This is a genomic window from bacterium (assembly GCA_026708055.1).
GTDB lineage: Bacteria > Actinomycetota > Acidimicrobiia > Acidimicrobiales > CATQHL01 > VXNF01.
Window position 1 is genome coordinate 10,110 of sequence record JAPOVS010000069.1, and the last position, 57,671, is coordinate 67,780.

Sequence of the window (57,671 nt, forward strand, 5' to 3'; positions counted from 1 at the left end):
CAAAATCCTCATTCAAGCGGGTGATAGCTTCATCGACAAAGCTGTCTTGTCGGGTGCCGTGGTGGCCGCCGCCGCGGCCGCCCGGCGGGACCGCCCGCCCACCGCGATATCGGCTGCCGGCGGCGACCTGCGCGCCGTGCCCGGGCGCGCCGGCGACAGCTCCGGCTCGGAGACCGGGCAGGATCGCCCGGGGCATCGGGGCGCCGGTCGTTAGACTCCTTCGGCGGCGCACCGGGATTCTCCCCGCGCACGCCCCACAGACCACGACAGCGGCCTCGCACTTGATCCTCGCACCCGACGCCAGACTCCCCGCAGCCACTTCCCGCCGCACCGACGATGACCCCCTGCGGATCGCGCTGCTCACCTACCGCGGCAAGCCGCACTGCGGCGGCCAGGGGGTGTACACGCGACAGCTCAGCAGGACGCTCGTGGAACTCGGCCACCACGTGGAGGTGTTCTCCGGCCAGCCGTATCCGGAACTCGACGGGCGGGTGCCGCTGTGGCAGCTCCCGAGCCTGGACATCTTCAACGACCACTTCCCCGGCCGGCGACCCGCCTTCTGGGAGATCAAGACGGCGGCCGACCGCCTCGAGGTCTGGGCCACCCGGTTGGGAGTGTTCTCCGAGCCGCTGGCGTTCAGCGTGCGGGCGTGGCAGGAACTGCGCCGACGCGCCGACGACTTCGACCTGGTGCACGACAACCAGTCGCTGGGCTACGGGATTCTGGCCCTGCGACGGGCCGGGCTGCCGATCATCGCCACCATCCACCATCCGATCACCGTCGACCGCCGCCTGGAGATGGCTCAGGCCAAGACCCGCCAGGAGCGCTTCGGGAAGAAGCGCTGGTACTCCTTCACGAGGATGCAGACCCGTGTGGCCAGGCGCCTGCCGCGGGTGCTGACGGTGTCGGAGTCCTCCCTCCTGGACATCTGCCGCGATCACCGGGTGGCGCCCGACCGCATCGCCGTGGTGCCCGTCGGCGTGGACCCCGACGTGTTCCGGCCGAGGCCAGAGGTGCTGCGCCGGGACGCCCTGCTGGTCACGACCGCCTCGGCGGACGTGGCGATGAAGGGGATGGCGTACCTGCTGGAGGCGCTGGCTCAACTGCGCTCCAGCGGCCGCAAGGCGGAGCTCACGATCATCGGCCGGCCCCGCGCGGACAGCCCCACCCTCGAGAGGATCCAGCTGATGGGCCTCAGCGACGCCGTCCGGTTCGTGTCGGACCTCAGCGAGGCGGAGATCGTGAATCTGTACGCCGAGGCCGCCGTCGCCGTGGTGCCGTCCCTGTACGAGGGGTTCTCGCTGCCGGCCATCGAGGCCATGAGTTGCGCCGTCCCGCTCGTGACCACCACCGGCGGCGCCCTGCCCGAGGTCGTGGGCCCCGACGGCGAGACCGCCCTGCTGGTGCCGCCGGGCGACGCCGCCTCGCTGGCGGGCGCGCTGCAGAGAGTCCTCGACGACCCCGAACTCGGCCGGCGGCTCGGGCAGGGCGGGCGGCGCCGCGTGCTCGACAACTGGAGCTGGCGCCACACCGCCGAACGAACCGTGGAGCAGTACCGCATCCTGCTGGCCGGCACGGGCCGCCGCTCGGCGCGCTGATCGTGGAAACCGTCGACTACCGCCGTCTCGAGCTCGCGCCCGGTCACAGGGTCCTGGATCTGGGCTGCGGCTTCGGCCGCCACGCCTTCGGCGCGCTGCGCCGCGGCGCCGACGTCCTGGCCTGCGATCTGGGGCGCTCCGAACTGGCGGAGGTCCGAGACATGGTCGCCGCCATGCGCGACGCCGAGGAGATACCGGCCGGCGCCTTCGCGATCACCGTCGGCGCCGATGCGCGGCGTCTGCCCTTCGCAGACGGCGGCTTCGACCGGATCATCGCCGCAGAGGTCCTCGAACACATCGACGACGACGGCGCGGCGCTGGCGGAGTTGGCCCGCGTGCTGCGACCGGGCGGGGTGCTGGCGGTGACCGTGCCGTCGTGGCTGCCCGAGAAGCTGTGCTGGCTGCTCTCGGAGGAATACCACGCCCCCGCCGTGCCTGGCGGGCACGTCCGCATCTACACGCTGCGCCGCCTGCGAGCCCTGCTGCGCGAGGCGGGTCTGCTGCCGCTGGGCCGGCACCGGGCGCACGCCCTGCACTCCCCCTACTGGTGGCTGCGCTGCGCCGTCGGCCCGGGCGACGACGACCACCGCCTGGTGCGCGCCTACCGTCGCCTGCTGTGCTGGGAGATCGAGCGCCGACCGCTCATCGCCAGGGTGGCCGAGCGCCTGCTGCGCCCGCTCATCGGCAAGAGCGTGGTGCTGTACGCCGTCAAGGACCCGGGCGCCTCAGCCGAGCGGGCGGGCGCTGCGGCGCGGGCCGGCCGGCGCGTCCGGCACCGGGCGACGGCCGGCGGCGAGATCCCCCGGGTGACCTCCGAGTACCTGCGCGAGGTCCCGGGGCTGCTGAGCCACGCCGACGTGACCGCCACCGCCGAGGGCATCGTCGAGTGGCAGCTGGACTCGGGCCTCATCCTCTGGTTTCCCGGCGGCCACGCCGACCCGTGGAACCACGTCGAGTGCGCCATGGCTCTCGACGTCACCGGGTACCACGCCGCGGCCGAGCGGGCGTACGACTTCCTGGCCGCAACGCAGCGGCGTGACGGCGCCTGGCACCGCTACTACACGGCCGACGGCGTGGAGGAGCACAAGCTGGACGCCAACTGCACGGCCTATGTGGCCTGCGGCGTCTGGCACCACTACCTGATGACCCGCGACCGCGGCTTCCTGGAGGCCATGTGGCGGGTCGTGGAGCGGGCCGTGGGGTTCACCCTGGACCTGCAGCAACCCCGCGGCGAGATCCGCTGGGCGCGCCACGCCGACGGCACGCCGTGGCCGTTCGCGCTGCTCTCCAGCTCGAGCAGCATCCACCACAGCCTGCGGTCGGCGGTGGCCATCGCCGCCGAACTCGGCCTCGCGCGCCCGCGCTGGGAGACGGGCGCCGCCCGCCTGGCCGGCGTGATCAGCCGAGTGCCCGACGCCTTCGCCCCCAAGGACCGCTTCGCAATGGACTGGTACTACCCGGTGCTGGCCGGGATCCTCCAAGGGGACGACGCCCGCCGCCGCCTGCTGGACCGCTGGGACGACTTCGTGCTGGAGGGCTGGGGGGTGCGCTGCGTGGCCGACCGCGACTGGGTGACGCCCGCCGAGACCGCCGAGTGCACCCTGGCGTGCCTCGCCGCCGGTCTCACCTCCGAAGCCTGGGACCTGTTCGGCTGGTCGCAGCGCCAGCGGGACGCTGACGGGCGCTACTGGACCGGCATCGTGCTGCCCCAGGAGCACCGCTTCCCCGCCGGCGAGAAGGCCAGCTACAGCGCCGCGGCCCAGTTGCTGGCCGCCGACGCCCTGACCGGCGCCACAGCGGCGTCGGGACTGTTCACCCGCCGCGGCGACCTGGCGGCGCCGGTGCGGGGCGGGCCGCCCGCCGCCGGCTGAGCCGGCCGGCCCGGCGGTCGCCGCAGCCCGAGCGCGGCTCCGCCCCCTCCAACCCCGCGGCCCGCGGCCGGTCGTCAGCCGGTGCGGTGCAGCACCCGCAGCGAGCCGGTGAAGCCGATCTCGGTGAAGCCGCCCGATTCCAGCGCCCGGAGGTAGATCTCATACGGCGGGCGGCCGCCGTCGGCGGGGTCATCGAACACGTCGTGGATGGCCAGCACGCCCCCCGGTGCCAGGTGCGGCGCCCAGCCCTCGTAGTCGGCGTGGGCGGCGGCGGCACCGTGCCCTCCGTCGATGAACAGGAAGGCCAGCGGCGTGCCCCAGAGTGCCGCCAGCCGGGGCGAGTCGCCGACGACGGCGACGACATGGTCCTCCAGCCCGGCGTCGAACACGTTGCGGCGGAAGTGCGGGAGCGTGTCGATCAGACCGCTGTGGGGATCCACCAGGTCGGGCTCGTGCCAGCGCCAGCCGGGCTGGTTCTCCTCCGAGCCGCGATGGTGGTCCACGGCGAAGAGCACCGTGCCCCGCTCGGCGGCGGCCGCCCCGATGAACAGCGCCGAGCGCCCGCAGTAGCTGCCCACTTCCAGGAACGGACCCTCGGGTGCCGCCACGGCCGCCTCGTAGAGGGCGAGCCCCTCGTCGGCGGGCATGAAGCCGCGGGCCGCCTCGGCGAGCGCCCGCCGCCGGGGATCCACCGGCCGTCCCGGATCAGGCGCCGGCGGCGCTCGCCGGCCGGTGAACCCGTTCCTCCGACGGCACCCGCCTGCTCGGCCACAGGTAGCGGTCCAGAACGAAGAACTTCACCAGCCACAGCACCGCGTAGGTGCCGACGTTCACGAGCACGATCAGCCCCGAGTTGTCCCAACGGCTGGCGGCGTCGACAGCCAGCGTCGACGCCACCGCGCCGACGACGGTGATCACCCAGAACGGCACGATCTCGCCCCAGAGGCGGTTGCGCCCGCTGCGACTCCACACCCAGTACCGGTTGATGAGGTACGCGGGCACCGCGCCGACGCTCACCGACAGCAGGTTGGCGTGCCAGGCCTCCCACCCCGCCATGCTGTGCAGCACGTACAGCAGCAGCAACGTGAGCGGCGCCAGGACGCAGCTCGCCGCGCTGTAGCGCAGCAGCCGGTACCACACCGGCCAGCGCTCCCGGACCACCTCGAGGACCCGGAGGATCTCGGCGCGCAGAGCGGCCGCGGCGCTCATCCCTCACCGCCGCGCCAGCGGTAGACGCCCGTGTCGCGGCGCTCGAAGCCCATGCGCTCGTAGAGACGCACCGCCGCGGCCCGGCTGGGGCGCGACGTGAGATCGACGGTGACCGCGCCGGCCGCAGAGGCCCGGCGCAGGGCCTCCCGGGTGAGCGCCTCGCCCACACCGCCGCCGCGCACGGCGCTCTCGACCACGACGTCCTCGATCCACGCCCGCATCCCCGTCGGCAGCCGGAACAGCACCAGCACGAGCATCCCCACGATGGCACCGTCGAGCCGCGCCAGGAGCAACACCGTCGCCTCCGCCTCGCACAACTCGGCCACCTGCTCGGCCGACGGCGCCGCGGCCGATGTCGACAACTGCGGCACCAACCCCTGGACCGCCGCCACCACCTCACCGTCACACACGCCGGGCTCGTAGATCTCCAAACCGCGCCGTGACACACTCCGAGGATAGAGCCGAACCTCCTGATCACCGGGCACCCGCCGGGACCGGAGACCCACGAGGGAGGGGACGCCGGGGGGACGACGCCGGATCGATTTCGCCAGACGATCCGCCGACGCCCACCGGCGGCCCCGACCGGACAGATCGACAGCCGAGAGGGGCGGCGGATTCTGCGGACGGGCTGTGCGGCGGTAGGGTCTCGCCCGTGGACGAAACGGTGCCGCAGTCACCCACACCCGATCTCGCCGAAGTCCGGTGGACGAGGCGCCCGCGCCTCGAGCGGCCCGTGGTGCTGGCCGCCTTCCGCGGCTGGAACGACGCCGGCGACGCAGCCACCGGCGCGGCCAAGCACCTGGCGCAGCAGTGGCGCACCACCGCCTTCGCCGAGCTGGACCCCGAGGAGTTCTACGACTTCACGGTTGCCCGCCCGCTCGTGCACCTCGACGAGGACGGTCAGCGGAGGCTCACCTGGCCCACGAACCGATTCTCGGCCGGCCGCGTGCCCGGCAGCGAGACCGACGTGATCATCCTCGAGGGGATCGAGCCGCACTTCCGCTGGAGTTCGTTCTGCCGGCACGTGCTCGGCGTCGCCAAGCACCTCGAGGCGCGGCTCGTCGTCACCCTCGGGGCGCTGCTGGCCGATGTGCCGCACACCCGCCCGGTGTCGATCTACGGCTCCACCGACGACACGGAGCTGGCCGAGCGCCTGCAGCTGCGCAGTTCGAGCTACGAGGGCCCCACCGGCATCGTCGGCGTGCTGGGCGTGGCCTGCCGCCAGGCGGGCGTCGCCTCGGCGTCGCTGTGGGCGTCGGTGCCCGCCTACGCGGCCGGCAACCCGTCGCCGAAGGCCACCCTGGCGCTCACCGAGCAGGTCGCCGGGCTGCTCGGCACCGACGTCGAGACGGGTGACCTGCATCACCAGTCGCTGGTGTACGAGCAGGAGGTGGACGAACTCGTCAGCAGCGACGACGACGCCCAGACCTACGTCGCCGAACTCGAGCAGGCCTTCGACAACAGCCCCGACGTCGACCCCGACGACCCCGCGCGCCTCGTCCAAGAAGTCGAGAAGTTCCTCCGCGACCAGTCCTGATCGCCGCGACCCGCGCCAGGGTTTGCGGACGGGCACCCGAATCTGTATCGTGCAAGACGGTCACAGACCGAAGGTGCCGCACCCCCTTTGTCGTCGTTGGCAGAGCGCAGAGGGGTGCGGCGCTTCCATTCTGCGAACCGGTTCGTGATATCACAACCTATTTCAGTCCAGTGTGCCCCCGCACCAAGGAAAAGCGGCACCCCGAGCCGCCGCCCGGACTGCGGCGGGCTAGGCCTCGCCGAGGTAGGACGCTCTGAGGTCGGGGTGTTTGAGCAGGTTCTCGGCGGTGTCGTCGAGGACGACGCGACCGGTCTGCAGGACCCAGCCGCGGTCGGCGATGCCCAGCGCCATGTTGGCGTTCTGCTCCACCATGAAGATGGTCAATCCGGCCTCGTGGATCTGCTCGATGAGGTCGAAGTTCTGCTTCACGAGGGCGGGCGCCAGCCCCATCGAGGGCTCGTCCATCAGCAGCACCTTGGGCCTCGACATGAGCGCCCGGCCGATCGCCACCATCTGCTGCTCGCCGCCTGACAGGGTCCCCGACTTCTGGCTGAGGCGCTCCTTGACGCGGGGGAACAGCTCGAACACCCACTCCATGTCCGAGGCGATGCCGTCGCTGTCGCTGCGCAGGTAGGCGCCGAGCTGGAGGTTCTCCCGTACGGACAGCCGCTGGAACAGGCGCCGGTTCTCCGGGACCATGGTGACGCCCCGCTCCACCCGGTAGGCCGTGGAGCGGTCGTTCACCACCTCGCCGTCGAGCACGACCTGACCGGAGGTGGGCTTGACCATGCCCAGCAGGGTCTTCAGGGTGGTGGACTTGCCGCTGGCGTTGCCGCCGAGCAGGCAGACCATCTCGCCGGGATGGATCGCCAGGTTCACGTCCTTGAGGGCGTGCACCGCGCCGTAGTGCGTGTTGACCTGCCGCATCTCCAGCAGCGGGGCAGCGGCGGTCACGACGGGCACCCCGCGACCGGGCCAACGATCATCGCGCCCGCCTAGGCGCGCGACTGGATTCCGGCCTTCGCCGGAATGACGGACAGCGGGGCAGCGGCGCAGCGGCGGGGGTGGAGTCGCTCATGACGTGGGCGCATCCTCGATGATGGTGTCCCGGCCCAGGTAGGCCTCGATCACGCGGGGGTCCATCGAGACCTCGGCGTAGAGGCCCTCGGTGAGAAGTTCGCCGTGGTTCAGGACGACGACGCGGTCGGAGGTGTCCCGCACCACCGACATGTCGTGCTCGATGAACACGATGGCGAAGCCCCACTCGTCCCGCAGCCGACCGATCAGCCGGGTCAGCTCCGCGGACTCCACGGGGTTCATGCCGGCCACCGGCTCGTCGAGGAGGAGGAGCTTCGGCTGCGTGGCCATGGCGCGGGCGATCTCCAGGCGGCGGCGGTTGGCGTAGGACAGCACCGAGGCGGGCTGGTTGAGCCGGAAGCCGACCAGCCGGGTGCCGAAGAAGCCCAGGGCCTCCTCGCCCCGCGTGCGGATCTCATCCTCCTCGCGCCGGAAGCCCCGCGTGTAGAACAGCGCCCCCCAGGCGCCCCGCTTCGTGCGGCAGTGCTGGGCCACCATGACGTTCTCGAGGATCGTCATGTTGGTGAACAGCCGCACGTTCTGGAACGTGCGGGCGACGCCCCGGGCGGTCACCTGGTTGGGGTCGAGGCCCAGCAGCGTCGAACCCTCGAAGAGGATGTCGCCGGCGGTGACGGGCACCATGGCGGAAATGGCGTTGAACAGCGTCGTCTTGCCGGCGCCGTTGGGGCCGATGACCGAGACGATCTCGCCCTCGTGCACCTCCATGTTGAGGCCGTTGACCGCCTTGAGGCCGCCGAAGTCGACGTCGAGGTTCCGGATCTCCAGGAGCGGGGAGGCGCTGCGGCTCATGGGCGCTCCCCCGCCGCGGGCTCGTCGCCGTTGCCGTCATCAGTGTCGACCTCGCCCCGCAGCCAGGCGTCCTGCAGGAACTCCTCCTGGTGCAGCTCGCGGGACCGGCGGACGCTGGGGATGAGCCCCTCGGGCCGGGCCAGCATCATCCACACCAGCAGCGCGCCGTAGATGAGCAGCTTGAACTCCGAGAACTCCTGCAGCAGGCCGGGCTGCTTCGGCCCGCCCAACACGCCGATGAGGAGCGCCGCACCGGCGATGACGCCGATGATGCTGCCCATGCCCCCGAAGATCACCACCACCAGGATGACCATCGACACCAGGATCAGGAAGCTGGACGGGAACACCGAACCCACCTTGTTGGCGAAGATGGCGCCGCTGAAGGAGCCGAGGACAGCGCCCACCACGAAGGCCAGCAGCTTGACGTTGACGGTGTTGATGCCCATGGCCTCGGCCACGGTCTCGTCCTCGCGCACCGCCATCCAGGCGCGCCCCAGGCGCGAGCGCTCGAGTCGCCACGAGACGTAGATGGCGATGGCGCAGAAGACCAGCACCAGGTAGAAGACGTTGCGCGGGTTGGTGCCGTCGACGGTCGTGAGACCGAAGATCTCCACCCCGCCGATGGCGGTGATGCCCTGCGATCCGCCGAACCAACCCGAGAGCCAGTCCGACAGGAACAGCAGCCGGATGATCTCGCCGAAACCCAGGGTGACGATGGCCAGGTAGTCGCCGCGCATGCGGATGACCGGCGCCCCGATGAACAGGCCCACCAGCCCGGTGACGATGACCACGAAGATGAGCGCCACGAACCAGGGGAGTTCGGGGTTGATCCTGGGCGAGGTGGCCGCCGTCAGCACCGCCGCGGTGTAGCTGCCGACGGCGAAGAAGGCCACGTAGCCGAGGTCCAGGATGCCGGCGAGGCCGACCACGATGTTGAGCCCCAGCGCCAGCAGCACGAACAGGCCGACGTTGGCCAGCAGCTCATTGGTGAGGCTGCCGACCAGCAGCGGCACGACGATCAGGATCGCCGCGGTCAGCAGGATCATCCCGGCGTTGGCCCTGGTGCGCGCCGGACCCTCGAGGGTCTTGATCCGCTCGCGGGCAACCTTCAGGCGGCCGCGCCCGAAGAACGCCGCCACCCCGGAGATGGCGGCGGTCACCCCCGCGCCGGCCTGGGTGAGCCCGCCCCGGCGGGCGTAGAACCAGTCGGCCACCGGCTCCAGTCCGACGCCACTCACGAGGTCGACGACGAGCTGCTCCAGGATCGCGGCGAGGACGACCGTGGCGGCCATCGTCAGCAGCGTGCGGCGCCAGCGGGTCGCCAGCAGCCGCAGACCGCCGCCGATGAAGCCTCCGACGGCGCCGATGCCGAGCCAGATCAGCACCCCGAAGGCAGGCCCCTGGTCGAAGGAGAGCAGATCCCGCAGTTGCGGGCTCCAGTTCACCAGCGGCTCCCGGATGTCGAAGTGGGTGATCAGCACCACCAGCAGCGACAGACCCGCGCCCGCCAGCGTCCCCACCAGGGCGCCGCCGATCAACTCGTACCGGCCGGGCCCGTGGATCGGGACGCCCTCGAGTTTGACCTGGCGGCCGATGCGGTGACCCACGACGATGGGGATGGCCCCGATGAACACGTAGCCGAGGCTCAGGATCGACTCGATAACGAGGCGCTCGTCGAGCCGCACCGGCATGGCCGAGAGCGAGATGAACATCTCCACGAAGGCGGCCACGCCTCCCAAGCGCCCCAGCCGGCGCCAGTCCAGGTCGCGGGCGCGGCGCGGCGGGGCGAGCTCTTCCTCGGGGGGCCCGGGGCGCATCTCGGTGGCGGTCATGTCCGGTCCTCGGCCCGCAGGCGCTCACCGAAGATGCCGCTGGGCCGCAGCAGCAGCACGCCGATCAGCATGGCGAAGGCCACGGCGTCGCGCAGCTGCGACACCCCGCTGACGCCCAGCGGCTCCAGGATGAGCAGCGGTCCCACCGACTCGGCGATCCCGATGAACAGGCCACCGACCATGGCCCCGCCGAGGTTGCCGATGCCGCCCACCACCGCCGAACTGAAGGCCTTGATGCCGGGCAGGAACCCGGTGTTGTGGATGACGCTGCCGAACAGGACCCCCCAGAGGATGCCCGCCATGCCGGCGAAGGCGCCGCCCACGGCGAACACCTTCACGATGGTGCGGTTCACGTCGATGCCCATGAGGGCGGCGATCTCGGCGTCCTCGGCCACCGCCCGCATCGCCTTGCCGACCTTGGTGCGCTCCACGAGGTACCAGAGGGCGATCATCGAGACGGCCGCGGCCACGATGACCATGATCCTGGCGCCCTCGATCTCGAGGAAGGTGTGCTTCTCCCGCAGCCAGTCGGGCCTTCGCGGGTACGACTTGCTGGCCGGGCCGAACAGCACGATCGACATGTTCTGGATGAAGAACGACACGCCGATGGAGGTGATGAGCGGTATCAGCCGGGGCGCCCCCCGCAGCGGCCGGTAGGCGACCCGTTCCATGACCACCGCCAGGAACATCGACACCAGGATCGACCCGAACATCACCAGCGCCAACGAGCCGATGAAGTTGCTCTCCCACAGGCCGGCGTCGGCCAGCTTGTTGGAAGTGATCATGCCGGTCATGGCGCCCATCATGAACACCTCGCCGTGGGCGAAGTTGATGAACCCCAGCACGCCGTAGACCATGGAGTAGCCCAGCGCGATCAGCCCGTACATGGCGCCCTGGGCGATGCCCGACACCACGAGGCCCCGGAACTGGGCGCCGGTGAGGCCGGTGGCGTCGGGATTGGCCCAGCGGGCGAAGGCGTTGTCGGTGTTGATCTCCTGGGCGATGAACGCCGCCAGGCCGACGAGAACCAGCCCGACGGCGAAGACGCGCAGGACCGTGAGGAATTGGTCGACACCGGTGCGGGGCGCCCCGGTGCGGGGCGCGCCTCTGACGTTCACCGGAACCGCCTCACGGCCTACAACAGTAGGCGAGGGCGTCCCGGGCGTTGCAGTTCGGGCCTCTGGGTGCTACGGGGCGTAGGAGAAGACGACGTTCTCCATGCTGGCATCGGCGTTGGCCTCGCCTCCGATGTTCTGGACGACGGTGATGCGGGCGGCGCCGCAGTCGCCGAAGTCGTCGCAGTTGATCGTGCCGATGAGGCCGCTGTAGCCCCGGAGTTGGTTCAGGTAGGCGCGCACGCCCTGGCGGTCGATCACCAGCGTGTCACCGTCCAGCCTGGAGGCGGCCACGATCGCGTCCAGCAGCATCGCCGTGGCGTCGTAGCCGTGCGCCCAGAACGGCGCCGCCGGCCGCTCGCCGTAGTCGGCCTCGTAGGCCGCCAGGAAGTCCGGCGCCGACTTGCCGGTGCTCTGGTTCACGTTGTCGCCGAAGCGCTGATCCGGCCCGGAGAAGTACATGCCCGCGGTCTGCGGCAGCGCCAGGTAGTTGGTGTTCAGCAGGCCGTCGGCGGCCAGCAGCACCGTGTCCTCCAGCCCCGGCACGCCCGGCGCCTGGTCGGCGATGAAGTCGCCCGCCGGCTGGAAGATCGGGAAGAACAGCGCGCCCGGGCTGCCGGCGGCGATCTCGGTCAGCACGGGCACCATGTCGGTGTCCTCCTTGTTCACCGCCGAGAAGCCGGTCACCGTGCCGCCCAGGGCCGCGTAGGCGTCAGCGAACGCCTGCGCCAGGCCTTGGGTGTAGGGGTCGCCGTCGTGGATGGCCGCGGCGCTCCCGATCCCCAGTTCGTCGTAGACGAACGCGGCCATCGCCGCGCCCTGGAACAGGTCGTTGTGGGCGGTGCGGTAGTAGCCCTCGCTGTAGTTGGGCCCCGCGTTGCCGGCCAGGTCCGACGTGAGAGCCGGGGAGGTGTTGGCCCCGGAGATCATCGTCATGCCGGCCGCGCCGATCAGCGGCGCCGCCGCCACCGCCGCGCCCGAGCACGACGTGCCGATCACGCCGACCACGTCGGAGTCGGACACGACCGTCTGCGCCGCCGCCTGCCCGCCGTCGTTGGAGCACAGGTCGTCGAGCGTGGTGCCGAGGTCCACGTCGAAGCCGCGCACCGGGCCGTAGTCCCTGATCGCCAGGACCACGCTGCGCTCGATCGGCAGGCCGAAGTAGGCCACGTCGCCCGAGATGGCGTTCAGCGAGCGGATCTGGACCGCGTCGCCCGCCTCGACCCTGACGACGCCCAGCGAGCCGTCGCCGAACGGCGTCTCCAGCTCGATCGGCGGGATGGATCCGGCCTCGGCGGCCGAGCCCAGCGGCGAGAACGAGAAGACCACGTTGTCGAGGCTGGCCTCGGCGTTCTCCTCGCCGCCGATGTTCTGGATCACGGTGATGCGGGAGGAGCCGCAGTCGCCGAAGTTGTCGCAGTTGATGGTTCCGATGAGGCCGCTGTAGCCCTCGACGCCGTTGAGGAACTCGCGCACGCCCTGGCGGTCGATCACCAGGTTGTCGCCGTCCAGGTAGGACGCCGCGTCGATGGCGTCCAGCAGCAGCGTGGTGGCGTCGTAGCCGTGCGCCCAGAACGGCGCCGCCGGACGCTCGCCGTAGTCGGCCTCGTAAGCCTCCAGGAAGTCCACCGCGGACTTGCCGGTGCCCTGGTTCACGTTGTCGCCGAAGCGCTGATCCGGCCCGGAGAAGTACATGCCGACGGTCTGCGGCAGCGACAGGTAGTTGGTGTTCAGCAGGCCGTCGGCGGCCAGCAGCACCGTGCCCTCCAACCCCGGCACGCCGGGTGCCTGGTCGGCGACGAAGTCGCCCGCCGGCTGGAAGATCGGGAAGAACAGCGCACCCGGGCTGCCGGCGGCGATCTCGGTCAGCACCGGCACCATGTCGGTGTCGTCCTTGTTGACCGCCGAGAAGCCGGTCACGTCGCCGCCGAGTGCGGCGAAGGCGTCGGTGAACGCCTGGGCCAGGCCCTGGGTGTACGGGTCACCGTCGTGGATCGCCGCGGCGGAGCCGATGCCCAGCTCGTTGTACACGAACTCGGCCATGGCCGCGCCCTGGAACAGGTCGTTGTGGGCCGTGCGGTAATAGCCCTCGCTGTAGTTGGGCCCGGCGTTGCCGGCCAGGTCCGACGTGAGGGCCGGCGAGGTGTTGCCGCCGGAGATGATCACCATGCCCGCGGCGCCGATCAGCGGCGCCGCCGCCACCGCCGCACCCGAGCACGACGTGCCGATCACGCCGACCACGTCGGAGTCGGCCACGACCGTCTGCGCCGCCGCCTGGCCGCCGTCGTTGGAGCACAGGTCGTCCAGCGTGGTGCCGAGGTCGACGTCGAAGCCCTTGATCGGGCCGTAGTCCCGGATCGCCAGCACCACCGACCGCTCGATGGGCAGGCCGAAGAACGCCACGTCACCGGAGATGGCGTTCAGCGAGCGGATCTGGATGGCGTCGCCCGCCTCGACGGTCACGACGCCCAGCGACCCGTCGCCCAGGTGGGTCATGTCCACCGCTGGGGCCTCGTCGGGCCCCGCGGGCACCTCCGTGGTGGCCGTGGGCTCCGCCGCGGTGGTGGCGGTGGGCTGGGCGGTGTCGTCCTCAGCGTCGCCGCAGGCGGCGGCCACGAGGACGACGCACAGGAGCGATGCGAGCAGCGAGTAAAGAAGACGGACAGACCTACCGGATCCGAACATGCCGATCCCCTCCTCTTTGAGTCGACGGTCCACTTGGGGACACTAGTTGGCCCACAAACCTACCGGGACGGCAGGCTGACAGGTACGAATCACCATCGATGGATGACACCTATTGACGACTGTTCTCATACGAATGTCGAATGATCGCGAGAGGCTCGCGCGCTGTCTCAGGTCCGGGCGCGCCAGAGCGGCTCCCGGGGAGCGTCGAAGAGGACGTCCGTGACCTCGCCGCGCACCGAGCTGAAGGCGTGCTCCACCCAGATGTCCGGTCCGGCCAGCGGGGACGGCAGGTCGTCCTGTGAGAAGAACCCCACGCCGGTGCACTCCACCGGGTGGGCGCGCAACTCCCCGCCCAGCGCCCGGCAGTGGTACACCAGGGAGTAGGTGGGCACCGACGTGAAGCCGTGGCGCATGCTGTCGAGCACCGCGATGAGCCGGACCGGCTCGCAGTCGATGCCGGTCTCCTCCGCCACCTCCTTGACCGCGATCTCCGAGGACGAGTAGCCCACGTCGGCCCAGCCGGTGGGGTACAGCCAGTACCCCGAGTCCGCCCGGCGGATCAGCAGCACCCTCCCGTCGTCGTCGCTCACGACCGCGCCCACGGCCACTTTGGGGGTGACGTAGCCGGGCACTCCCTCGCCCACCGCGGCGATCCACTCGGTGATCTGCGTGGCAGGGTCACAGCAGCGGCCCGCCGCGGCGGCGATGTCGGCGGCCACGGCCAGCACCTCCTCGAACCGCTCGCGCTCGTAGTGGCTGTCGGTAAACCCCAGGCCGGTGCGGGCGATGCCGGCCAGCGCCTCGCTCCAGCGCAGCAACTCCAGTTCGTCAATGGGTTGGCCGATGGGGTCGGCGACGGGGTCGCCGTGCGGGGTTCCGCCACCCGCGGGGGAACCCCCTGCGGGGCTGCTCGGCGGCGGGCCCGTCATTGCCTCGTCATGGCGCCGGCGCGATGCCCGCCGCCTCGCGCACCGCCGCGGCGATCCGCTCGAGCCGCTCCGGGTCGGTGATCCTGCCGCCGCTGCCGTCGTGCACGTAGAAGGAGTCCACGACGTGGTCGCCCAGGGTCTGCACCTTCGCCTGCCCGATGTGCAGGCCGGAGCGCACCAGCGCCTCGGTGATCCAGTGGAGCAGGCCGAGGCTGTCGGGTGCCGCCACCTCGATCACCGTCACCGAGGAGATCTCGTTGTCGAACTTCACGTAGGACTCGGTCACCGGCTCGGGAGCCAGCGGATCGCCGGCACCCGAGGCGGCGTGCGCCCAGCGGGCCAGCCGCTCGCCGGGCACCAACTCGCCGGCGAGCGCGGCGCGCACGTCGGCCAGCACCGGCGGCCACTCCAACCCCACTCCCGGCGGCGGCTCCACGAACACCGCGAGCGCCGTCATGCCGGCGGCGGTGTGCACCGCCGCGGAGAGGACGTTCAGACCGTTGAGGCTGATCGCTCCGGCGACCGCGCCCAGCACCGTCGGCGCGCTCGGCACGACCACGATCAGTTGCCGCTCGGAGACCTCCAGCAGCTCGGTCCCGACCGCCATGGCCTCGCTCACCTCGGGGGTGGGGAACGCGTCCGGTTCGCCGCCGAGCACGCCGCCGCGGAGGTAGTTCTCGGTGCGGCGCACCAGCCCCCGCACGAGGTCGGCCTTCCAGCGGGTCCACACCGATGGGCCCGTGGAGATCGCATCGGCCTCGGTCAGGGCTGCGAGCAGTTGCAGCATCTCGACGCTGCCCACCTGCTCGGCCACCCGCTGCACCGTGCTGATCTCGTCGATGTCGCGCCGGATGGCCACGTCGGGCAGCAGCAGGTGGAGTTCCACGAGCCGCACGAGCGTGGCCACGTCGTCGGCGTCGAAGCCCATGCGGCGGCCGATGACGTCCATGAGCTCCATGCCGACGGTGGTGTGATCGCCGGGGTAGCCCTTGCCGAGGTCGTGCAGCAGGGACGCCACCAGCAGCAGATCCCGGCGGCGCACGCTCACCTCGCCGCCGGCGATCATGTCGGCGGCCTGGGCGGCCGTCTCGCAGAGGTGGCGGTCCACGGTGAAGCGGTGGTAGTCGTTGCGTTGCAGGCGGCTCCGGCAGGTCTCCCACTCGGGCAGGATCTTGACCACGGCGCCCGCCTGGTCGAGCGCCTCGATGATGGGGATGGCGTTGCGCCCGCAGGCCAGCAACTCCACGAACAGCTCCCGGGCGCCGGCCGGCCAGGGGTCGCCGAGCGGCGTCATCTCGGCGCCGAGCCGCAGCAGGGAGTCGCGCTCGATGCGGGTGCCGCGGCCCGCCGCCGCCACCGCCACCCGCAGGGGCAGCAGCGCATCGCCGCTCACCGACACCTCCGGCGTCAGGCGCAGCTCGTTGCGGTCGTGGCGGATCTGGACACCCGCCTCGAGGGTCGTGACCGCGGGGCGACGGCGGCGCATCCCGCGCGGCGCCGTCCAGTGCTCGACACCCGCCCAGGCCTCGTCGGCCACCCAGCCGACCGTGCGTCCCGCCGCCGCCACCGCGGTCATGAAGTCCTCCACCGTGGTGTGACCGAGCGCGGCAGCCACGTCGGCCTGCACCTCCAGGGTGAGCAGGTTGCGGGCGTTGCCGGTGGCGCGGTGCAGCTCGACGCGGGCGGCCAGCAGGGTCTCGTGGGCGCCGCGCACCATCGTGCTGTCGGGATCGGCGAGGTCGGGCCGAGCCAGCGCCACGTAGCGCAGCGCCTGCAGGTCGCGCATGCCGCCGGTGGACTCCTTCAGGTCGGGCTGCAGCCGGAAGGCGACCTCCCCGTGCTCGAACTCCCGCCAGCGGGCGTCGGAGGCCAGCTGGGGCAGCCAGCGGCGAGCCCGGCGGGACCACTGGTCGCGGGCGCCTCCGACGAGGCGCTCGGCGAGGCTCGGATCGCCGGCCACGCAACGCGCCGACAGCAGCGACGTGGCCGTGTCGAGATCGTCCGACGCCAGCTGCAGCGTCTCGGGCACGGTGCGCACGGCGTGGCCGAGCTTCAGGCCCTCGTTCCACACGGGGTACCACAGCTCGCCTGCCAACTCGGTGACGTCCTGGCCCCGCTCGTACAGCAACAACAGGTCGAGGTCGCTCTCGGGGCTCAGCTCGGAGCGGCCGTACCCGCCGACGGCGATCAGCGCCACACCCCGCTCGGGACCGCCGGCGCCGCGGTACACCTCTGCCAGCCACTCGTCCACGCGGCGGCTGTAGGCACGGCAGAACACAGCCCCCGCCAGGCGCCGGTCGGCGATGATCCGCTGCCGGTCGAGGGGGCGTATGCCGGCGGCGGCGGTGGGTGCGGTCATCTGCGTCTGACGTGCTGCGGCGCGCCCGGGCCGGTGTCGGTCAGCCCGCCCACGGTCTCAACCCGCGTTGGCGGCCGCGTTGCCGGTCGCGGTGGCGGCGCCGACCGCCTCGCCGAGGGCGGCGTTGAGGTTGCCCGAGCGCAGGCCCTCCAGATCGAGGGTCACGTAGCTGTAGCCGGCCGCCCGCACGGCGGCCACGACCGCGGCCCGGGCGGCCACGACGTCGCCCAGCCGATCCGGCGGCACCTCGATCCGCGCCAGATCGTCATAGTGGCGCACGCGGAGTTCCTCGAATCCGAGTCGCGCCAGGGCGGCCTCGGCCTCCCCGACGGTGCGCAGTACCGGCGCCGAGACCGGCGTGCCGTAGGGCAGCCGAGACGCCAGGCACGGCGCCGCGGGCTTGTCCCAGACCTCCAGGGCCAGCAGCCGGGCCGCGGCCCGCACGTCCTCCTTGGTGAATCCGGCCTCCACGAGGGGGAAGCGGGCGCCGCGGCTCGCGGAGGCGTCCACGCCGGGGCGGTGGTCGCCCAGGTCGTCCAGGTTCACTCCGAGGACGACGGTGGCCCCTTCGGCGCCGGCCACCGGCTCCAGGGCGTCCATGAGGGCGTCCTTGCAGTGGGCGCAGCGCTGGGCGTCGTTGCGGCGGTAGGCGGCGCGCTCCATCTCGAGGGTCTCCACCTCGCTGTGGCGCACGCCCCAGGACTCGGCCAGGCGGCGGGCGTCGTGGCGCTCGATCTCTGCCAGCGAGGGTGACACAGCGGTCACGGCGTGCGCCCGCTGCGGCCCCAGTTCGTCGTTGGCAACCCAGGCCAGCAGCGAGGAATCCACGCCACCGCTGAAGGCCACCACGACCGGGGCGGCCTCCGACAGCAGCGTCCGCAAGGAGGCGAGCCGTGCGGCGACGGCGGTGTCTGCGGTGCTGGCCGTGCGGATGTCGGTCACGGTGCTCCTCGCCGTCCCTGCGCCGGCCGGCTGTCACTGTGCCGGTCCGGCCCCCCGCCAGCAGGCTACAGCGGCCGCACCCGCAGGGCCTGCGCCGGCCCGCCCGGCGCGCCGGTCGTCAGGGCGGACCGTCCCCGCCGGGCGCGGCCAGCAGGACCACCAGGTCCTCCAGCGGGGTGACCATCCCGGCGTAGAACGGGCCGAACTCGGCGTAGATCGCCGAGGCCCGGTCGTAGCGCAACGTGTAGACCACGTCCTTCAGATCATCGGGGCGGGCGGCGAAGAGCGTGACGCCCCACTCGAAGTCGTCGATGCCCGTCGAGCCGGTGACCACCTGCAGCACGCGGCCCGAGAAGTTGCGCCCCGAGGATCCGTGCCCACCCATCAGCTCCTTGCGCTCCTCGAAGGGCAGCGTGAACCAGTTCTGCTGCTCGCCGCGGCGCTTGGACATGGGATAGAAGCACCACGCCGGCTTGCCGGGCGGCGGCAGCTGCGGGTAGAGGCGGTGCCGCTTCAACTCCTCGGGCACCTCGGCGGCGTACTCGGAGACCTCGGTCAGCGACACGTACGACGCCACCGCCTCGAGCCCGGTCGCCGCCAAGTCGCGCTGCAGCAGCCGCAGGTTCCAAAGGTCGGCGTCCAGCGCCATGAAGCCCACGTCCGCCTTGTGCCCGAGGATCGCCACCGACACCACCTGGGTGCCGCGATCGATCGCCGCACTGACGGCACCAACCACAGCTTCACCGTTCCAGCCCGCACCCAGCCGGCAGAACAGGTGCAGCACACCAAGCCCCTCGCCGGGAGTCACGGGCTCGGGCGCGCGCTCGGAATCAAGAGGTCCGGACATGGGCCGAGGTTACCGGCGGCCCCACTCCGACGGCAGCGAACAATCGAGGGCGGGGGACGGGGAGCCGATTCGCGACGCCTTGCGCCCGCGCGAAGGAGCGAACGGCACCCCGGCCCCCGCCCGGGCCGGACCGCGCACCGAGAACTGCTCAGTCGGCGTAGATGCGAACCGTGCCGTCGCGGGCGAAGCCGCCGAGTTGCAGGCCGGCGCTGCGGGCCACCTGCACCGCCAGCGCCGACGGCGCGCTCACCGCCACGAGGGCGCTGAACCCCGCCGCCCAGGCCTTCTGGACCATCTCGAAGGAGGCCCGACCGCTCACGTAGAGGCACAGCGAGGTGGCCGGCAGCGCCCCGTCAAGCAGCAGGCGACCCACCACCTTGTCCACGGCGTTGTGCCGGCCGATGTCCTCCCGCACCAGCAGCGGTTCCCCGGAGCGGTCGGCGGCGCCGGCGGCGTGCACCGCGCCGGTGGCGTCGAAGAGGTCCTGCATCTCACGCATCCGGTCGGGCAACTCGGCCAGGGTGGCGGGCTCGAATCGCTCCGCCTCCGGCAAGGGTGCCAGCGTCTCGGCCAGCCGTTCCACCGCCTCGCTGCCGCAGATGCCGCAGGCCGAGGAGGTGATGCCCAGCCGGGGTGTCGGCGGCGGCCCCTTCCCGTCGGTCTCCACCGACACCACGTTGAACTCCGACTCCACGGGCGGCCCCTCGCCGCAGTAGCGGATGCGGCGGACAGCGGCGCCGTCCAACCAGCCCTCGGCGTGGCAGAACCCCGCCGCCAGCTCGAAGTCGTGCCCCGGGGTGCGCATCGTGGTGGCGACGAGGGTGTCGTCGAGGCGGATCGAGAGGGGTTCCTCCACGATCAGGGTGTCGGGCTCGCGGAGGACGGACCCGCCGTCGAGGCGGCTGGTGATGAACCGCTCCGTGCGGCTCCGGGCCACTAGCCGCCCCTGGTCCGGTCGCCCGAACCGGCGTCGGGATGACCCTCGGCGTTCTTGTGCCAGACGATCCGCAGCCCGTGCAGGGTGAGCCACGGCTGCACGTGCTGGATGCAGGCCGTGTGGGGCGCGATCAGGTCGGCCAGGCCGCCGGTCCCCACGACGGTGGCCTCGCCGATCTCGGCCATGATGCGCCCGCACAGGCCGTCCACCTGCGCGGCGTAGCCGTAGATGGCGCCGGACTGCAGCGATTCGGCCGTGCTGGTGCCGATGACGTTCCGGGGCGCGGTCAACTCCACCGACCGCAGTGCGGCCGCCCGCTCGAACAGCGCTTCGAGGCTGATCTCGACGCCCGGCGAGATGACGCCGCCCAGGTACTCGCACGCCGAACTGATGACGTCGAAGGTGGTGCCGGTGCCGAAGTCCACGACGATCGTCGGCCCCCCGTAGAGCGCCACCGCGCCGACCGCGTTGGCGATGCGGTCGGCGCCCACCTCGCGCGGGTCGTCGTAGCGAATCGGGATGCCGCTGCGCACGCCGGGCTCGATCACCACAGGTTCGAAATCGAAGTAGTGCGCCACCAGCTCCCGCAGCGCGGCGGTGATCCGCGGCACGCCGGAGGCCACGGCCACGCCCGACACGTGGCCGAGCAACTCCCAGTGCTCCACCGCCAGGAACCCGTCGATCAGCACCGCCAGCTCGTCGGCGGTGGCGTCGCCGTTGGTCGCGGCCCGCCAGTGGCCCACCAGCCCGCCCTCGGCGGTCTCCAGGCTCGCCGGATCGCCCAGCTCGTAGAGCCCCAGAACCGTCTGGGTGTTCCCCACGTCGATGGCCAGCAGCACGGCTAGGAGTCTCCGGCGGCGCCGGCCTCGGGCCGCAGCGTGGGGAACAGCACCACGTCGCGGATCGTCTCGGCGCCGCACAGCAGCATGACGAGGCGGTCGATGCCGAGACCGAGCCCCCCGGTGGGCGGCAGCCCGTAGGACAGGGCCCGCAGGTAGTCCTCGTCGGTGGTCATGGCCTCGCTGTCGCCGCCGCGGCGGCGGTGCTCCTGGTCGGCGAAGCGGCTGCGCTGCTCGTCGGGGTCCGCCAGCTCGGTGAAGGCGTTGCCCAGTTCCCGCCCGGCGACCACCGCCTCGAATCGCTCCGCCAGGCCGTCGACGCGGCGATGGCGGCGCGCCAGCGGCGACACCTCCAGCGGGAAGTCGCACACGAACAGCGGGCCCCGCAGCTCGGACTCGACGCGGCGCTCGTAGATCTCCGCCAGGATGCGCCCCGCCGACCAGCCCGCCTCGGTGGCCACCTCCAGGCGGTCGGCCTCGCCGCGCAGGTCCGCGGCCGCCGGGCTGTCGGGGGTGCCGGTGGCCGGCAGCTCGCGCCCGGCGAACTCCGAGACCACTTCGGCCATCGTGGCGCGGCGCCACGGCGGGGCCAGGTCGAGGCTGCCCCCGTCGACGCCGATCCGGGTGCTGCCGGTGGCGGCGGCGGCCGCGGCGGCGCTGAGCTCCTCGATGAGGACCATCATGTCGGTGTAGTCGGCGTAGGCCTGGTAGAGCTCGAGCATGGTGAACTCGGGACTGTGGCGGGGCGACAGGCCCTCGTTGCGGAAGATCCTCCCCAGCTCGTAGACGCGGGGCAGGCCGCCCACGACCAGCCGCTTCAGGTACAGCTCGGGGGCGACGCGCAGGTAGAAGTCGCAGTCCAGGGCGTTGTGGTGGGTGACGAAGGGTCGTGCGGCCGCCCCGCCCGGGATGGGATGCAGCATCGGCGTCTCCACCTCGGTGAAGTCCCGGGCGGCCAGTTCGGCGCGGATCGCCGCCACCGCCGCGCTGCGGACCTCGAACGCCCGGCGGGTGGCCGGCGTGACCCACAGGTCCACGTAGCGCTGCCGGTAGCGGGTGTCGGTGTCGGCCATGCCGTGCCACTTGTCGGGGAACGCCCGGCGGGCCTCGGCCAGCAGCCGCCAGTCCCCCACCTGCACCGACAGCTCGCCCCTGCGGGTCTTCATGACCTCGCCGGCGGCGCCGACCCAGTCGCCGATGGACAGCGCGCAGAACTCCTCGTAGTCGGGTGTGGCGGCCGCGGGGGCGAAGAGCTGGATGCGCTCGCCGCTGGCGTCGTCGAGCGTTCCGAAGCAGAGCCTTCCCTGCACCCGGCGCAGCATGAGCCGCCCGGCCACGGTGGCCTGGACCCCGGAGGACTCGCCGGCAGCCAACTCGCCGTGGGCCGCGTGCAGCTGCGCCGCCGTGTCGGTCGGCTCGAAGCGGTAGGGGATGTCCCTGCGGTCGGTCACGAGCGTGCCTCTGGCTGATCGGTCTGGTTGACGGGCCGGTGGGGCCGGTCGGGCTGGCGCGGCACCGGTTCGGGGGCGCGTGCGCACTCGCAGGTTACGTCGGCGGGACGGTGGCGCCGAGGTTGTCGATCAGGCGGGCGCCCCCGAGCTGGGCCGCCACCAGCAGGCGAATCTCGCCGGCCAGCGGCTCCCGCGGTGCCAGCGTGGCGGCGTCCACGACGCAGGCGTAGTCCACCGGGCCCACCAGGGGCTCGGAGGCCAGGACCTCGGCCATCGCCGCCTCCACCGCCCCGGTGCGTCGCTCCCCCGCCTCGATGAGCGCCGCGCCGGCCCGCAGCGACCGCTGCAGCACCGCCGCCGCGGCCCGCTCGGCGGCGCCGAGGTAAGCGTTGCGGCTCGACAGGGCCAAGCCGTCGGGCTCGCGCACGGTGGGGCAGCCCACGACCACGACGGGCAGCGACAGGTCGGCCGCCAGGCGCCGTACCACCGCCAGCTGCTGCCAGTCCTTCTCGCCGAAGTAGGCGCGGCACGCCCCGACGATGGCGAACAGCTTCGCCACCACCACGCCCACCCCCGACAGGTGCCCGGGCCGGTGGACGCCCTCCAGGGGCGCCGACAGCTCACCGAAGTCCAGGCCGGTGACCGGCGGCGCCGGGTACATCTCGGCGGCACCGGGGGCGAAGACCGCCGCGGCGCCCTCGACGGCGCAGAGCCGCACGTCCTCCTCGAAGCCCCGGGGGTACGCCGCGAGGTCCTCGCCGGCGCCGAACTGCAGCGGGTTCACGAAGATCGACACGACGGTCGCGTCGGTCTCGGCGACCGAGCGGCGCAGCAGGCTGAGGTGCCCCTCGTGCAGCGCCCCCATGGTGGGGACCAGGCCGACCACCTCGCCGCGGCCGCGGGCCGCCTCGCAGAACGCCCGCGCGTCCGCAACCGTCCGGAGCAGGCGGACGTCGCTCAAGGCCGGCTCAGGCGCCGCCCAGCTCGCCGGCGGGGCGCACGCCGTCGGCGCCGTCGACATGCCAGCCCGGCGCCAGTTCGGGGGCCAGATCGCCGAGGGGCACCATCACGAAGGCCCGCTCGTGCATGCGCGGGTGGGGAACGCCGAGGTCGGGATCATCGACGGTCTCGCCCTCCACCCACAGCACGTCCACGTCCAGCGTGCGCGGCCCCCAGCGGACGCGCCGCCGGCGCCCGGCGGTGGCCTCCAGCTCCAGGGCCGCCTTCAGCAGCTCGCGGGCGGAGCGCTCGGTGCGCAGCTCCACGACGACGTTGAGATAGGGGCCCTGGCCGGGAGGGCCCACCGGGTCGGTCTCGTAGACCGGCGACACCGCAACCACGTCACCCATCGCGGCGACCGCTGCGGTCAGCAGGGCTCGCCGGTCGCCCAGGTTGGAGCCCAGAGCCAGGAACGCCCGTCTCACCGGTCGGCGCTCCGCCAGGCGGGCGTCGCCGGCGGCTCGGTGATACCGGCGCCGGCGTCGGTCGGGTTGGGGTCGCCGGCAGGTCCGCCGGGACCGGTGCCGGTCGGGGCGTCGCCGCGGGTCACGCCGGTGCCGGCGATGCCCAGCACGGTCTCGCGGCCCCGCTGGCCGATGGGGCGGCGCAGCAGGCGCTCGGTGGCGTGCAGGGCCGACGGCACGTCGCGGTAGCGGCCCATCCACAGCCAGTAGCCGGCGAGGAACCCGGCGAGGGTGTCGTCGACGCGCTCGTGGTGCAGCAGCAGACGCTCCCCCGCCTCGACGCGACGGGTGATCTCCGCGAAGGCGGCCAGCGTCGGGGCCACGTCGGCGGCGTCGCCGAGCGGCAGGTGGAGGTAGGGCATCTCGTGTTCGTCGTAGCTGTGGAGGTTGTGCGGGCCCGACAGCAGCGACACGATGCAGTCGAACTCGTGGCGGCGGATCCAGATGATCTCCTCGGTGCGCCGCACAGCCCGATGGTTGGCGCCGTAGCCGCCGGGCCGCTCGCAGACGGCGAGCAGGTCTCTCACCACCCAGACGAGATTCCGGGGCTCGATGCCGTCGGCCCAGCGCCCTCTCATGGCCGATGCCCTCTCACGGCCGATGCCCTCTCATGGCGCCCCCACCGGCCGGCGGGCGCCCACGATCCTCGCCGCCTCCACGGTGGCGGCCACGTGGCGCGTGCGGAGCACGGCCGCCCCCGCCAGCATCGCCCAGACCGCCACGACCAGCGCCCCCTCCAGGCGATCGGCGTCGCGCTCGGCGGCAGCGTCGGGCACGGGAACACGGCGGGTGTCGGCGGCGGCGTGGAGCTCGTCGATCAGGCCTCCGTCCCCGGTCCCCACGACCAGCGGCCGGCCGAGCGCCGCCAGGCGTTCCAGGCCGCCCAGCAGGTCCAGGTCCTGCTCACGGGAGCGCCCGCAGCCGATGCCGGGATCCAGGTAGATCTCCGACAGCCCTGCGGCACCCGCCCGCTCGCCCTGAGCCTCCAGCGACTCCAGCGCCTCGACCAGGGCCGGCCTCCCGCCGGACGGACTCCCCCCGCCGGACCGCCTCCTGCCGGACGGACTCCCCCCGCGGGACTGACTCCCGCCCGGCTCGCCGTCCGTCACCGGCACCGGGGCCGCCGTGTGCACCGCCACCCAGCCGGCGCCGGCCTCCGCCGCCACGCCGGCCAGCGCCTCCCGGGTGCCGCCGGGCGCAGCCCCCGGGAGCATCGAGTGATCACAGATGAGCGTGGCACCCGCAGCCGTCGCCGCGGCTGCCAGGGTCGGCGAAGCGGTGGCGAGGGCCACCCGCGCATCGCCGGCGAGGGCCTCGACGACGTTCGCCACCTGTTCGGCCGGCGGGGGGCCGGCGCGGGGTGTGCAGGCGATTTCGACGATGTCCGCCCCTTCGGAGATCATGCGGCGGCCGCTGGTCACAGCCGCACGCGTGAGGGACCGGCCGTTGTCGGCGAACATGTCGGGCGCCAGGCGGAGCACGCCCATGACCTTCGTCTCCATGTCTCGGACCGGATCCGTCTCGGCTTCTGCTCGACCCGCAGGCTACCGGCGGATGCCCGGCGCTCGGCCCGCGGCGTCAGTCCACCGCGGCGGCGCTCTGGTCGTAGATGCAGATGTACGGCAGGTTGCGGTAGCGCTCGGCGAAGTCCAGCCCGTAGCCGATCACGAACTCGGGCGGAACCTCGAAGCCCACGTAGCGCAGCTCGGCGGCGCTGGGCCGGCTGCCCTCGCGCACCAGCAGGGCGCAGACCTGCAGCGAGGCCGGCGAGCGGGCCATGAGCAGGTCCCGCAGGTAGGCCAGCGTGAGACCGCTGTCCACGATGTCCTCCACCAGGAGCACGTCGCGGCCGGCCAGGTCCACGTCCAGATCCTTCAGGATGCGCACGACGCCGCTGGTCTTCGTGGAGGCGCCGTAGGAGGACACCGCCATGAAGTCCAGCTCCACGGGCAGGTCGATCCGGCGGATCAGGTCGCTCATGAACATGAACGCCCCCTTCAGCACCCCCACCAGCAGCGGCCGGCGCCCGGCGTAGTCGGCGGTGATCTCCTCGCCGAGTTCGACGATGCGCCGCTGCAGGGCGTCGGCGGCGATGAGCTCGGGCCCCGGCGGGGTGCTCAGACCGTTGCCCGAGGCGCTGTCGGGTTGCGGTGCGGTGCTCATGGCGGGTCAGTCTGGCAGACGGCGGGGGCGCCCGCGGTCGGCTCCAGGTGCAGGCGCTGCGCGCTGCGGCGCACCCGCCAGCCACCGCCCACGTCGGTGGCCCGCGCCTCGCCCAGCGCCACCGCCAGGGCCCGGTCCACCGCCGCCAGGTCGGGCGGGTGCCGCTCGCCGCGGGCGGTTGTGCCGCGGGCCTCGGTGATCCAGCGGCCCTCCGTGATCCAGCGGCGCAGCGCCCAGCGGGCCAGCGCCCGGGGTGCCGCCGCCAGCGCCGCGCAGTCGCGGGGATCCAGGTCGACGACCGCCGCGTCCAGTGCCTCGGTGGCCTCGCGGGCCAGGTCGGCGTGGCGGCACAGCAGCGGCGTGACGTCCCGCTCGAAGATCTGCTCCAGCAGCGGGATCAGGTCGTGGCGCACCCGGTTGCGGCGGATCGCCGGATCCAGATTCGACTCGTCGAGCACGGGCGTCAGCCCCGCCAGCCGGCAGACCTCCGCCGTCTCGGCGCGCCGCAGGCCCAGCAGGGGGCGGCGCCGGGTGGGCTCCATGGCGGCCACACCCGCCGGCCCGGCCCCCCGCAGCAGGTTCAGCAGGACGGTCTCGGCCTGGTCGTCCGCCGTGTGGCCCAGCAGCGTGCCGTCGGGCAGCGCGGCGTAGCGGGCGCTGCGGGCCCGCGCCTCCAGGTTGGGACCGGGGGCCACCGACGCCGACTCGCAGCGGAAGCCGGCATCGACCGCCGCGGCGGCGGCCGCCACGACGCCGGCATCGGCGGCCGAGGTGGGGCGGATGCCGTGATCCACGTAGACGGCCGTGACCTCCAGGCCGGCGGCACGGGCCAGCACCAGCAGCGCCAGGGAGTCCGGACCCCCGGAGACGGCGCAGGTCACCGCAGCCGGTGGCGGGGGGAAGGTGCAGCGCCGCAGGAACGGCTCGAAGGCGCCCGCAGCGATGGCGCTCCGCAACGGAGGCGCCGCGCCGACCGGGGCGGCGCCGGGCGCCGGGTGGGCCGCGGTCAGGCCGCGGCGCGGGCGTTCATCCGGTCGATCCACAGCTTCGGGGACCTGATCTCGCCCATGCTGGGGAGGCAGTCCGGCGCCTCCCAGGCCCGCTCCACGAACGCCGTCCCCTCCTGGCGCTCCACCGCGTCGATGAACGCCTCCCCCGCCTGGTACTGGTACAGCTTCGCCTCGATGCCCACGAGGCGCTGCAGCAGCTTGTTCAGGCCGCGGGCCGAGGAGCGCCGGGCCCGCAGCACGCGGCCGAACCGGCCGGACTCCGAGAGGCGATCCGCCCCGGCGCGGTCCATCGTCACGTCGCCGTGGCCCTCCAGCAGGCTCATCATCCCCGACAGCTTGTCGAGGGTGCCCCGCTGGGACTCCGGCGCCAGCAGCGCCGTCAGGCCGCCCTGGCGGAACGGGTCCTCACCGCTGCGGCGGGCCTCCACGAGGCGGCGGACGGCCTCCATCATGCGGCCGGGGTCGGGGTCCACCACGTCGAGCGCCTCGTCCACGAGACCCAGGAAGTGCCGGCGCAGCCAGGGGATGCCCATGAACTGGGCCCGGTGGGTGGTCTCGTGCAGTGCCAGCCAGAGGCGGAACTCGCGGCTGGGGAAGCCGTGGCGGCGCTCCAGCACGGCGATGTTGGGACCGACGTAGTACACCATGTCCTGGTCGTCGAGCTTGTCGTCCTCAATGATCAGCAGGTCGTACTGGCCGAGCACCCGGGTGGACATCCAGCCCAGCAGCGCCCCCACCTCGGCGCCGCTCATCATGCGGGTGATCTCGTGCATCGGGCCCGACTCGTCGACGTTGTTGGCCATGCGGTCGGTGAGGGGGCGCAGCAGCCGCTGGAACGACGCCACGTTGGCCCGGATCCACGAGCGGCGGTCCACCACCATGGCCCGCGCCCTGCTCGCCACCTCCAGGCCGGTGGCCTCGGCGACGAGCCGCTCGGCCTGCTCGGTGGCCTCGCTGAAGTCTCGGCCGATCGAGCGGACCGCCGGTGACCGGAGGTCGGGCTGGGTGCCGCGCTCGGCCACCCGGAAGGCGACCCGCTGGGCCAGATCCCAGTCGACTGCTTGGCTCACGGAGTGTCCCGATCAGCGGGGCCGCTCACTCGGGCGCCCGCTCCTTGCCCCGCGGCGGGTAGCGCCGGCCGTGTACGACCTTGAAGTAGCCGGCGATCGTGGCGATGATCGCCAGGACCGTGAGCGCCACCAGCAGGGGGGCGATCCACCAGTGCCAGACAACCGCCATCAGGGCCACGGCCACATCCTAGAGGTCGGTGACGTCGATCTGGCTCAGGTCGATGCGCTGGAGGGTCTCGGAGATGCGGATGCGCAGCGACTCGGGGGCCTGCTCCCGGCAGTGCAGTGCCACGAGGCTCTGCACGTTCATCTGCGTGTCGAAGGTGGCGGTGCAGGGGGCGCAGTTCTCCAGGTCCCGGCGCAGCGCGGCGATGCGCCCGGCGTCGGGGATGCCCTCGGTGGCCTGCAGGATCCGCTGCGCGGCGTGCGGGCAAGCGCCGGGCACCCCGGAGCATTCGGCGAGCGGCCCGAACGGGTCGGGGGGCGGGAATTCGTTCATCTCTGTGCTCCGGGGGATATGGCCGCAACCGGGGAGTCGTCGTCGACGAGGCCGCGGGCCTCCCCGTATTCCTGCAACGTCTGGCGCAGCCGCTTTCTTCCCCGATGCAGCCGGCTCATGACCGTGCCGATGGGGATGTCGAGGATCTCGGCGATCTCCTTGTAGGCGAAGCCCTCCACGTCGGCCAGCAGCACGGCCACGCGGTAGGACTCCGGGAGCGCTTCGATGGCGTCGCGCACCTCGGCGGAGGTGATCCCGTCGAGCAGCTCGTCCTCGGCGCTGCGGGACAGCCGGGCGCTGTCGGCGCCACCGAGGCCCCGGTACAGGTAGAGCGTGTCGGTGTCGCCCAGGTCCACCTCTTCGGGGCGGCGCTTGCGGCGGCGGTACTCGTTGATGAACAGGTTCGTGAGGATGCGGAAAAGCCAGGCCCGCAGGTTGGTGCCCTCGGCGAAGCGGTCGAAGCCCTTGTAGGCCCGCAGGTAGGTCTCCTGCACCAGGTCCTCGGCGGCGGCGTCATTGCGCGTCATGCGCCGGGCGGCGCCGTAGAGCTGGTCCATGTAGGGCATCGCCAACTCGGCGAATCGAGCCCGATCAGCCACACCACCAGCCTAGAAGCCACCCGCGGGGCTCAACCCCCGCCCACCGCTACCTGGAATCTCACGTCGGGACGATGCGCAGTGGCGTGTGCCGCGCGATGGCGGCGAAGTCGCGATCGCGTTGCAGCACCGGTACGTCGAGGCGGATCGCAACGGCCGCGATCAGGGCGTCCACCTGCGAACGCAACGTCTCACCCCGCCGGCGGAAGTCCCGGTAGATCCTGGCGGCATCGAGCCAGTCGAGCCGCGGGGTAAGCCCCTCGACATGCTGCGCGGCCAGCAGCCGCTGCAGGGAGGCGACGGAGTCGCGCTGGGCGCCGGCCATGACCTCCAGCAGGATCGGGTCGATCACCACGACTTCGCGCCTGGCTACGGCCTCCCGCATGCGGTGGGCTTCGGCTGATCCCGTCGCTCTGAGGAACTCGATCCAGGCCGACGTGTCAGCCAGCAGCACCGCTGCCCCAGTCGCCGAACCGGTCGGCCCGCATGGCGTCGAGGTCGCCCTCCCAGCCGGCACCCTCCATGGCGAGTTGCTCCTCGACGCTCATCAGCCCACCCCCGAGCAGGCGCTCCAGGGCTAGATGCACCGCCTGGCGCTTGGTCTGCAGCCCGAACGTGCGCATGACGCGCTCGATCAGGTCGTCGTCGATATCGATGTTGGTCCGGCTCACGGCCGCAGTCTACACCTCTATGTGTATTGATGTGTAACCGCGGCCCGGAGACGGCGAACCTCCCCCTGAGCCCGAGCGGGGAATCGAACCCCGGACCTATTCATTACGAGTGAATCGCTCTGCCGACTGAGCTACCCGGGCGCCGATGTCGCCGGGGACCGGCCCGCGGCGGACATCGCTCGACAGGCTAACGGCTCAGGCGCCACCGAGCATCACAGGCCGCTCAGACGATCTGACAGCCGCAGGCCCTCGAGACCCCCTGATCCGCGCCCGCGGCGCCTACGGTGTCCGGGACCGGAGAGCCGGGGAGAGGTTATGGATTCGTCAGGCGAGACAGCCTCGGGCCTCGGCGTGGTCCGGCTCGACGTGCCTCCGGTCACGAAGACCGATATCCTTCCCTTCCTGACCAGTCCGGTCGGCACGCAACTCTCGCTCGAGTCCGTCCCTGCATGATCTACAGGGCGATATTCCTCGCCGACGGATCGTCGGACGAACCTCTGGGCGAGCATCTGGAAGTCCGATGCGCCCGGCGAGACTTGGCGGTCCGGGTCACCACGCCCGAGGAAGGTCACGCCCTCCATGCACCGGCACCGTTGTCGCTCGCCCGTCGGTATGTCGGAAGTGCTTGTGCGAGCCGCGCTGGCGGACTTCCTCGAATCCCAGGCTTGTAAGCACGGCTATGGCCTCGCGTGGCTTGAGGACCGGAACTGCCACCACTCGGACTCAGGCCACCACGACGACCTGAGTGCCGACGAACTCGCCTGCCATCGCGGGCTCGCCGTCGACGAGGATCAAGGCAATGACGTCCTTCAGGTTGTCATTGAGTTCATCGAGCGTCTCGCCCTGGCTGTGCGCACCGGGAAGGCCTGGGACATAACCGACATAGAGCCCTGTATCCGGGCAGCGCTCGACGACGGCTGTGTAACTCTGCATCGATCCACGATCCTGAATAGCTGACATCGCCCGCCATGGTAGTGGCGCGTCGGAGCAGGGCTGCCTCGACCCTGCGCTGAGCGCCTCTGGGAGGGACCACCCTCAAGGGCCGAGCGATGCCAGGGGCACGACGGGGATTCCGTCCTCCGCCAACTCGCCAGCAAGAACATGGAGGTTCCCTCCGACCGGTTGACTGACGCGCCCGCCGCCGGCGCCCCGCCCGGGCCAGGCACCATGTGAGGCCCGCCGACAAGCGGGTCAGTCGGGGGCGAGGTGGGGCCAGGGGTTTGTGGCTTCTATCTGGGCGGCGACCTGCAGCAGCACGTCCTCGCGGGCGTAGGCGGCTGCGAGTTGGACGCCGAGGGGGAGGCCTTCGGCAGTGCGGCCCATGGGGATCGAGATGGCGGGCTGGCCGCTGAGGTTGAAGGGCAGGGTGAACGTGCCGTACGGCAGCGAGTTGACGAAGCTCGCCAGGACGTTGTCGGGGGTGGACACCAACTCGCCGATCGGCGGGGCCGGCTTGGCCGTGGCGGGGGTGAGCAGGAGATCCCAGCCGTCGGCCCACCAGGCGGCCATGGCCCGGCCGAAGAGCTGCCGGGCGTTCTGCGTCTTCAGCAGGTCGGTGCCGGGGGTCTCGCGGCCCCGCTCGGCCGAGAACCAGGTGGCCGGCTCGACGTCGGCCTCGGTGAGGGGCCGGCCGATCATCTCGCCCACCTCGTCGAGGGCGGACGCCGTCGCCACCCCCCAGGTCTTGGCGAAGTTGGCCAGCAGGCGCTCATCGGTCAGCGCCGGCGGGCCGGTGGCCTCCACGCTGTGACCGAGTTGTTCCAGCAGCAGAGCCGCCCGCTCCGCCGCCGCGACGCACTCGGGATCCACCTCCACCCTGCCGTCGCCGGGCGAGTCCAGCCACAGGCCGACGCGCAGCCGGCCGGGCTTGCGGAACATCAGCTCGCCGAACGGGCGCTCCGGTCGGGGGGCGATGACCGTGTCGCCGGGGAACGGCACGGCCTGAACATCGAGCAGGGCGGCCGTGTCGCGGACGGTGCCGGCCAGGACGTGCAGAACGGTGAGGCCGGACTCGCCCTCGTGCGGGCCATTGGAGACCCGCCCCCGCGACGGCTTGAGGCCCACCAGCCCGCAGAGCGCGGAGGGGATGCGGATCGAACCGCCGCCGTCGCCGCCGCCCGCCACCGGCACCATGCCCGAGGCAACCGCCGCCGCGGAGCCGCCCGAGGAGCCGCCGGGGCTGTGATCGGTGTTCCAGGGGTTGCGGGTGGGGCCGTAGGCGAGCGGCTCGGTGGTCGCCACCAGACCCAGCTCGGGCGTGTTGGTGCGCCCCAGGAAGGTGAAGCCGGCGCGGCGCAGACAGGTGACCTGGTTGCCGTCGGTGGGGTGGGTATAGCCGGCGTCTCGCAGCACCACCATGCCTAGGTGCACCGGGTCACCCGCCGAGGCCGGCCAGAGATCCTTCAGCAGCATCGGCACGCCCCGGAACGGCCCGTCGGGCAGATCGGGCGAATCCGCGGCCGCCAGGGCCTTGTCGTACAGCTTGTGGACGACGGCGTTCAGCTCGCCGTTGCGGGCCTCGATCCGCCGGATCGCCGCCTCGGTCAACTCCCGCGGCGACACTTTCCCCGCCCGCACCAGCGCCGCCAGCCCGACGGCATCGTGCGCGATGTAGTCCCGCTCGTCAATCATGGTGCCGCGCCCGCTCCTGGATTCCGGCCTTCGCCGGAATGACGAGCGTGAGGGCGAGGGTCGGCGGCCCCCGCCGGACCGACCGACTGAGGGAGGGTGGGAGCTTCACGAGTCCGGGGCGAAGGTGTCGATCATGAGGCGGACGTCGTCGCCGAGGGGGTAGAGGATGGGGCAGGTGCAGCCGTTGTCGCGGTAGTGCTCCACCTTCTCGCGGCACTCCTCGGGCGTACCGGCGGCGCAGATCATCTGCACCACGTCGTCGGGCACCAGCTTGGAGGCCTCCTGCACCTGCTCGAGGGTTGCCGGCCAGGTGAGCACCCGCCCCACGTCTTCCAGCAGCGACTCGGGCACGCCGGAAGCGGCCATGATGTGCGGCTGCTGGCCCAAGTACTGCGTGACCAGCAGGCGGGCGCCGTCGAGGGCGGCCCGGCGGTCCTCGTCCACCGAGCAGACCACGAGCTGGGGCCGGTCCAGGTCGTCCACCGAGCGGCCGGCGCGGGCGGCGCCCCGCTCGAGGGCCTCCATGGCCCGCTGGTTGTAGGTGGGCGACACCAGGTAGTTCAGCACCACGCCGTCGGCGATCTCGCCGGTGAGCTCCATCATCTTCATGCCGGTGGCGCCGATGTAGATCGGCACGTCCTTGGGGCGCCGCTCCTGGAACACGTAGTCGAGTTCCACGCCGTCGAGCTGCACGAACTCGCCGTCGTACGTGACGTTCTGGTCGGCCAGCAGGGCACGCACCGACTCCACCACCTCGCGCATCTGGCGCAGCGGGCGGGCCCGGTCGATGCCGACCTTGCGGGCGAGAGGGTCCCACCAGGCGCCCACACCCAGCAGCACCCGGCCGGGGGCCAGGTCGTCGAGGGTGGAGAAGGTGGCGGCCAGCAGGGCGGCGTTGCGGGTCCAGGAGGCCACCACGCCCGAGCCCACCTTGATGCGGTCGGTGACCGCGGCGAAGGCCGCCATCGGCACCGTGGCCTCGCGCACGAGGCGACTCTCGGCCTGCCAGACGGCCTCGAAGCCCTTGGACTCGGCGTACTGCACGTACTCCATGGCCTCACGCAGGGGGTGGGCGTCCTGCAGGTACATGGCCACGCGGGTGCCGTCATCGCTCATGGGTGTCTCCTGGTGGTCGGGCTCGGACGTGTCGGGTCGGGGGGCCGTCGGGTGGATCGCGCCGGTGGATCGTGCTCGTAGACGGTCAGTCGAGTTCGTCGAGGCGGCGGAAGAGGCGCTGGGCGGCCTCGGCGGCCTTGGCCCGCACCTCGGCGCCGTCGACGCGGGTGGATCGGCCGTCGGCCCAGACCTCCTCGCCGGCCACCTCCACCCGCTCGGGGCGCACGCCGGGGCTGAACGCCACGTGCCAGGGCTCCATGGCGGCGTAGTTCCAGGTGACGCGGTCGTTGCGGGCCTCGGGCATGAGGTCCCAGCCGGCCGAGAGCCACCGCCAGGGCGTCTCCGGGCTGGCGGTCACGTCGCTCTCCCGCAGGCGCACGTAGGCGATGCGGAACTCGTCCAGCATGTCCGAGCCGATGCCGTCGGTGCCCAGGGCGACCGGGTTGCCGGTCGCCTCGAAGCGGGCCGGCCGGGCGTAGCCCACGGCGTTGTTCATGTTGGAGCGGGGGTTGTGCACCACGGTGCCCTGGAGTTCGTGGCCCTCGGGCAGGTGCACGCCGTGGATGAGCAGCCAGTCCGGGCGGCTGAGATCCCGGAGGCGCTCTGCGGCCGGGGCGTCGGCCTCCCCCTCGGCCACGTGGGTGTGCACGCCGACACCGAGGTCGGCGGCCAGTCCGGCGGCGGCCTCCAGGGTCTCGTCGGTGCAGGTGAACGCCGCGTGGATGCCCACGTAGCCGTCGCCGCCCGCACGCAGGAACCGCTCGTTCTCCGCCAGCCCCCGGCGGGCCCCCTCGGCGCCGTGTCGATCGGTCACGCCATAGGCACAACTCACCCGCACCCCCACCGCGGCACACGCATCGGCGATGACCGAGAGCGACCCCTCGATGGCGTTCGGCGACTCGTGGTGGTCGATCACCGCCGTGCACCCCACCTCCAGGCACTCCAGCGCCCCGAGCATGGCCGACCAGTGGATGAGGTCGAGGTCCAGCGCCCGATCCAGCCGCCACCAGATCAACTCCAGGATCTCCAGGAACCCATGCGGCGTCCGGGGAGGCGCCGGCATCCCCCGCGCCAGCGCCGAGTACAGATGATGGTGGGAGCAAACGAGGCCGGGCGTGGTGTAGGGGGAGTTCATCGGCTCAGGAAGCTCGGCGGCGGCTCATCGCCAACCCGGGTAGGGCAGGGACGCCGGTGGACGCCGTAGGCGGCCATTCCGAGGCCGCCGGAGCGCCACCGGCAGCGCCGCCCGGTCATCCGCTGACCAGCGAGGTCGGGGACGCCGGGGGGCGGCGCCGGATCGATTTCGCCAGACGATCCGCCGACGGCCACCGGCGGCCCCGCCCGGACGGACCAACAACCGAAAGCGGCGGTCACGTCAGACGGTGGCGGGCTGAGCGGGGGTTGGGGCGGCGGCGCCGTTTCCGCTGCCGTTGCTGCCGTTGCCGAACGGGCCCCAGGGGCGCTCCCGGTTGGAGTCGTTGCGCATGGGCAGCTCGCTGCGCCAGGTGCCGTCGAAGTCCTGCAGGGCGGCCGCCACGGCGCCGGCGGTGGGCACCAGGCCGATCTCGCCCACGCCCTTGATGCCGTAGGGCGAGTCGGGCTGGGGCACCTCCACCAGCGTCACGTCCACCGGCGGCATGTCCTTGGGCCGCACGATGGCCAGGCTGCGCAGCGTGGCGTTCAGCGGGCGGCCGTCGGCGTCGGAGGGGAACCCCTCGGTGAGGGCGTAGCCGAGGCCCATGTGCACCGAGCCCTCGATCTGGCCCTCGCAGAGCGTGGGGTTCACGGCCTTGCCGACGTCGTGGGCGGCCAGCACCCGGGTGACGTCGCCGCTGTCGGGGTCCAGCTCGACGAGCTGGCAGGCGAACCCGAAGCACGAGTGGATCTTGGGGTTCTCCACGTCGTCGCGCAGCGAGTCGGTCCAGTCCACGATGTAGCTGCCCTCGTAGTCGACGCCCTCCCGGCAGCCGTCGGCCAGCGCCGCCCGGCAGGCGTCGGCCACCGAGCCGGCGCCCATGAGGGTTCCCCGGCTGCCGGTGGTCTGCCCGGCGCCCAGCTCGCGGCTGGTGTCCACGATGACCCGCACGTTCTCGGCGGCCACGCCCAACTCGGTGACGGCGACCTGCTGGGCGACGGTGTGCACGCCCTGGCCCATCTCGGTCCAGCAGTGGCGCACCTCCACGGTGCCGTCGGGCTCGAAGCGCACGACCGCCTTGGCGACCTCCCGCAGGCCGTTGCCGAGGCCGGAGTTCTTCAGGCCCAGGCCGATGCCCACGGGGCGCCCGGCGGCCCGGGCGGCGTCGTAGGTGGGCTTCACGGCGTCGAGGCACACCCGGGCACCGACGCAGCCCTCGTCCATGATCTGGCCGGGGCCCCACACCGAGCCCGGCACAACGACGTTGCGGGACCGCATCTCCCAGCCGTCGATGCCCACGGCCGCGGCGAGGCGGTCCATGACGCCCTCCATGGCGAACTGCGCCTGGTTGGCGCCGAAGCCCCGGAAGGCCCCGCACACGGGGTTGTTGGTGCGGGCCGCCACCGACTCCACGTCGATGTTGGGCACCGAGTAGGGGCCGCTGGCGTGGCCGGCGGCCCGCTCCAGCACCTTCATGCCCACCGAGGCGTAGGGGCCGGAGTCGCCGATCATGCGGATCCGCAGGGCGGTGAGGCCGCCGTCGGCGTCGCAGCCGGCGGTGTAGTCCATGCGGATGGGGTGGCGCTTGGGGTGCAGCAGCAGCGACTCCTCCCGCGACAGCGTGCACTTCACCGGCTTTCCGAGCAGGTGGGCGGCCAGCGCCGTCTGGGCCTGGTTCGACATGTCCTCCTTGCCGCCGAAGGCCCCGCCGTTGCTGACAAGCTCGACGGTCACCATGGAGGGGTCGACGCCCAGCACCGAGGCGATCTGGTTGCGGTCGTCCCACACGCCCTGGCCGCCGGAATACACGTACAGGGCGCCGTCGGGCCGGGGCACCGCCAGGGTGGACTCGGGCTCCAGGAAGGCGTGCTCGATGCGCTGGGTCTGGAACGTCTCGCTGATGACATGAGCCGAGCCCGCCAGCGCCGCGTCGGTGTCGCCCCGATCGTACTTGGAGACCGACAGCACGTTGCCGTCGAGTTGCCAGACGGCGTCGGGGGCGTCCTGCACGGCGGCGACGGGATCGGTGATCGGCTCGAGCGGCCGGTACTCGATGTCGATGAGCGTGGCGGCGTGGCGGGCGATCTCCCGCTCGGTCGCCACGACGATGGCCAGCACGTCGCCCAGGTAGGAGGTGCGGCCGCCCTCGGGGATGAACACCGGCCAGTCCTTGTGGATGATGCCCACCCGCAGCTCGCCGGGCACATCGGCGCCCGTGAAGACGGCCTCCACGCCGTCCACGGCCAGCGCGGGGGCACAGTCGATGCGCACCACGTCGGCGCGGGCATGGTCGGCGAGGCGCACCGCGGCGTGCAGGCAGCCGTCGGGCGTCATGTCGTCGATGTAGGGGCGGAACCCGCACGCCAGGTCGGTGGCCTCGTAGCGGATGCCCCGGGTGCCGACGATGCCGGGCTGGGTCAGGGCGGGCTCCTTGCCGTGGGCCAGGTCCTCCACGGCGTCGAGGATCTTGACGTAGCCGGTGCAGCGGCAGAGGTGGCCGCCGAGGTGCCGGGAGGCCTCCTCGCGGGTCAGGTCGGCGCCCTTGCGGTCGATGAGCGCCTTGGCGCGGACCAGGATGCCGGGGATGCAGAAGCCGCACTGCAGGGCGCCGTGGTCGGCGAAGATGCCGGCGTAGCGGTCCCGCTCGTCGGGGTCGAAGCCCTCCAGGGTGAGCACCGAGGCGCCCTCCACCTTGTCGAGGGGCACCTGGCAGGCCACCCGGGCGCGGCCGTTCAGCAGCACGGCGCAGCAGCCGCACTGGCCGGTCGGCGAGCAGCCGTCCTTGGGCGAGATGATGCCCAGCTCGCTGCGCAGGGCTTCCAGCAGGTGGGGATGGTCGTCGCGGCACTCCACGGTGGTGCCGTTGAGTTCGAACTGCGCCACGGTGCTTCCTCCGGTGGTCTGGGGTTCGGTTTGGGTCTGGTCGAGCTTGGCGGCTCGGCGGTTGAGTTTCGCTTGGGGTTCGGTTGGGATCTGTGGGTCTTGGCGAGGTTGGCGGCTCGGCGGCTGGGGCTCAGGATCGCGCCGGGGCGCGGTCGGGGTGCAGGGCGATGTCGGAGGGGCGGATGGGCACCCGGTTCAGCGGCAGGCCGGTGGCCTGGCGAACCGCGGCCACGACCGCCGGCGTGGAGGAGATGGTGGGGGGCTCGCCGATGCCCTTGGCGCCGAACGGGGCGCCCGGCTCGGGCTCCTCCACGAGGCGGGCGATGCGCACGTCGCACATGTCCAGCGCCGTGGGGATGAGGTAGTCGGTGAAGCTGGCGTTGCGCACCCGGCCGCCGTCCAGGACGATCTCCTCCATGACCGCCAGGCCGACGCCCTGGGCGATGCCGCCCTCGATCTGGCCGACCGCCTGCTGTGGGTTCAGGATGCGGCCCACGTCCTGGGTGGTGGCGACCTCCACGGTGCGCAGCAGCCCCAGGTCGGCGTCCACGTCCACGACGGCGCGGTGGGCGGCGAAGGCGAACGACACGTGCGGCTCGCCCTGGCCGTCGGCGTCCACCTCGGTGGTGGGCGCGTGGTGGTACTCGATCTCGTGGCGGAAGTCCCGCTCGGCGCTGATGTCGGCAAGGTCGCGGCTGAGCCCGCTGTCGGAGATCACCTGGCCGTCGCGCAGGGACAGCTCGGTGGGCGGGATGCCACACTCGGCGGACACGTAGGCCAGCACCTTGTCGCGCACCCCCTCGCAGGCGGCCAGCACCGCCCCGCCCGACATCCAGGTCTGGCGGCTGGCCGAGGACGACCCGGCCGAGCCGATGGCGGTGTCGGCGGGGTCCAGCAGCACCTGCTGGACGCCCAGAACCTCGCGGGCGATCTGCTGGGCGAGCGTCACGAACCCCTGGCCCACCTCCACGCAGGCGCAGGTGATGGTGGCGACGCCGTCGGACAGCCGGCAGGCCGCCGTGGAGTAGTCGTCGAAGCCCTCGGAGAACATGAGGTTCTTGATGCTGGCGGCGTAGCCGACGCCCCGCCGCACATGACTGTCGTCGGCGGTGCGTCCGGCGCCGCCGGGGCGGGCCATGGCGCCGGCGGCGCCGTTGCCGCCGGTGCCGTATCGGCCCGCCCCGTCGGTTCCCTGCGGTAGCGGGTACTCGCCCAAGGCCTCGAGGAGCTCGGCCACGGGGGCGGTACCGGTGATCTGCTGGCCGGTGATGAGCGTGTCGCCGGGCGCCAGGGCGTTGCGCAGCCGCAACTCCAGCGGGTCGACGCCCAGGGCGTCGGCCAGCCGGTCCATCTGGGCCTCATGGGCGAAGCAGACCTGCACCACGCCGAAGCCTCGCATGGCCCCGCACGGCGGGTTGTTGGTGCGCATCCCCCAGCCGTCCACGGCGGCGTTGGGCACCTTGTAGGGGCCGGTGGCGAAGAAGCTGGCGTTCGCGAGGACCGCGGCGGTGGTGGAGGCGTAGGCGCCGCCGTCGAGGATGATCTCGGCCTCCACCTTGACGAGGCGGCCGTCGGCGGTGGCGTGGTGGCGGTAGCGCATGCGGGCCGGGTGGCGGTGCACGTGGCCGAAGAACGACTCCTCACGGTTGTAGAGCATCTTCACGGGGCGCCCGGTGTGCCGCGCCAGCAGGCACAGGTGGATCTGCAGGGTGACGTCCTCGCGGGCGCCGAAGGCCCCGCCCACGCCGGCGAGGGTGAGATGGACGTCGCTGGGTGCCAGGCCCAGCGCCTCGGCGATCTGCCGCTGGTCGTTGTGCAGCCACTGGGTGGAGATGAACAGCTCCACGCCGCCGTCGACGGTGGGCATCGCCAGGCCGGACTCGGTGCCCATGAAGGCCTGATCCTGCATGCCCACCTCGTAGTCGCCCTCCACGACCACGTCGCCGGTGGCGGTGGCGTCGCCGTGGCGGATGCGGATGTGGCGGAACAGGTTGCCCTCGGGACCGATGGGCGGGGCGTCCGCGGCGGCGGTAGCGTCGGTGACGGCCGCCAGCGGCTCGTAGTCCACGACGATGGCCTCGGCGGCCAGCCGGGCGATCTCGGGGTGGTCGGCGGCCACGAGGGCCACCGGCTCGCCGCAGTAGCGCACCACGTCGTGGGCCAGGACCGGCTGGTCGGCGTGCTCGATGCCGAAGAGGCCCGTGCCGGGCAGGTCGTCGGCGGTCAGCACGGCCCGCACCCCGCCGATGGCCAGAGCGGGGGCGATGTTGATGGAGCGGATGCGGGCATGGGGGTGCGGCGACCGCAGCGCCTGGCCCCAGAGCATGCCGTCGGCCCAGAGGTCGGACGAGAAGGCGAAGGCGCCCGTGGTCTTGGGGATGCCGTCGGGCCGCGCCACGCTCTCGCCGACGCGCCCCGTCGTGCGGGGCCGCGCCGGCGCCTCGACGCCAGCGGCCGCGCTCAGCACCATGTCGTCAACCACCACGTTGTCCTCAACCACGTCGCCATCCACCAGCCGGCTCACCCCATAAGTACACACCAAATTTTACATTTCGTCAAAGGATGGGCGTACCGACGGACGCCATCGAGCACCGGATTATGCGCCTGAACTGCTGAGAGCGGGATGAAGGGAGGTCATGGTAGGGTCTATCTAGTGCTGCATGCAGTGCCGTTTGAGTTGCCGACCGCACGGGCTCGGGTGCCGAAGCGGAACGCCCGAGGCTCCGTTGAGTTCGGGCTCGGGATTTGACCGCCGATTCAACGAGCGGCGTCCCTGTTGCTATCCTGCCCACTCCACTGCTACCGGAAAGGCTCTGATCGGCGATGAGGGAAACTCTGCTCGTCATCACCGCCCGGAATATCAGCGGTCCCCTGCTCGCTGAGATGGCTCAGTGGCTGGGGAGCACCTTCATGTCGCCCGAGCCCGACGACGCCGACGAGTTCCTGAGACAGGTCTGGCAAGAGGTTGGCGATGACCTGCGCGGTGCCATGAAGCGGTATCCGTTGGAGCAGGCCGCCAGCGACGCCGACTACTCACTGTCTTCCTCGCCTGCGTGACCGACCAGCCGATCCGGCCGGAGGAGGTCGAGAAAGCGCCCCAACCGCCCGCGGGAGCGGACGTGCAAGTCGCGATGTACCAGCGGGAAAGCCCGCTACCTCGACCCGAGGAACTCCAAGGCTATTTCGACATCTCTGCCGACGTCGGCGATCGCATCCTCAAGATGGCTGAGCAGGCCGCGAATCACCGGCACGAGATGCAGCGCAAGACTCTGTCGTCGAGTGTGGTCTTGGTGTCATGCACAACTGTCATGATCCTCGCGATCGTGGCAGGCGCTGTCTGGCTTGCGATCGCAGTCACTCCCGCTGGCGGCGTGGCGCTCGGGCTCAGCCCGATCGGATGGATCGGCGTGACAATCCTGCTGGCCCGCCGCGGCCGTCGTCGCGAGCAGCCCGAAGACCGTTAATCGAGGGTGATCTCACATCCAAGCGACATGTCTCGGCTGTCGGCACTGGTTCTGGCCGAGCAGTTGGGACTACCTCTGTTCACCGCCTCCGACGAGGTGTCCAGCAACAGGATCGAGATCCACCGACCCTGGTAGCACACCGGCTGTAAGCACCATGGAGCAGCGGGCTGCACACCGACGGCAGCATCCAGAAAGAGAACGGCCCCGACTTCAAGTCGAGGCCGTCGGCCTGGGGCTGCTCACCCCAGGGGGGTACTTCATACTATACCGATCTGCGACTCCCGCTGGCAGGGCACTCCGGGCGCCGGCTGGTTGGCTGCCCAGCCCTTGAGGAGTTGCTTAGAGGGTCAGTTCGGTGCGGGTGCCGCGGAGGTCCATCTCGAACTCGATCTCGCGGACCGGGGGGCGGGAGTTGATCCAGCGCAGGCCGTGACGTGAGGCCTCGCCGACGGTGGGCAGCACGGCGTCCTCCAGCAGGCCCTCCAGCAGGTACACCGTGTAGACGTCCACGGTGGTGACCTGGTGCCAGCCGGCGCCCAGGCCGACCAGGCGCTCCTCCATGATGGCGGCCACGTGGCGGGCCTTCTCGCGCATGGCGTCGGGGCCCAGCTCGCCCTTGCGGACGATGGTGTCCTCATCCAGGGCCGCCTCGCGCAGCTCGCCGGCGCCGGCCACGACGAAGGTCATGGGCGCGTCCGGCCCGGCGGGGGACGTGTAGGAGAAGGCCTGCAGGGAGACGACTTCGGGCGGGAAGTCCTCGGGAGCCACGTTCGTGCGGGCGACGGGGTTTAGGTCGCCCATGTACAGGCCCCAGGATTGGAGCAGTTCGATGTAGCCCTTGTTGAACTCCTTGAACCCCGCCATGGTGAAGGGTTCCGGCGAGCGCAGCTGGATGCCGCACAGGGCCTCGCGGCCCCGGCCGGCGGTGGCCAGGTGGGCGTCGATCAGTTCGAAGCCGTCGCGCCAGGGCAGCGGCGTGCGCAGGGTGGTGTAGACCACCTCGTGGCCCGGGTCGGCGACCACGCCGCAGGAGTAGGGATCGATGCCCGACAGGAAGCAGTAGTTGCCTCGGGGGTTGGCGAGCAGCTCCATGGGATGTCTCCGTTTCTACGTACGTGCTGGACAGTGGACAGCGGACTCAACCGGAACCGCCGCCGAATGGATTCCGGCCTGCGCCGGAACGACGACTGAGACGATCCCGGACACTCGGCAATGCCTGCTGGGAATGGATTCCGGCCTGCGCCGGAACGACGACGGGTAGGATCTCGGACACTGCTCGGCAAGCTCCCGGATTCTCAACCGCTAGGTCAGGGCGGCGTGCAGGATGCGCTCGTAGTCCGCCTCTTCGGTGGGGAACGTGGCGACCAGGCGGCCCCGGCTCATGACGTGGATGACGTCGGCCACGGCGAGCAGCTCCTCGAACTCCGAGGACGCCACCACCACGCCGAACCCGACGTCCTGGGTCAGTTGGCGGATCAGCGCCAGGATCTCCGCCTTCGCCGCCACGTCGATTCCCTGTGTGGGCTCGTCGAGCAGCAGCACGCTCGGCTTCGACACAAGCGCCCGCGCCAGCGCCAGCTTCTGCTGGTTGCCGCCGCTGAGGTTCCCGGCGAGAATCTCGGTGTTGGCGGGCCGGATGCCGAGCGCATCGACGTATTCCCGGGCCAGTTGCCGCTCCTTGCGGATCCGGCGCAGCCCCGCCCGCCTCGCCGTGGAGTGGATGGGCAGCGTGAGGTTCGCCCGAACCGACAGCCCCGGCACGATGGCCGAGGCGCGGCGATCGGCGGGAACGAGCACCACACCGGCCCGGTAGGCATGGCGCACGACCGCCGGGTGAAGACTCTGGCCCCCGACGGCGATCCGGCCCCGGTCGTAGCCGTCGACACCCGCGATGGCGCGCAGCAGGTGGCCGTGACCCGAGCCCTGCACACCGGCCACGCCGACGATCTGCCCCGGGCGCACGCTCATCGTGACGTCGGTGAGGTTGGGATCGCTCGTCAGAGAGTCCACCTCGAGCAGCGGCCTGCCGTTCGTCGCCGCAACCGGCTGAGCCCGCTGCGCCGCCGTCTCGACCCGCTCGAGCGCTTCGACCGTGCCGGCCGGCTCCTTGTCGCCGAGCGTGCTGTCCTTCGTCATCAACGAGACGATCTTGTCCTTGTCGAGCTCCGCCCGGGGGAACGTGCCGACGGCGTGGCCGTCACGAAGGACCGTGATCCGGTCGGCGATGCCCAGAACCTCCGTCAGCCGGTGGCTCACGTAGATGATCGCCTTCTGCTGGTCGCGCAGGGTGTGCAGGCGCTCCAGCATCGCCGCGGCGTCGTTCTCCGACAGCGCCGCGTTGGGCTCGTCCAGAAGGATGACGTCGCCCGGATGCAGCAGTGTCCGGCTGATCTGGGCCAGCCGCAGCTCCGGCACGCTGAGCCGGCCGGCCGGGGCGGACTCGCTGAACGAGGCGCCGCAGAGATCCAGCGCCTCCCGGGTCAGCCGCCGGTCCTTGGCGCTGAGCTTGCCCTTGCGGTCGAACGGCCCCTCGAAGCCCAGCAGCATGTTGCGCCCGACGCTGAAGTCGGGCACCGCCTGCACCTCCTGGGGCACGTAGCTGATGCCCCGCCGCTGGGCGTCCCGGAACCCATGGAACACCACCTCGGCCTCGTCGAGGCGGATGTGGCCCGAGTCGGGGCGGATCAGCCCGGCCAGGATCTTCACCAGGGTGGACTTGCCGGCGCCGTTCTCACCCAGCAGGGCGTGCACCTCGCCGCGCCGCACGTCCAGGGACACGTCGTCCAGCGCCTTCACGCCGGGGAACGACTTGGAAATGCCCTCCAGGCGGGCCGCGGCGGCGTCGCCGGACCCGTCCCGCACGGCCGGCGCGCCCGAGGGCGCCCCGGAGTTCAGCACAGCCGGTGTCATCGTCCGCCGGAGCCGCCGGCGGCGGCCCAGTGCCACGTCCCTGCCCCGGAACTCGGCTCAGCCGGTGTCATCGTCGGTCGGATCCGCGGCGGGGGCCGCGGCGGGGGTGCGCCGGTCGTGATCCTCGTCGCGACGGGCCAGGCCCAAAAGCTGCGCGAACGCCGGCACGACATCGGCCATCCGGCGGATGCGCCCCCCGCGGACCTGGCTGATCAGCACCGCCACGACCAGGGCCACGCCGATGGCCATCTGCTGCTGGAACGTGCTGGTGCCGGTCACTCCCAGCCCCACGGTGAGGGAGGTCATGAGCGCCACACCCAGGAAGACCCCGCTCAGGCGGCCCTTGCCGCCGCCGATGACCGCGCCCCCGATCACCGCCGCGGCGATGGACCGCAGTTCGTAGCCGGCCCCGAGGCCGGTCTGGCCGACCGACACCCGGGAGGCGGCCATGATCCCGCCCGCACCGGCGAGCATGCCGGTGATCATGTAAGTGATCGTCTCGTAGCGGGCGACCGGGATCCCCGCCAGACGGCACGTCTCGCGGCTCCCGCCGATGCCGTACACGTAGAGGCCGATGCGGGTGCGGCCCGTGAACACCATCGCCAGCAGCAGCACGATGAGGCCGATCCCGATCGTGGAGGGCAGGAACCCCCAGTCGGTGCGCCCGAACCACTGGAACGAGGGATCGTTGGCGATGACCGACGACCCGGCGCTGCGGACATTGGAGTACCCGGTCAGGAAGTACAGCATGGCCATCGTGACGACGAACGGGCTGACGCGCAGCTTGGCGATCAGCAGCCCGTTCACCAGTCCGATCGCGGCGCCGACCAGCAGCCCGATGACAATGGCCGAGGCGACGCCGTGGGCCCCGAGCGCCTGAGCGGTGGCGACGCTGGTGAAGCCCATGTTGGCCCCCACCGACAGGTCGAACCCGCCGACGGTGATGGCGAACATCTGGCCGATGGACACCACGAGCAGGATCCCCGCCTGGCGGGCGATGTTGCGGACGTTGTCCACCGTGGGGTAGATGGACGGCTCGATCAGCGAGAAGATGAGGATCAGAAGCCCCAGGCCCACCAGCAACTGCAGCTCGGTGGCGTGCTTGGCGGCCCAGTCCCGCAGCGAGAGCCGGTAGCTGCCAGCCGCCAGCGGGGCGCGCTCGGCCGGCGAGCGGTCAGTCACCGGAGCCCCGACCGGGCGTGTGCATCGTCAACGGTCGCTCCCCGGCTGTCGCGCTCCGGCCCGGAGCGAGCCCGCGGACTGTGTCTTCAGGAACCTGCCTGCAGGAGCCTCTAGGGCGCCTCCATCAGGGCACGCAGCCTCTCGGAGGTCTCCGGCGGGCGGGCCGCGGCCCCGGTGAGGTGGGGGTTCTCCGCCGCCCACTGCTCCATGGGGTTCTCGGCCCGGAACTTGGCCGCCAGATCGCCGAGCGTGCTGAAGACCCGCCCGTCACCCTTCATGTGCTCGATCAGCTCGTCCATCATCTTCAGGCGCGACCCCCGGCCGATGAACTGCGGGTGGCACGTGAGCACGTACATCCCGCCGGGGCAGTTCTCGACCATGTAGTCGAACTCGCCCTGCCACAGCTCCCGCACCTGCGAGGGCGTGTTGGGCCCCTGGTTCATACCCCACACGTACTCCAGCGGCGGGAAGTCGTCGAGCCCCCAACTCGGCGGGAGTTCGACAACGTCGACGAGGTCGCCGAAGACGAACGGCTCGTTCTTGGGGAACTCGTCGCCCGAGCGCAGGTAGTACGGGTAGAAGTCGTTCGCCATGAACGTGGACGAGTAGTCGAGGTCGTACTCGATCATGAGGTCCAGCGTGTTGGGGCTGAAGTCCCACGCGGCGGTGCGGCACCCCGTGGGGGTGACACCGGCCGCCCAGTCGAGCGCCTCGAAGCCCAACTCGAAGTCGCGCCGCTCCTCCTCGCGGGAGAGCTTGGTGGGGTTGCGGTGGCTCCAGCCGTGGTGCCCGATCTCGTGACCCTTGTCCACGATCTCCTTCACGTAGCTCGGATACAGGTGGGCCGAGTGGCCCGGCACGAAGAAGGTGGACGGGACGTCGTGCTTCTCCAGCAGCTTCAGCACACGCATCAGGCCGGGGACGGCGAACTCGCCCCGCGAGCACATGCTGGGTGTCTCCGCCCCGAAGGAGCCGAGCCAGAGACAGATCGCATCGAAGTCGAAGGTCAGGCAGATCGTGTGTTCTTCGCTTTTCATCCGGGTCCTCCCTGCAGCGTTTCGCTCCCTCGTTGATTCCGGTCAGATGTCCCCCGCCGGGCAGCCGTCACGCCGCCCGGCGGTACCCCGGGGGGCTAGCCGACCTCGGCCTGCCAGCCCTCGGGAATCAGCTCGATCTGCACCCAGTCCTCGTCCACGTTGGACTGGTCGACCACCGGGAACGGCACGCAGTTGATGCGTGGCACGTCCTGGCCGTTGAGGACCGCGACCGCGGTGCCGAGGCCGACGTAGCCCATCCAGTACGGGCTGACCAGGAACAGGGCGTCGGCGCTGCCGTCGTGGATCCACGGCTGGGAGAAGTTCGTGAAGTCCGAGGCCACGTAGGGCACGTCGGCGTACTCCTCCGGGATGGTGATCGGCAGCAGCAGCGCGAAGTGCGCGGCGTAGATCCAGTCGATCTCCGGGTTGCCGGCGACCACGTTCATGAAGTCGGCGAGGCCCTCCTCGGGATCCACCAGCTGGTTGGGCGCCTCGATGATCTCCAGGTTCGGGTAGGCCTCCTCGACGCGGTCCACGAAGCCCACGTGGCGCTTCTTCGACCAGGTGGCGTTGGCGGGGCCGGCCATGACGACGCCCTTGCCGCCCTCGGGCACCAGCGCGGCGATGGCGTCCGCGCCGGCCTTCCCGAACAGGTAGTCGTCCTGCATGATCATGTAGACCCTGCCGTCGGGAACCTCGGTGGAGACGTTCACGACGGGCACGCCTGCCGCGTCGGCGGCGTCCACGATGGCGACCGAGCCGGCCGTGTCCACCGGAGCCAGGATGATGGCGTCGGGGCCGCGCTGCAGGATGTTCTCGGCGTCGGCCAGCTGATCCGCCGGGCCGGTGTAGCCCACGCCGGCGGTGTGGCGGACCGTCACGGTGCCGCCGCCGGCCGCGGTGGCGTCCGCTGCGGCCTGCTCGGCGCCGTAGGCCATGGCCTGGTAGTACTCGGCGGCCAGGCTGACCTGCATGAAGTCGATCTCGTAGTCGCCGTCGGCGGCCGGTGGGGTGTAGTTGACGAGATCCTCCGTGGTGGAGTTCACGTCGCAGTCCAGCGGCGTGCTGAAGTACGCCTCGTTCAGCACGACCGGCTCGGGCGGCGGCGGTGGCGGCTCCGGCGCCGGCTCGGGCGGCGGTGGCGGCTCGGGAGCCGGATCCGGCGAAGGTGCCGGTGCGGGCTCGGGTGCCGGCGCGGGTTCGGGAGCAGGCGCGGGCTCGGGCGCCGGTGCGGGCGCCGGGGCCGCGGTGTCCCCGGAGTCGTCCTCGCCGCAGGCAGCCGCGACGAGTGCGAGTGCGGCAAAGATGCCAACGACCGCGATCAAAGTCTTCTTCCGCATGCCGGATTCCCCTCTCGTGTTTGCCGGCAGGTAGCGCTCCCGGTGAGCCGTGCGGTTGAGAACGACCCGGTGGGAACTTTGGCGACGGGGAGGCTAACACCGGGCCGTCGCGCCGGTCAACCGATGGTTTGGTGCTGGTTCGGTGCAGCGCGAGCCCGCCGACCCGGCCCGAAGAAGGGGCGGTCGGAGGACCGTGCGGGCGGCTCCCGGCGATCCCGGGGCCTCACCGTTTCGCGGGGTTGCCGTCCCGCCGGCTTCGGCGGCGGGCGAGGGTCGGCGTCAGTGAGCCGGCCCTCCGACCAGGGGCGGTTCGGAGGACCAGGGGAAGTCGATCCAGAGGTCGGTGCGGCGCCAGACGTAGTCGCAGCGGACCACCGATCGGGGCTTCTCGTAGAGCACGGCCGTGCGGACCTCGCCGACCTTGGCGGTGCAGAAGTCGCGCACTATCTCGAGGGTGTGGCCGGTGTCGGCGACGTCGTCGGCGATGAGAATCCTGGCGCCGTCGAGGTCCACCAGCTCGAGGTAGGGCGGCAGCACGATCGGCACGTCGTGGCGCTCGTCGATGTCGGTGTAGTACTCCACGTTCATCACGAAGATGTTCTTCGTGCTGAGGGCGTAGCCCAGGGAGCCGGCGATGAACAGGCCGCCCCGGGCGATCGACAGGATCACGTCGGGCCGGTAGTCCGATTCCACGACCATCTGCGCCAACTTCCGGGCGCCGACGCCGTAGGCCTCCCAGGTCAGGATCTCCCGCTGCTCGCTCATCGGCGCTCCCCTCGATCTGTCCGTGTGGGCTGTCCGTGTGGGTCGGTCACCCGGTGGCTCGGCTGCGGCCGCCGGTCTCCACCGCTAGTTGTAGTCGTAGAAGCCGGCGCCCGTCTTGCGGCCGAGGCGGCCGGCGGCCACCATGCGGCGCAGCAGCGGCGGCGGGGCGTAGAGGCGCTCGGCGTACTCGGCGTGCATCACCTCGGCGACCGCCTCTATGACGTCCAGGCCGATGAGGTCGCACAGCTCCAGGGGGCCCATGGGATGGGCGCAGCCGTGCTTCATGCCGGCGTCGATGTCGGCGACGGTGGCCTGGCCGGAGTCGGCCAGCTCGATGGCCGCCAGCAGGTAGGGCACCAGCAGGCGGTTCACCACGAAGCCGGCCCGGTCCTCGCAGCGGATGACGTGCTTGCCGAGTTTCTCGGTGCCGAAGGCGGCGACGGCCTCGACGACGGCCTCGTCGCTGGCCACCGAGCGGACCACCTCCACGAGGGGCTGGACCGTGGCGGGGTTGAAGAAGTGCATGCCGACGACCTGGCTGGGGCGCCGGGTGGCGGTGGCGACGTCGATGATGGCGATGGACGAGGTGTTGGAGGCCAGGGTGGCGTGTGGCGGGGTGATCTCGTCGAGCACGCCGAAGATGCGGCGCTTCTCGTCGAGGTTCTCGATGACGGCCTCGATGGCCAGGTCGCGGTCGGCCAGGTCGGCGAGGTCGTGGGAGTAGGACAGGTTGGCGACGGCGGCGTCGTGGGCCTCGGCGGTGATGCGGCCCCGGTCCTGGGCCCTGCCGAGCGACTTGGCGATGCGGCGCTGCACCTGCTCGACGGCGGCTGCGTCGATCTCGACGACGGCGGTGTCGAGGCCGCTGCGGGCGCACACCTCGGCGATGCCCGAACCCATCGTCCCGCCGCCCACGACCCCGACCCTTTGGATATCCATCAGATCCCTCCGCCTCGTGACTCTCCGCCGCTTGCTGCGATCCGCACCGGCCGGTGGAACGGCTGCGACCGTAGTTTGCCCGCTCCGGGCCGTGGAGCATCCCGGACGGGCGGGGGCGCTCTGGATCCCGGCCTTCGCCGGGATGACGGTTGGGGTGGGTTACGGGGCGGCGGCTGCGACGCGGCGGCGGCTGCGAGACGCCAGTTGCGAGGCGGCGGGATGGTGAGCGCCGCGCCCCGGATATCGTGCCGACGGTCATGGCTGGACCTCGTTCGCACCCTGATCCCTCCGCCGATGCTTCTCCTGTCGGCGTCCCTGCCGACGGCCCCGGCGGTGCCCGCCCGAACGGCGACGCCAGCATCGTGGCCCGGGGGCTCACCCGGCACTTCGGCGAGGTGCGGGCCGTGGACGGCGTGGACCTGGAGGTCGCCCTCGGCGAGGTCTACGGCTTCCTGGGGCCCAACGGCGCCGGCAAGACCACGATCACGCGGATGCTGTGCACGCTGCTGCGACCCAGCGCCGGCAGCGCCACGGTGGCGGGCTTCGACATCATGCGGGAGGCAGGACAGGTGCGCCTCGCCATCGGGGTGACGCTGCAGGAGGGGGCGCTGGACGAGAACCTCACCGGCCGGGAGCTGCTGCGGTTGCAGGGGCGTTTCTATGGCTTGAACCGGGCCGAGGTGGAGCAACGCATCGGCGAGGTGTCGCCGATCCTGGACGTCTCGGCCATCGACCGGCGCATCAAGACCTACTCGGGGGGCATGAAGCGGCGCCTGGACGTGGCGGCGTCGCTGATCCACAACCCGCGCATCCTGTTCCTGGACGAGCCCACCACCGGGCTGGATCCGGTGTCGCGGGCCGCGGTGTGGGAGCAGGTGGCCCGGCTGCGCGCCGACTTCGGCATGACGATCTTCCTCACCACCCAGTACCTCGAGGAGGCCGACGCGCTGGCCGACCGGGTGGGCATCATCGACGAGGGGCTGCTGCGGGCCGAGGGGCCGCCGGAGGAACTGAAGCGCCGGATCGGCACGGACGTGATCGTGGTGCGCCTGGCCGAGGGGGTCGATGGGATCGAGGGGGTCGGAGGCGACCGGAGCGTCGGAGGCGACGGCACGGTCGCCCGGGCGGTGGCGGCGCTGGAGGGACTGCCGGGTGTGTCGGGTGTCGAGGCGCACGGGCACGAGGTGACGGTGGCCACCGAGGACGGCGCGGCCACGATCAGCCCCGTGGCCGTGGCGCTGTCGGGCGCTGATCTGCCGGTCATGGACATCGCGCTGCGCCGGCCGACGTTGGACGACGTGTTCTTGGACCTCACGGGCCGGCACATCGTGGTGGACGACGACGCGGGCGGCGGCGAGGACGCAACCGGCCGGGGCGAATCCTGAGGGATCGGCCGGGGCGAGTCCCGAGTGGTCAGCCGGGGCCACCGAAGGCGGAAGGATCGACCATGAGACGACGACCGACGCAGGGGTGGCGATTCAGATGAGCGAGGCATCCATTCGAGAACGCACCGAGGGTTCCGGCCTCGGCGGTGACAGCGCCCCGATCGGGGCCCGGAACCGGGGCTTCTGGCACGACCTGTTCGCCGTGGGGCACCGGGCGGTGATCCTGCTGCCCCGGGACATGGCGGCGATCATCCCGGCGCTGATCGTGCCGATCTTCTTCTACGCGGTGACCATCGGCGCCCTGCAGGACGTGGCCGGCTTCGCCAACATCGGCCTGGACTACAAGGCCTTCCAGCTGCCGCTGGCGCTGGTGATGACCGTGACCGGCATCTCCCGGGCCCACAGCCTGGTGCTGGACGTCCAGGGCGGCTACTTCGAGCGGCTGCTGCTGACGCCGATGAACCGCTGGGCGCTGCTGCTGGGCATGTTCGTGGCCGACACGATCGTGCTGCTGTTCCTGTCGCTGCCGGTGCTGGCGATGGGGCTGGCGCTGGGGGTGCGGTTCGCCACCGGCATCGCCGGGATCATCACCTTCGTGGCCATCGTCACCGTGTGGGGGCTGTCGTACACGGGGTTCCCCTATGCGATCGCGCTGCGGACCGGCAACCCGACGGCGGTCAACAACTCGTTCCTGCTGTTCTTCCCGCTGGTGTTCCTCACGCCCGCCTGGATGCCCCGTGACGCCCTGACCGGCTGGCTGGCGGCCATCGCCGCCTGGAACCCGGTGACCTACATCATCGAGGGGCTGCGCACCCTCGTGGTCGGCTGGGACGGCGCCGCGCTGGGCAAGACAATGGCCGCCGTCGGCGGAATCGGCGCCCTGTCGCAGTACCTGGCCTTCTCCGCCCTCCGGAGCCGCACTCGGCCCTGAGCCGCGGCCTGCGGGCCCGCACGGAATAGCCGGTGGTGGCGGCTTGTTGACGTAGTTGCGAGATCGACACGCGACTCGACAGCCGACAAGCCCCAACGCTACCCCAAGGAGGATTCCGTGAATCGTCAGTCTGGTCATCCTGGTCATCCGGAGCCCGGGACATCCCAGGAGGCGCCCAGTGCCCTGGAGGTGTTCGGGCGGGATCTGACGGCTTTGGCTCGGGAGGATGAGCTGGATCCGGTGATCGGCCGGGACAATGAGATCCGCCGCACCGTGCAGGTGTTGTCGCGGCGCACCAAGAACAACCCGATCCTCATCGGCGAGCCCGGCGTGGGCAAGACGGCGATCGTGGAGGGACTCGCGCAGCGGATCGCCGCCGGGGACGTGCCCAGCACGCTGGCCGACCGGCAGGTCATCGCCCTGGACATCGCCGCCATGGTGGCCGGGTCGGGGCTGCGGGGCGAGTTCGAGCAGCGGCTGAAGGCCGTCCTAGAGGAGATCGTGGCGTCCAACGGGCGCATCATCACCTTCATCGACGAGATGCACATCGTGGTGGGAGCCGGCAAGGCCGAGGGGGCCATGGACGCCTCCAACATGCTGAAGCCCGCGCTGGCCCGGGGCGACCTGCACATGATCGGCGCCACCACGCTGGACGAGTACCGCACCCACATCGAGACCGACGCCGCCCTGGAGCGGCGCTTCCAGCCGGTGCTGGTGGGCGAGCCGACCGTGGAGGACACCATCGCCATCCTGCGGGGGCTGCGGGAGCGCTACGAGGTGCACCACGGTGTGCGCATCGCCGACGTGGCGCTGGTGGCGGCCGCGGGGCTGTCGGACCGCTACGTGTCGGACCGGTTCCTGCCCGACAAGGCCATCGACCTCGTGGACGAGGCGGCCAGCATGCTGCGCATGGAGGTGGACTCCATGCCCACCGAGGTGGACGCAGCGCACCGGCGGGTGGCGCAGCTGGAGCTGGAGCGGGTGGCGCTGGCCGCCGAGAAGGACTCCGTGTCCAGGGAGCGTCTGGCGGCCCTGGAGGCCGAACTGGCCACCGTGCAGGCCGACCTCGACGACATGCGGGCCCACTGGGAGGCGGAGAAGGCCGCCATCGGGGGCCTGCGGGAACTGAAGCGGACCCACACCGAGCTGGCCACGGCCGCCGAGGCCTGCCAGCGGGCCGGCGACCTGGCCGGTGCGGCGGAGATCATCTACGGGCGGCTGCCCGAGGCGACCGCGGCGATCGAGGCCGCCACCGCGGAGCTGGCGGCGCTGCAGGCCGACCGGCGCATGCTCAAGGAGGAGGTGGACGACGGCGACATCGCCGAGGTGGTGGCGCAGGCCACCGGCATCCCCGTGGCGCGGCTGCTGCGGGGCGAGATCGACAAGCTGGTGCACCTCGAGAAGGTGCTGCACCACCGGGTGGTCGGCCAGGACACCGCGGTGGCCGCCGTGGCCAACGCCATCCGGCGCAACCGGGCGGGGCTGAGCGACCCGGGGCGGCCGGTGGGGTCGTTCCTGTTCTGCGGGCCCACCGGCGTGGGCAAGACCGAGCTGGCCCGGGCGCTGGCCGAGGCGCTGTTCGACGACGAGCGGGCCATGGTGCGCATCGACATGAGCGAGTACCTGGACCGCCACTCGGTGAGCCGCCTCATCGGGGCGCCGCCGGGGTACGTGGGGTACGACGAGGGCGGCCAGCTGACCGAGGCGGTGCGGCGCCGGCCCTACGCGGTAGTGCTGCTGGACGAGGTGGAGAAGGCGCACCCGGAGGTGTTCGGCGTGCTGCTGCAACTCTTGGAGGACGGGCGGCTGACCGACGGTCGGGGCCGCACCGTGGACTTCACGAACGTGGTGGTGATCATGACGTCGAACCTGCCGGGCGATCCCCGGGACTTGTTCCGGCCCGAGCTGGTGAACCGGATCGACGAGATCGTGCGGTTCGACGCGCTGAGCCACGAGAACATGGCGACGATCCTGGAGCTGCAGCTGGACCGGCTGCGGGAGCGGCTGGCGGAGCGGCGCATCAGCCTGGAGGTGACCGAGGCGGCCCGCGGGATACTCCTGGAGGAGGGCTGGTCGCCGGAGTTCGGCGCCCGGGAGCTGCGCCGGGTGATCCAGCGGCGGCTGACCGACCCCATCGCCACGGCCGTGCTGAACGGGCACGTCGGCGACGGCGATCAGGTCATGGCAGAGGCCGCCGCCGGCGACGACACCGAACTCGAACTGTGGACCCGGCCCGGGATCCGCCACACCTGGGCCCGGCCGGCTGACAAATCGGCTGACAAGTAGGAGCCGGTCCCCGGGAACAAGAAACCCGGCCCCAACAGGGCCGGGTGGGTAATTTCCCTATTTTATCACAGCCCGGAATCGGGTGCATGAGCCGCCTGCTCGAATGCCGGCTCGGTCCGGATGTCGCCGGCCCCGGACTCGAGTCAGGTCTGGGGGATGAGCCAGGTGGCTTTGGGGGCGGCCTCCAGGGGGGAGGGGCCCTGGCGTTGGAGTTGGTGCCAGCCGGCGGCGGCGACCATGGCGGCGTTGTCGGTGCACATGGCCCTGGTGGGGATGAAGACCTGGTAGTCCTGGGCGCCCAGGGCCTCGAAGCGGGCGCGCAGCTCGGAGTTGGCGGCCACTCCCCCGGCCAGGCAGAGACTCGAGATGCCCCGGGCTTCGGCGGCCCGCAGCGTCTTGGTCGCCAGAACGTCGACGACGGCCCGCTGGAACGAGGCCGCCGCGTTTGCCTGGGCGGCCCGGTCGGCGGCGGGGTGGCGGCGCAGGTGGACCGCCACTGCGGTCTTGAGGCCCGAGAACGAGAAGTCCAGGCCGTCGGCCAGCATGGGGCGGGGGAAGCGGACGGCTTCGGGGTCGCCTTCGGTTGCGAGGCGATCGATGGCCGGGCCGCCCGGGTAGCCGAGGCCCAGCAGGCGGGCCACCTTGTCGTAGGCCTCGCCGGCGGCGTCGTCGAGGGTCTGGCCCAGCAGTTCGTAGCGGCCGTGGCCGGTCATCTCGATGAGCATGGTGTGCCCGCCGGACACCAGCAGCACGATCATCGGCAGGCTGGGGATCGATTGCCCGGCGCCGTCCAGGAAGGCTGCGTAGAGATGCGCCTCGAGGTGGTTGACGGCCACGAACGGAACGTCCCAGGCCAGCGCCAGGGCCTTGGCGGTGGAGACGCCCACGACGAGGGCGCCGAGCAGGCCCGGCCCGGCGGTGGCGGCGACGGCGCTGGGAGGCTGGTCGGGAATCGCCACCCCGGCCTCGGCGAGCGCCTGCTCGACAGCGGCCGGAAGCAACTCCAAATGGGCCCGGCCGGCGATCTCGGGCACGACGCCGCCGAACGCCCGGTGCAGGTCGATCTGGCTGGTGACCACCGACGAGCGCACCTCGCGGCCGCCGGCGACGACGGCCGCCGCCGTCTCGTCGCAGGAAGTCTCGATACCGAGCACAGTCTCGATGCCCGGCACCGCCGCGGCGGCGCCGGCGGGGTCGACGGTCATGCCCTGGACGATAGGGCCGTCAGGCGCTGCCGGGCCGGGGTGGGCGCTAGAGGATCTCGAGGATCGCCGAGCAGGCGGAGGCTTCGATCTTGCCGGTGTTGTCGACCTCCAGCGCCTCGACGACGCCGTCCTGGATGACGGCGGCGTAGCGCATCGAGCGCAGGCCGAGGCCGTAGCCGGTCGCGTCCATGGTGAGGCCCAGCGCCCCGGCGAAGTCGCCGTTGCCGTCGGCGAGCATGACGATGTCGTCGGCGCCGGCCGAGCGGCCCCAGGCGTCCATGACCCAGGCGTCGTTCACCGACGTGCAGACGACCTTGTCGACGCCCTTGGCGGCGAGCTCGTCGCGGCCCGCCACGAAGCCCGGCAGGTGGACCCGTGAGCAACCCGGCGTGAACGCCCCGGGCACCGCGAACAGCACCACCCTGCCCGTGCCCATCAGCTCGCCGGTCTGCACCGACTGGGGGTTGCCGTCGGCATCGAGCATCTTCCCCTCGACATCGGGAATCGTGTCTCCAACCGCAATCGTCATGTTGCGCTCCCTCACCGTGTTCGTGCCCCGTGTCGGGGCTTCTCGGAAGATTGAACGAGTGATTGATTCTCACTCTGGCCGGTTGAGCCTACGAGGGTTCTCCGTGGCCTCGCGAATCCCGCCCCAGAGTCCCGCCCCAGAATCCCGCCTCAAGAATCTCGCCTCGAGAATCCGGCCTCGAGAATCCGGCCTCGAGAATCCGGTCTCAAGAGTTCGGCGACCCGGCACTCGACTGGGGTTGGGCGTCGGGGGATCTGAGGTAGAGGGCGTCGACCTGTTCGGGGGTGACGGTTCCGCCGGCGAGGGCTCGCCGGCGGCCGAGTAGCGCGACCGCCGCCGGCGATGGGAAGCGCAACTCCGGGCCGGCGAGCACGACGTGGTCGACCGCCAGCAGGTCGGCGTGGCGGAGGGCACCGTCGCCCACGACGACGGTGCGGCCGGTCGGACGGTCACCCGAGGAGAGTGCCGCCGGCAGGTCCGTCGGGGGGCCGACCTGGGGGGCGCTGAGCTGGACCAGCCTCGTGTAGCCGGCCGAGGACGGATCGCCTTCGCCGCCGGCAGACCCGCCGGACAGGTCGGTGGCGCTGCTCGGGGCCGCAGCCGGCGGGTCCGGAGCCGGGGGGTTGGGCGCCGGTACGGCGATGCGGTACCAGGCCCAGAAGACCTCACCGCGCCGGGCGTCGAGCACGCTGAGGACGGTCTCGCCCGGCCGGGCGACGGCCGCGGCGCCGTACGCCAGCGCCTCGAGACTCCCGACGGGCACCACGCCGATCTCCAGTGCCGCGGCGGTGGCCTTGGCGGTGGCCAGGCCGGCCCGCAGGCCCGTGTAGAGCCCCGGACCGTGGTCCACGGCGACCGCCTCGATGTCGGCGAGAGCCACCCCTGCCTGCTCGCAGACGAACCGCATCTGCGGTGCCAGAGCCTCGGCATGCCGGCGGGGCAGCGCCAAGCGAGTCTCGGCGAGAACGCCGTCCTCGGCGGCCAGAGCACAACCGCACTGGTCAGAAGCGCTCTCGATCCCCAGAATCAGCATGGTCGCTCAGCCTTGCCTCCGTCTCGACCACCGAGGTTGTCCGCCCTGTCTACCAGCACCGGAAAGCCCGTTTCACCTCTCGCCGGCTTCGCAGCGCGGCTGACGCATCCGGCATAGGCGTGCAGCAGGCGCATCCCCCGTACAGGTCCTCTGTCTAGGCGTCCACCCATCGCTCGACGCTGCTGTGCAGATCACGGCGGGTGTAGCATTTGTTCTGTGTCCATCGGCCGCCGGATCCGGTGCCTGAGAGAGGCTGCCGGTCTCCAGGTATCCGAGTTGGCCGAAACATCAGGTCTTAACCCCGCTATCGTCTCCGACTTGGAATGCGACCGCCGACCGGCCACGTCCGGCGAACTCTCAGCTATCGCGAGTGGGCTTAACGTCTCACAGCTCGCGATCCTCGAACCGGATTCGCTGCTTGGACGGCTCCCAATTGCGCACCGCACGAACGGCGACGAGAATTCGAGCCGGGATGCTGCAATGCGGCTTACCGCGCTCGTAGAGCTTCATCAGGTGCTGAGTGATGGCGGCCACGGTGCGAATACCGATTTCGGCGAGCTGCCGCAAGGGCCATTCGCAACATGGCTCGAACATGCGAACGCTCTGGCGGAGTGGGCCTCCGATCGGCTCTATCCCAGCCAGGAAGAGGACGATCCGGCCACCGTTGACGACCCATTCACAACCCTGGCACAAGCGGTCGAAACACACCTGCCGGCCGACGTCATGGTCGAACGCCTCGGCGACCACGCAAGCGAGGGCGCCTCTATCACCGACGCGGAATTCCCCTTCATCCTGGTCAATGCGGACCGGCCAAGACCGCGAGCGCTGTTCACGCTCGCCCACGAACTCGGCCACCTCCTCCATCGCGAAGGCGCGACGCTCAACGTCGACGTGGACCTGATGGCGCGAACCGACGAAGAACGGCTGGCGAACGCATTCGCTGCCGCCTTTCTGATGCCCGAGTCCGAGATCAAGACAATCATCGACGACCACGGACGCACTGCAGGTGCTCTGACGCAAATGCTCACGCAATTCGGTGTGAGCTACGAATCGCTCATCTATCGGCTTCACAACCTACGAATCATCGATGCACCCGGCCGAGATCGTCTCAAGGCCGCGGGCTGGGCAGGGCTTCTCCATCAACTCGACGACGAGAGGAGTTCTCGCGCGCTGCTCGTGGCCCGTGGGTCGAGACCGGAGAGGCGACCACCCGTCTTGCTCGCGTCTCGATGCGTCGGGGGCGTCCTGGATGGAACGATCAGCGCAGCACCGCTCGCAGGACTTCTCGGCGTACCCGTTGACGAAATGATCGAGATGATCGAAATGATGGGCCAAGACGCCTCGGATGCCATCAATACCGACTATTCGCCCCCGCCCGGCTCACCTGAGG

At 71.6% G+C, this 57,671-nt stretch carries 53 protein-coding genes, 1 tRNA gene and 2 pseudogenes (1 of these 56 only partly in view); 11 read left to right on the forward strand and 45 right to left on the reverse strand.

Features of this window, described 5'->3' with window-relative positions:
- The 3 genes from OXG55_14790 to OXG55_14800 form a co-directional block, all read left to right on the forward strand.
- The coding region (locus OXG55_14790; protein MCY4104505.1) for a hypothetical protein at positions 1–214 on the forward strand (214 nt) is incomplete at its 5' end.
- 67 nt (positions 215–281) lie between these two features.
- Positions 282–1,598: a glycosyltransferase family 4 protein gene (locus OXG55_14795; protein ID MCY4104506.1), complete on the forward strand. Its 1,317-nt coding sequence runs from the start codon at positions 282–284 to the stop codon at positions 1,596–1,598.
- A 2-nt stretch (positions 1,599–1,600) separates the two neighbouring features.
- The gene (locus OXG55_14800; protein MCY4104507.1) at positions 1,601–3,469 is read left to right on the forward strand and encodes a class I SAM-dependent methyltransferase; all 1,869 of its coding nucleotides are present in this window, start codon (positions 1,601–1,603) and stop codon (positions 3,467–3,469) included.
- Between the two features lie 74 nt (positions 3,470–3,543).
- Here OXG55_14800 and OXG55_14805 read toward each other — a convergent pair whose 3' ends face one another.
- The 3 genes from OXG55_14805 to OXG55_14815 are packed head-to-tail and all read right to left on the reverse strand — an operon-like array spanning position 3,544 to position 5,124.
- Positions 3,544–4,116, reverse strand: a complete 573-nt coding sequence (locus tag OXG55_14805; protein MCY4104508.1) for a class I SAM-dependent methyltransferase — start codon at positions 4,114–4,116, stop codon at positions 3,544–3,546.
- A gap of 58 nt (positions 4,117–4,174) precedes the next feature.
- Positions 4,175–4,678 (reverse strand): GtrA family protein, encoded by a 504-nt coding sequence (locus tag OXG55_14810; protein ID MCY4104509.1) that lies wholly within the window; start codon positions 4,676–4,678, stop codon positions 4,175–4,177.
- A complete protein-coding gene (locus OXG55_14815; protein MCY4104510.1) occupies positions 4,675–5,124 on the reverse strand; it encodes a GNAT family N-acetyltransferase in 450 nt (149 codons plus the stop codon). Before OXG55_14815 ends, OXG55_14810 begins: the two co-directional genes overlap by 4 nt.
- Before the next feature lie 206 nt (positions 5,125–5,330).
- Between OXG55_14815 and OXG55_14820 the strand changes: the two genes are divergently transcribed.
- Complete coding sequence (locus OXG55_14820; GenBank protein ID MCY4104511.1) at positions 5,331–6,215, forward strand: PAC2 family protein; 885 nt, start codon at positions 5,331–5,333, stop codon at positions 6,213–6,215.
- Positions 6,216–6,443: 228 nt separating this feature from the next.
- Here the strand turns inward: OXG55_14820 and OXG55_14825 are convergent, their stop codons facing one another.
- From OXG55_14825 to pucD, 32 genes and pseudogenes are all read right to left on the reverse strand, one after another.
- Positions 6,444–7,142 carry an ABC transporter ATP-binding protein gene (locus OXG55_14825; protein MCY4104512.1) on the reverse strand — a complete coding sequence of 233 codons (699 nt, stop codon included), beginning with the start codon at positions 7,140–7,142 and terminating at the stop codon, positions 6,444–6,446.
- A 147-nt stretch (positions 7,143–7,289) separates the two neighbouring features.
- Positions 7,290–8,102: an ABC transporter ATP-binding protein gene (locus OXG55_14830; protein MCY4104513.1), complete on the reverse strand. Its 813-nt coding sequence runs from the start codon at positions 8,100–8,102 to the stop codon at positions 7,290–7,292.
- Positions 8,099–9,934 carry a branched-chain amino acid ABC transporter permease gene (locus OXG55_14835; protein MCY4104514.1) on the reverse strand — a complete coding sequence of 612 codons (1,836 nt, stop codon included), beginning with the start codon at positions 9,932–9,934 and terminating at the stop codon, positions 8,099–8,101. Before OXG55_14835 ends, OXG55_14830 begins: the two co-directional genes overlap by 4 nt.
- Positions 9,931–11,052 (reverse strand): branched-chain amino acid ABC transporter permease, encoded by a 1,122-nt coding sequence (locus tag OXG55_14840; protein MCY4104515.1) that lies wholly within the window; start codon positions 11,050–11,052, stop codon positions 9,931–9,933. The genes OXG55_14835 and OXG55_14840 overlap by 4 nt, the downstream gene beginning before the upstream one ends.
- Positions 11,053–11,121: 69 nt before the next feature.
- On the reverse strand, positions 11,122–13,734 hold the full coding sequence (locus OXG55_14845) for a branched-chain amino acid ABC transporter substrate-binding protein (protein ID MCY4104516.1): 2,613 nt from the start codon (positions 13,732–13,734) through the stop codon (positions 11,122–11,124).
- A gap of 167 nt (positions 13,735–13,901) precedes the next feature.
- Complete coding sequence (locus tag OXG55_14850; GenBank protein MCY4104517.1) at positions 13,902–14,663, reverse strand: NUDIX hydrolase N-terminal domain-containing protein; 762 nt, start codon at positions 14,661–14,663, stop codon at positions 13,902–13,904.
- A gap of 7 nt (positions 14,664–14,670) precedes the next feature.
- On the reverse strand, positions 14,671–17,022 hold the full coding sequence (locus OXG55_14855; protein ID MCY4104518.1) for a [protein-PII] uridylyltransferase: 2,352 nt from the start codon (positions 17,020–17,022) through the stop codon (positions 14,671–14,673).
- A gap of 57 nt (positions 17,023–17,079) precedes the next feature.
- Positions 17,080–17,964, reverse strand: a complete 885-nt coding sequence (larE, locus tag OXG55_14860) for an ATP-dependent sacrificial sulfur transferase LarE (GenBank protein MCY4104519.1) — start codon at positions 17,962–17,964, stop codon at positions 17,080–17,082.
- Positions 17,965–18,082: 118 nt separating this feature from the next.
- A complete protein-coding gene (locus OXG55_14865) occupies positions 18,083–18,811 on the reverse strand; it encodes a chlorite dismutase family protein (protein ID MCY4104520.1) in 729 nt (242 codons plus the stop codon).
- 148 nt (positions 18,812–18,959) lie between these two features.
- Positions 18,960–19,748: a formate dehydrogenase accessory sulfurtransferase FdhD gene (fdhD, locus tag OXG55_14870; GenBank protein ID MCY4104521.1), complete on the reverse strand. Its 789-nt coding sequence runs from the start codon at positions 19,746–19,748 to the stop codon at positions 18,960–18,962.
- Positions 19,748–20,587, reverse strand: coding sequence for a type III pantothenate kinase (locus tag OXG55_14875; protein MCY4104522.1), 840 nt, complete (start codon positions 20,585–20,587; stop codon positions 19,748–19,750). The genes fdhD and OXG55_14875 overlap by 1 nt, the downstream gene beginning before the upstream one ends.
- Before the next feature lie 2 nt (positions 20,588–20,589).
- A complete protein-coding gene (gene lysS, locus OXG55_14880; GenBank protein ID MCY4104523.1) occupies positions 20,590–22,038 on the reverse strand; it encodes a lysine--tRNA ligase in 1,449 nt (482 codons plus the stop codon).
- Between the two features lie 94 nt (positions 22,039–22,132).
- Positions 22,133–22,999, reverse strand: coding sequence for a pantoate--beta-alanine ligase (gene panC, locus OXG55_14885; protein MCY4104524.1), 867 nt, complete (start codon positions 22,997–22,999; stop codon positions 22,133–22,135).
- Positions 23,000–23,006: 7 nt separating this feature from the next.
- Positions 23,007–23,462, reverse strand: coding sequence for a 2-amino-4-hydroxy-6-hydroxymethyldihydropteridine diphosphokinase (gene folK / locus OXG55_14890; protein ID MCY4104525.1), 456 nt, complete (start codon positions 23,460–23,462; stop codon positions 23,007–23,009).
- Positions 23,459–24,079 carry a hypothetical protein gene (locus OXG55_14895; protein MCY4104526.1) on the reverse strand — a complete coding sequence of 207 codons (621 nt, stop codon included), beginning with the start codon at positions 24,077–24,079 and terminating at the stop codon, positions 23,459–23,461. Before OXG55_14895 ends, folK begins: the two co-directional genes overlap by 4 nt.
- Positions 24,080–24,109: 30 nt before the next feature.
- A complete protein-coding gene (locus OXG55_14900; GenBank protein ID MCY4104527.1) occupies positions 24,110–25,003 on the reverse strand; it encodes a dihydropteroate synthase in 894 nt (297 codons plus the stop codon).
- A 76-nt stretch (positions 25,004–25,079) separates the two neighbouring features.
- Positions 25,080–25,664 (reverse strand): hypoxanthine phosphoribosyltransferase, encoded by a 585-nt coding sequence (hpt, locus tag OXG55_14905; protein MCY4104528.1) that lies wholly within the window; start codon positions 25,662–25,664, stop codon positions 25,080–25,082.
- Complete coding sequence (gene tilS, locus OXG55_14910) at positions 25,661–26,707, reverse strand: tRNA lysidine(34) synthetase TilS (GenBank protein ID MCY4104529.1); 1,047 nt, start codon at positions 26,705–26,707, stop codon at positions 25,661–25,663. Before tilS ends, hpt begins: the two co-directional genes overlap by 4 nt.
- On the reverse strand, positions 26,671–27,744 hold the full coding sequence (locus OXG55_14915; GenBank protein ID MCY4104530.1) for a zinc-dependent metalloprotease: 1,074 nt from the start codon (positions 27,742–27,744) through the stop codon (positions 26,671–26,673). The genes tilS and OXG55_14915 overlap by 37 nt, the downstream gene beginning before the upstream one ends.
- A 25-nt stretch (positions 27,745–27,769) precedes the next feature.
- A complete protein-coding gene (locus OXG55_14920; protein MCY4104531.1) occupies positions 27,770–27,922 on the reverse strand; it encodes a hypothetical protein in 153 nt (50 codons plus the stop codon).
- Between the two features lie 9 nt (positions 27,923–27,931).
- Positions 27,932–28,243, reverse strand: coding sequence for a hypothetical protein (locus OXG55_14925; GenBank protein MCY4104532.1), 312 nt, complete (start codon positions 28,241–28,243; stop codon positions 27,932–27,934).
- On the reverse strand, positions 28,240–28,842 hold the full coding sequence (locus OXG55_14930) for a sigma-70 family RNA polymerase sigma factor (GenBank protein MCY4104533.1): 603 nt from the start codon (positions 28,840–28,842) through the stop codon (positions 28,240–28,242). The genes OXG55_14925 and OXG55_14930 overlap by 4 nt, the downstream gene beginning before the upstream one ends.
- Positions 28,843–28,900: 58 nt before the next feature.
- Positions 28,901–29,293, reverse strand: a complete 393-nt coding sequence (locus tag OXG55_14935; GenBank protein MCY4104534.1) for a PIN domain-containing protein — start codon at positions 29,291–29,293, stop codon at positions 28,901–28,903.
- Positions 29,280–29,510, reverse strand: a complete 231-nt coding sequence (locus OXG55_14940; protein MCY4104535.1) for a type II toxin-antitoxin system VapB family antitoxin — start codon at positions 29,508–29,510, stop codon at positions 29,280–29,282. The genes OXG55_14935 and OXG55_14940 overlap by 14 nt, the downstream gene beginning before the upstream one ends.
- Before the next feature lie 68 nt (positions 29,511–29,578).
- Positions 29,579–29,651: transfer RNA gene (locus OXG55_14945), tRNA-Thr, on the reverse strand.
- A 423-nt stretch (positions 29,652–30,074) separates the two neighbouring features.
- Positions 30,075–30,227, reverse strand: a pseudogene (locus OXG55_14950) (type II toxin-antitoxin system HicA family toxin).
- A 6-nt stretch (positions 30,228–30,233) separates the two neighbouring features.
- Positions 30,234–30,443 (reverse strand): type II toxin-antitoxin system HicB family antitoxin, encoded by a 210-nt coding sequence (locus OXG55_14955; protein ID MCY4104536.1) that lies wholly within the window; start codon positions 30,441–30,443, stop codon positions 30,234–30,236.
- 258 nt (positions 30,444–30,701) lie between these two features.
- A complete protein-coding gene (locus tag OXG55_14960) occupies positions 30,702–32,141 on the reverse strand; it encodes an amidase (protein MCY4104537.1) in 1,440 nt (479 codons plus the stop codon).
- A 105-nt stretch (positions 32,142–32,246) separates the two neighbouring features.
- Complete coding sequence (locus OXG55_14965; protein MCY4104538.1) at positions 32,247–33,257, reverse strand: LLM class flavin-dependent oxidoreductase; 1,011 nt, start codon at positions 33,255–33,257, stop codon at positions 32,247–32,249.
- Positions 33,258–33,342: 85 nt separating this feature from the next.
- Complete coding sequence (locus tag OXG55_14970; GenBank protein MCY4104539.1) at positions 33,343–34,392, reverse strand: amidohydrolase family protein; 1,050 nt, start codon at positions 34,390–34,392, stop codon at positions 33,343–33,345.
- A 240-nt stretch (positions 34,393–34,632) separates the two neighbouring features.
- On the reverse strand, positions 34,633–37,275 hold the full coding sequence (locus tag OXG55_14975) for a molybdopterin-dependent oxidoreductase (protein MCY4104540.1): 2,643 nt from the start codon (positions 37,273–37,275) through the stop codon (positions 34,633–34,635).
- A 130-nt stretch (positions 37,276–37,405) separates the two neighbouring features.
- On the reverse strand, positions 37,406–39,745 hold the full coding sequence (gene pucD, locus OXG55_14980; GenBank protein MCY4104541.1) for a xanthine dehydrogenase subunit D: 2,340 nt from the start codon (positions 39,743–39,745) through the stop codon (positions 37,406–37,408).
- A 353-nt stretch (positions 39,746–40,098) separates the two neighbouring features.
- Between pucD and OXG55_14985 the strand changes: the two genes are divergently transcribed.
- Genes OXG55_14985 through OXG55_14995 form a run of 3 tightly spaced genes read left to right on the forward strand, consistent with a single transcriptional unit; the run spans position 40,099 to position 40,874 of the window.
- On the forward strand, positions 40,099–40,332 hold the full coding sequence (locus tag OXG55_14985) for a hypothetical protein (protein MCY4104542.1): 234 nt from the start codon (positions 40,099–40,101) through the stop codon (positions 40,330–40,332).
- Positions 40,329–40,739 carry a DUF2335 domain-containing protein gene (locus OXG55_14990; GenBank protein ID MCY4104543.1) on the forward strand — a complete coding sequence of 137 codons (411 nt, stop codon included), beginning with the start codon at positions 40,329–40,331 and terminating at the stop codon, positions 40,737–40,739. Before OXG55_14985 ends, OXG55_14990 begins: the two co-directional genes overlap by 4 nt.
- Before the next feature lie 6 nt (positions 40,740–40,745).
- Positions 40,746–40,874 carry a hypothetical protein gene (locus OXG55_14995; protein MCY4104544.1) on the forward strand — a complete coding sequence of 43 codons (129 nt, stop codon included), beginning with the start codon at positions 40,746–40,748 and terminating at the stop codon, positions 40,872–40,874.
- 204 nt (positions 40,875–41,078) lie between these two features.
- Here the strand turns inward: OXG55_14995 and OXG55_15000 are convergent, their stop codons facing one another.
- From OXG55_15000 to OXG55_15030, 7 genes are all read right to left on the reverse strand, one after another.
- Positions 41,079–41,831: a RidA family protein gene (locus OXG55_15000; protein MCY4104545.1), complete on the reverse strand. Its 753-nt coding sequence runs from the start codon at positions 41,829–41,831 to the stop codon at positions 41,079–41,081.
- A 210-nt stretch (positions 41,832–42,041) separates the two neighbouring features.
- Positions 42,042–43,685, reverse strand: a complete 1,644-nt coding sequence (locus OXG55_15005; protein MCY4104546.1) for a sugar ABC transporter ATP-binding protein — start codon at positions 43,683–43,685, stop codon at positions 42,042–42,044.
- A 21-nt stretch (positions 43,686–43,706) separates the two neighbouring features.
- Positions 43,707–44,831 (reverse strand): ABC transporter permease, encoded by a 1,125-nt coding sequence (locus OXG55_15010; protein MCY4104547.1) that lies wholly within the window; start codon positions 44,829–44,831, stop codon positions 43,707–43,709.
- Positions 44,832–44,941: 110 nt separating this feature from the next.
- Complete coding sequence (locus tag OXG55_15015) at positions 44,942–45,868, reverse strand: polysaccharide deacetylase (protein MCY4104548.1); 927 nt, start codon at positions 45,866–45,868, stop codon at positions 44,942–44,944.
- A gap of 95 nt (positions 45,869–45,963) precedes the next feature.
- Positions 45,964–47,208, reverse strand: coding sequence for a sugar ABC transporter substrate-binding protein (locus tag OXG55_15020; GenBank protein MCY4104549.1), 1,245 nt, complete (start codon positions 47,206–47,208; stop codon positions 45,964–45,966).
- A 279-nt stretch (positions 47,209–47,487) separates the two neighbouring features.
- Entirely contained in the window at positions 47,488–47,973 is a 486-nt protein-coding gene (locus OXG55_15025; protein ID MCY4104550.1) for a phosphoribosyltransferase, read from the reverse strand.
- An 84-nt stretch (positions 47,974–48,057) separates the two neighbouring features.
- Positions 48,058–48,915 (reverse strand): 3-hydroxybutyryl-CoA dehydrogenase, encoded by an 858-nt coding sequence (locus tag OXG55_15030; protein ID MCY4104551.1) that lies wholly within the window; start codon positions 48,913–48,915, stop codon positions 48,058–48,060.
- A gap of 254 nt (positions 48,916–49,169) precedes the next feature.
- Between OXG55_15030 and OXG55_15035 the strand changes: the two genes are divergently transcribed.
- From OXG55_15035 to OXG55_15045, 3 genes and pseudogenes are all read left to right on the forward strand, one after another.
- On the forward strand, positions 49,170–50,297 hold the full coding sequence (locus OXG55_15035) for an ATP-binding cassette domain-containing protein (protein MCY4104552.1): 1,128 nt from the start codon (positions 49,170–49,172) through the stop codon (positions 50,295–50,297).
- Positions 50,298–50,394: 97 nt separating this feature from the next.
- The gene (locus tag OXG55_15040) at positions 50,395–51,228 is read left to right on the forward strand and encodes an ABC transporter permease (GenBank protein ID MCY4104553.1); all 834 of its coding nucleotides are present in this window, start codon (positions 50,395–50,397) and stop codon (positions 51,226–51,228) included.
- 198 nt (positions 51,229–51,426) lie between these two features.
- Positions 51,427–53,514 (forward strand): annotated as a pseudogene (locus tag OXG55_15045) (AAA family ATPase).
- 143 nt (positions 53,515–53,657) lie between these two features.
- Here the strand turns inward: OXG55_15045 and tsaD are convergent.
- From tsaD to tsaB, 3 genes are all read right to left on the reverse strand, one after another.
- Positions 53,658–54,719, reverse strand: a complete 1,062-nt coding sequence (gene tsaD / locus OXG55_15050; protein MCY4104554.1) for a tRNA (adenosine(37)-N6)-threonylcarbamoyltransferase complex transferase subunit TsaD — start codon at positions 54,717–54,719, stop codon at positions 53,658–53,660.
- Between the two features lie 46 nt (positions 54,720–54,765).
- Positions 54,766–55,248: a peroxiredoxin gene (locus tag OXG55_15055; GenBank protein MCY4104555.1), complete on the reverse strand. Its 483-nt coding sequence runs from the start codon at positions 55,246–55,248 to the stop codon at positions 54,766–54,768.
- Between the two features lie 205 nt (positions 55,249–55,453).
- On the reverse strand, positions 55,454–56,281 hold the full coding sequence (gene tsaB, locus OXG55_15060; protein MCY4104556.1) for a tRNA (adenosine(37)-N6)-threonylcarbamoyltransferase complex dimerization subunit type 1 TsaB: 828 nt from the start codon (positions 56,279–56,281) through the stop codon (positions 55,454–55,456).
- 216 nt (positions 56,282–56,497) lie between these two features.
- Here tsaB and OXG55_15065 point away from each other — a divergent pair, with 216 nt between their 5' ends.
- A protein-coding gene (locus OXG55_15065; protein ID MCY4104557.1) for an XRE family transcriptional regulator crosses the window boundary here: on the forward strand, positions 56,498–57,671 show its 5' portion. The gene runs 41 nt beyond the window's last position; the window shows 1,174 of its 1,215 coding nt (coding positions 1–1,174); its start codon is at positions 56,498–56,500; the stop codon falls past the right edge of the window.

Excerpts from the sequence above, each read along its gene's own strand:
- OXG55_14805 (MCY4104508.1), bottom strand. The coding sequence starts at position 4,116 with ATGCCCGCCGACGAGGGGCTCGCCCTCTACGAGGCGGCCGTGGCGGCA.
- OXG55_14810 (MCY4104509.1), bottom strand. The coding sequence starts at position 4,678 with ATGAGCGCCGCGGCCGCTCTGCGCGCCGAGATCCTCCGGGTCCTCGAG.
- OXG55_14825 (MCY4104512.1), bottom strand. The coding sequence starts at position 7,142 with ATGCGGCAGGTCAACACGCACTACGGCGCGGTGCACGCCCTCAAGGAC.
- OXG55_14830 (MCY4104513.1), bottom strand. The coding sequence starts at position 8,102 with ATGAGCCGCAGCGCCTCCCCGCTCCTGGAGATCCGGAACCTCGACGTC.
- OXG55_14835 (MCY4104514.1), bottom strand. The coding sequence starts at position 9,934 with ATGACCGCCACCGAGATGCGCCCCGGGCCCCCCGAGGAAGAGCTCGCC.
- OXG55_14845 (MCY4104516.1), bottom strand. The coding sequence starts at position 13,734 with ATGTTCGGATCCGGTAGGTCTGTCCGTCTTCTTTACTCGCTGCTCGCA.
- OXG55_14850 (MCY4104517.1), bottom strand. The coding sequence starts at position 14,663 with ATGACGGGCCCGCCGCCGAGCAGCCCCGCAGGGGGTTCCCCCGCGGGT.
- OXG55_14855 (MCY4104518.1), bottom strand. The coding sequence starts at position 17,022 with ATGACCGCACCCACCGCCGCCGCCGGCATACGCCCCCTCGACCGGCAG.
- OXG55_14865 (MCY4104520.1), bottom strand. The coding sequence starts at position 18,811 with ATGTCCGGACCTCTTGATTCCGAGCGCGCGCCCGAGCCCGTGACTCCC.
- OXG55_14895 (MCY4104526.1), bottom strand. The coding sequence starts at position 24,079 with ATGAGAGGGCGCTGGGCCGACGGCATCGAGCCCCGGAATCTCGTCTGG.
- OXG55_14900 (MCY4104527.1), bottom strand. The coding sequence starts at position 25,003 with ATGGAGACGAAGGTCATGGGCGTGCTCCGCCTGGCGCCCGACATGTTC.
- hpt (MCY4104528.1), bottom strand. The coding sequence starts at position 25,664 with ATGAGCACCGCACCGCAACCCGACAGCGCCTCGGGCAACGGTCTGAGC.
- OXG55_14925 (MCY4104532.1), bottom strand. The coding sequence starts at position 28,243 with ATGAACGAATTCCCGCCCCCCGACCCGTTCGGGCCGCTCGCCGAATGC.
- OXG55_14955 (MCY4104536.1), bottom strand. The coding sequence starts at position 30,443 with ATGCAGAGTTACACAGCCGTCGTCGAGCGCTGCCCGGATACAGGGCTC.
- OXG55_14960 (MCY4104537.1), bottom strand. The coding sequence starts at position 32,141 with ATGATTGACGAGCGGGACTACATCGCGCACGATGCCGTCGGGCTGGCG.
- OXG55_14965 (MCY4104538.1), bottom strand. The coding sequence starts at position 33,257 with ATGAGCGATGACGGCACCCGCGTGGCCATGTACCTGCAGGACGCCCAC.
- OXG55_14970 (MCY4104539.1), bottom strand. The coding sequence starts at position 34,392 with ATGAACTCCCCCTACACCACGCCCGGCCTCGTTTGCTCCCACCATCAT.
- pucD (MCY4104541.1), bottom strand. The coding sequence starts at position 39,745 with ATGGTGCTGAGCGCGGCCGCTGGCGTCGAGGCGCCGGCGCGGCCCCGC.
- OXG55_14985 (MCY4104542.1), top strand. The coding sequence starts at position 40,099 with ATGAGGGAAACTCTGCTCGTCATCACCGCCCGGAATATCAGCGGTCCC.
- OXG55_15000 (MCY4104545.1), bottom strand. The coding sequence starts at position 41,831 with ATGGAGCTGCTCGCCAACCCCCGAGGCAACTACTGCTTCCTGTCGGGC.
- OXG55_15015 (MCY4104548.1), bottom strand. The coding sequence starts at position 45,868 with ATGAAAAGCGAAGAACACACGATCTGCCTGACCTTCGACTTCGATGCG.
- OXG55_15020 (MCY4104549.1), bottom strand. The coding sequence starts at position 47,208 with ATGCGGAAGAAGACTTTGATCGCGGTCGTTGGCATCTTTGCCGCACTC.
- OXG55_15025 (MCY4104550.1), bottom strand. The coding sequence starts at position 47,973 with ATGAGCGAGCAGCGGGAGATCCTGACCTGGGAGGCCTACGGCGTCGGC.
- OXG55_15035 (MCY4104552.1), top strand. The coding sequence starts at position 49,170 with ATGGCTGGACCTCGTTCGCACCCTGATCCCTCCGCCGATGCTTCTCCT.
- OXG55_15040 (MCY4104553.1), top strand. The coding sequence starts at position 50,395 with ATGAGCGAGGCATCCATTCGAGAACGCACCGAGGGTTCCGGCCTCGGC.
- tsaD (MCY4104554.1), bottom strand. The coding sequence starts at position 54,719 with ATGACCGTCGACCCCGCCGGCGCCGCCGCGGCGGTGCCGGGCATCGAG.
- OXG55_15055 (MCY4104555.1), bottom strand. The coding sequence starts at position 55,248 with ATGACGATTGCGGTTGGAGACACGATTCCCGATGTCGAGGGGAAGATG.
- tsaB (MCY4104556.1), bottom strand. The coding sequence starts at position 56,281 with ATGCTGATTCTGGGGATCGAGAGCGCTTCTGACCAGTGCGGTTGTGCT.